A 57671-nucleotide genomic window follows, 5' to 3' on the forward strand; every position below is an offset into this window, starting at 1 on the left:
CGGTGAACCCGCTTCAGCGCCCGTTCAGGCAGGGGCAGGTCGCACCCGCGTCCGGCGGCGGCCACAATCGGTCGGTACACAGGCTGTGGATAACTTGTGGATGACCACCGGTCGACCGTCCGGGTGGGTGTTGTTCCACCCGCGAACGCGGCGGGCCCGGGACGGCCGGCTGGCAGACAGCGGCGGCCGGGAGCAGAGGCGAGGGGGTGGCACGACGGTGGCCGGTACGACCGACCTTGCCGCAGTGTGGTTAGCGGCGACCGACGAGCTAGCCGACGAGATCATCTCCGCCCAGCAGCGTGCCTATCTCCGACTGACCCGGCTGCGGGCGATCGTCGAGGACACCGCGCTGCTCTCTGTCCCGGACGCGTTCACCCGCGACGTGATCGAGTCGCGGCTGCGCCCGGCGATCACCGAGGCACTGACCCGCCGACTCGGCCGGCCGATCCAGGTCGCGGTCACCGTTCGGGTGGCGGAGGACGCCACGGGCCGACCGGCTGGCACCGTCTATCGCAGCGCCCCGGAGACGGGGCCGCTCGACGTCGAGGGCCCGGCCGCCACACCGTTCGACGACGACCAGGGCGTTCGGCCGGTTGCCGACGCGTTGATTCCTGAGCAGCCACACGCGCCGCGTGCGCCCGAGCCGGTCGCGCCACCCGCGCCGGCGGGCCCGCCGCTCGCGCCGACCGCTGACGGGCATCGTTCAGGGCTGATCCCGGCCAGCAGGGACGGGCAGGAGGCGCTGTTCAGCGCCGCGTTCGCGGAGCCGATGCGGCCGTCCCGACCGGCGCCGGACCGGCGCGGCTACGACGAGCAGGCTCGCCTGGACTCGCCCGGCCCGGACACCCGGCCCTACGAGCCCCGCTACCGGGAAGACTCGGCGTCGCCTCGCGACCAGCACGTGATCCGCGCGTTGCCCCGGGACAGCGGAACGGACAGCGGCCCGGGCCGCAGTGGCGTGGATCATCGGGCGGGTGGCCGCGACGACCGCCGGCTGCCCGGTGCCGACACCGGCGGCAACCGGCTCAACCCGAAGTACATGTTCGAGACGTTCGTCATCGGCTCGTCCAACCGGTTCGCGCACGCCGCGAGCGTGGCGGTGGCGGAGTCACCGGCGAAGGCGTACAACCCGCTGTTCATCTACGGTCACTCGGGGTTGGGCAAGACCCACCTTCTGCATGCCATCGGGCACTACGCCACGACACTCGGCAACGCCCGTTCGGTCCGGTACGTCTCGACCGAGGAATTCACCAACGACTTCATCAACTCGCTCCGGGACGACAAGACCAGCGCGTTCCAGCGGCGCTACCGCGACGTCGACATCCTGCTGATCGACGACATCCAGTTCCTGGAGAACCGCGAGCGCACCCAGGAGGAGTTCTTCCACACCTTCAACACCCTGCACAACGCCAACAAGCAGATCGTGATCACCTCCGACCGGTCGCCGCGCCAGCTCGCCACCCTCGAGGACCGGATGCGAACCCGATTCGAGTGGGGGCTGCTGGCTGACATCCAGCCGCCGGACCTGGAGACCCGGATCGCGATCCTGCAGAAGAAGGCGGCGCAGGAGCGGATGTACGCCCCGCCGGACGTGTTGGAGTTCATCGCCTCCCGGGTGTCGAACTCGATCCGGGAGTTGGAGGGGGCGCTGATCCGGGTGACGGCGTTCGCCAGCCTGACCCGGTCGACCGTCGAGCTGTCACTGGCCGAGGAGGTGCTCCGGGACTTCATGCCGGACGGCGGCGGGCCGGAGATCAACGCCGACCAGATCATGGCCTCGACCGCCGACTACTTCGGAGTGAGCCTGGAGGACCTGCGCGGTCAGTCCAGGTCCCGGGTGCTCGTCAACGCCCGGCAGGTGGCCATGTACCTGTGTCGGGAGTTGACCGAGCTGTCGCTGCCCCGCATCGGGCAGGCCTTCGGCGGCCGGGACCACACCACGGTGATGCACGCCGACCGGAAGATCCGTCAGCAGATGGCGGAACGCCGCTCGCTCTACAACCAGATCGCCGAGCTGACCAACCGGATCAAGCAGAACACCTGAGGCGTACGCCAGCCGTCGCGACGGCACGCAGCCCGGGACACGCCCGGCCGGATCTCCGGCCGGGCGTTCTTTTTTTCCGTCAGCAGCTGGACTCTCGACATGGTGTAGGCCACAGCATTGAGGCCGTGACCGCCTCAACTCCCACTCGTTGTCCACAACTCGTTATCCACCGTCGGTGGATAACTACGGTCCGTCTTTCCCTGGTTACCCACAGGCTGTGGAAAAACCCTGTGTACGACCCTGTGGACGCCTGGGGACAACCGTCACGTTTTCCACCGATGACCGCTGCCCTGTGTACGAGCTGTTGAAGGTTCTGGGGATGAAGGCAATGGTGATCTTCACCGTGATCCACAGGCTTGGGGAGAAAGTCGGTGGATTACCGGTGGACAACCGGTGGACAACGGTGGACAACCGGCCGCCGAGGCCGGGCTGTGGACACGCAAGCCGGTTGTACCCCCGGTTCTCCACAGCTAAATCACCGGTGGATAACGTGTCTGAGCTGCGCAGACCCGGGTTTTCCACAGTTTGCACAGGTGCGATGAAGACTATGAGTTATCTCTTCTAAGAGAACAAAAACCAATCATCACCGTTGGGCTTTCTGTGGATCGGGCCGAACGCTGCCGGATCAGCCGGTCAGCACCGACACGAACCATGGGGTCGGGCGCACAGCCGATGCCCCCGCGCCCTAAGGTTCGATGGGTACCCGCACGGTTGGCGGGATGGTAGGCAGCGGTCGGCATGAGAGAGTTGTCGCTGACGTCGACGCGGAGGCATTGATGAAGTTCCGAGTGGAGCGCGACGCGCTCGCCGAGGCCGTGGCGTGGACCGCGAAGAGCCTGCCCAACCGGCCATCCGTACCGGTGCTTGCCGGGGTGATGCTCCGCGTCACCGACGGCAACCTGCGGGTTTCCGGCTTTGACTACGAGGTCTCCAGCCAGGTGACCGTCGAGGTGCAGGGTGACGCCGACGGCGCCGCGCTCGTCTCCGGCCGCCTGCTCGCCGAGATCACCAAGGCGCTGCCGGCCAAGCCGGTCGACATCGCCGCGGTCGGCGCCCACCTCGAGTTGGTCTGCGGCAGTGCCCGGTTCACCCTGCCCACCATGCCGGTGGAGGATTACCCCGCGCTGCCCGAGATGCCGCAGAGCGCCGGCACGGTCGACGCCGCCGCGTTCGCCACCGCGGTCTCCCAGGTGGCCATCGCGGCCGGCCGTGACGAGACGCTCCCGATGATGACCGGCGTCCGCGTCGAGCTCTCCGGCAACACACTGTCGATGCTCGCCACCGACCGTTACCGGCTCGCCCTGCGCGAGATCCAGTGGCAGCCGGACGACCCCGAGGTGAGCATCAACGCCCTGGTGCCCGCCCGCACCCTGAACGACACTGCCAAGGCCCTCGGCCCGCTGGGCGGCGAGGTCACGCTCGCCCTCGCCCAGGGCGCTGCGGGCGAGGGCATGGTCGGCCTGGCCGGCGGCACCCGACGTACCACCAGCCGCCTGCTCGACGGCGCCAACTACCCGCCGGTGCGCTCACTCTTCCCGGCCACCCACAACGCTGCGGCCCGGGTGCCGGTCAGCGCCCTGATCGAGGTGGTCAAGCGGGTCGCGCTGGTGGCCGAGCGGACCACCCCGGTGCTGCTCAGCTTCAGCGCCGACGGCCTGGTGGTCGAAGCCGGCGGTTCCGAGGAGGCGCGGGCCAGCGAGGCGATGGAGGCCACCTTCACCGGCGACGCGCTGACGATCGGGTTCAACCCGCAGTACCTCATCGACGGCCTGGCCAACCTGGGCTCTCAGACCGCCGTGCTCTCGTTCGTCGACGCCTTCAAGCCCGCGGTGATCTCCCCCGCCGGCGAGGATGGCGAGGTCATTCCGGGGTACCGCTACCTCATCATGCCGATCCGCGTTTCCCGCTGATCGCGCCCAGCAACACCAGATCCACGGAGGTAGAAACACATGCAGCTCGGCCTTGTAGGACTCGGCCGTATGGGCGGCAACATGCGGGAGCGGCTGCGTGCTGCTGGTCACGAGGTTGTCGGCTTCGACAACAACGCGCAGCTGAGCGACGTCGCGACCATCGCGGGCCTGGCAGAGAAGCTTGAGTCACCGCGTGCGGTCTGGGTCATGGTGCCCGCCGGCGTCACCGACGCCACCATCGACGAGTTGGCTGCGGTCCTCGGCGAGGGCGACATCATCATCGACGGCGGCAACTCGCGCTTCAGTGACGACGCCCCCCGGGCCGAGCGGCTCAACGAGCTGGGCATCGGCTACCTCGACGTCGGTGTCTCCGGCGGCGTCTGGGGCCGGCAGAACGGCTATGGGCTGATGGTCGGCGGCGCCCAGGAGCACGTCGACCGGCTGATGCCGATCTTCGACGCTCTCAAGCCGGAGGGCGAGTTCGGCTTCGTGCACGCCGGGCCGGTCGGCGCCGGGCACTACTCGAAGATGGTGCACAACGGCATCGAGTACGGCCTGATGCACGCCTACGCCGAGGGCTACGAGCTGATGGCCGCCTCCGAGCTGGTGACCAACGTGCCGGGGGTCATCAAGTCCTGGCGAGAGGGCACCGTCGTGCGTTCCTGGCTGCTCGACCTGCTGGACCGGGCACTCGACGAGGACCCGGAGCTGGCCGACCTGAGCGGCTACACCGAGGACACCGGCGAGGGCCGGTGGACCGTCGACGAGGCGGTCCGGCTGGCCGTGCCGCTGAATGTCATCACCGCTTCGCTGTTCGCCAGGTTCGCCTCGCGGCAGGACGACTCGCCCGCCATGAAGGCCGTCGCCGCGCTGCGCCAGCAGTTCGGCGGCCACGCCGTCCACAAGCGCTGAGCGGTATCCACAACCTGTGTACGTTCACCGGCTGGAACTGGTCGACTTCCGCTCGTACGAGCGGGTGGCCGTCGACCTCCAGCCGGGGGCGAACGTCCTGATCGGCGCCAACGGCGTCGGCAAGACCAATCTCGTCGAGGCGCTGGGCTACGTGGCGACCCTGGATTCACACCGGGTCGCCACGGACGCACCTCTGGTCCGGATGGGCGCCACGTCCGCGGTGATCCGCTGTGCGGTGGTCCACGAGGGGCGCGAGCTGCTGGTCGAGCTGGAGATCGTGCCCGGCAAGGCCAACCGGGCCCGGCTGGGCCGATCACCGGCGCGGCGGGCTCGGGACGTACTCGGTGCCCTGCGGCTCGTGCTCTTCGCCCCGGAAGACCTTGAGTTGGTCCGCGGCGACCCGTCCGAGCGCCGCCGCTACCTGGACGACCTGCTGGTCAACCGGCAGCCCCGGTACGCGGGTGTGCGGGCCGACTACGAGCGGGTGGTCAAGCAGCGCAACGCCCTGCTGCGCACGGCGTACCTGGCTCGCAAGACCGGGGGGTCACGCGGCGGCGACCTTGGCACCCTCGCCGTCTGGGACACCCACCTGGCCCAGCACGGCGCGGAGTTGCTTGCCGGGCGACTGGAGCTCGTCGCCGCGCTCACCCCGCACGTCGCCAAGGCGTACGACGCGGTGGCCGCCGATCGGGGTGCGGCTAGCATCGCCTACCGGCCCTCGATCGAGCTGGCCGAGCCGACCACCGACCGGGCCGCGCTGTCCGACGCACTGATCGCCGCCCTGGCCGCGTCCCGCTCCGCCGAGATCGAACGGGGCACCACCCTGGTCGGCCCACACCGTGACGAACTGGCGCTGACCCTCGGCCCACTGCCCGCCAAGGGGTACGCCAGCCACGGCGAGTCGTGGTCGTTCGCGCTCGCGCTGCGGCTGGCCGGGTACGACCTGTTACGCGCCGATGGCATCGAGCCGGTGCTGGTGCTCGACGACGTCTTCGCGGAGTTGGACACTGGCCGCCGGGAGCGCCTGGCGGAGTTGGTCGGCGGGGCGAGCCAGCTGCTGGTCACCTGCGCGGTCGACGACGACGTGCCGGCCGCCATGCGCGGCACCCGCTACCAGGTAGGCGAAGGGACGGTACGCCGTGTCGGATGAGCCACGTACCAACCGCCCCGCGGCCGGCGGAGGCGACGCCGCGGCCTCGCGTACTCCTAAGGCGGAGGCGAAGGGCGGTGAGCCGGCGGCGGCCGCCAGTGGGCCGGAGTTGGCTCGGGCGGTGCTCGACGCGGCGCTGTCCCGGCGGCAGGCGGCGGCACGCGCCCGGCGTGCCCCTGGCGGCGGAAGCGGCGACGCTGCCGGCGGTTCGGGGCGGCGGTTGCGTGGTTACTCCGGCCCGGGCCCGGACCCGCGTGATCCGCAGCCGCTCAGCGCGGTGCTGAACCGGCTGGTGAAGGCGCGTGGCTGGCAGCAGCCGGCGGCCGAGGCCACCGTGTTCGGTGCCTGGGAGCGGGTCGTCGGCGCAGAGGTCGCCCAGAACAGTCGCCCGGTCAAGCTGGAGAACGGCGAGCTGACCGTGGAGGCGCGATCGACCGCCTGGGCGACTCAGCTGCGGTTGCTCGCTGGGTCGCTGCTCAAGCAGATCGCCAGCGAGGTCGGCCACAACGTCGTGCGCAAGCTGCACATCCACGGCCCGGCCGCGCCCTCCTGGGCGAAGGGGCCGCGTCGGGTACGCGGCCGGGGCCCACGCGACACGTACGGCTGAGCCGGCTCCTCAGCTCCGCCGGTCGGCCTCGCGGGCTGCCCGCTTCCGTTCGCGCTGCTCCCGGGTGTAGCGCTTGCGCTCAGCCAGGTCGCGTTTCCACGCCTCGCGGGCCTCGGCGGAGCCGCCCTGCACCGCGCCCTGCACGCCCTCGGCGGGGCCGGCGAGGTGCCGGAAGGCCCAGCTCAGGAGTCGGCCGCCCTCGCCAGGGGCCCTGGTGACCGCGCTGTCCTCGCTCATCTGCCGCCCTCTCCCGCGTTGCGTCGTCCCGCCCGTCGAACGAGCAGATCATTGGGGCACCAATGGTTGGTACACCAATGATCGGTACGATAGCCACCGTGCTTGGGGAGGGCAACCGATGAGCGAACATCCGGACGGCGTCGACCCGTTGGCGCTGGAGCAGCAGGTGTGCTTCGCACTCTCGGTGGCCGCCCGCAGCGTGGTGGCGGTCTACCGCCCGCTCCTGGAACCGATGGGGCTGACCCATCCGCAGTACCTGGTCATGTTGGCGCTCTGGCAGCACGCGCCGTTGTCCGGTCGCGACCTCAGCCGCCTGTTGCAGCTCGACCCGGGCACACTGTCGCCCCTGCTCAAGCGGCTCGAATCGACTGGCTACCTGCGGCGGGAACGTGACCCCGGCGACGAGCGCAGCCTGGCGGTCACACTCACCGCCAGCGGTGCCGCACTCCGGAGCCAGGCAGAGTTGATCCCGGCCGCGATCGTGCAGCGACTCGGGCTGCCCGTCGAGGACCTGCAACACCTACACGCGGTGCTCACGCAGGTGATCGCGGCGGCCAACCGACCGGGCGGCGACGAGACCGCCCGAGAAACCGACCCGGCGACCGGCGCGGCGGCTCAGGCGTCGGCGTAGACGGCGAAACCGCGCTCGGCGCAGCGCCGGTAGAACGCGGCCAGCACGCCCAGCTCGGCGCAGGTGAAGTTCCACTGCGGCGGGTCGCCGCGCTCGTCGCGCAGTGCGTCGAGCCGGCTCTCCAGCCACCGCAGTTGCTGCTCGGCCAACCTGCCGTCGCCGAGCAGCGAGCGCAGCACGGTGCTCACAGACTCGAAGGTCACCGGCTCGCCATGCGGGCGGTGCCCGGCCACGAACCTCTCGATGCCGCTGGCGATCCAGGAGCAGCCGTCCGGGTCGATCACCGGGTCCTCGTCCTCGGCGGCGGCGTCTGTGGCGTACAACACACCTTCGAGGCCGAGGAGTAGATCCACCAACTCGGTGTACGCGGTCGCCCGGATGGTGCCGGTCTTCGCGATGAGCTCAGCCAGGGCCGCCGTCGGCGCGGAGATCCGCGGCAGATCGACGATTTCGCCGAAGTCGACGAACTCGGCCGGCGCGACCGGGTCGTAGAAGCGGCCGGTCCGCGGCCAGTGCACCGCGACGTTGTCCAGCCCCATCTGTCACCTCTTCGAGAGCACGTGTCGAGTCGATCGAGTCGATCGTCCGGTTCCGGCCGGTAAAGATCAAGGCTGGTTCCGGGGCGCCGCAAACGTACGGCACGGACGCTTTGTCCGCGACCCCCGACCCGCCCGACCGCGGGTCAACGCATCCAGGGGCGGCGCGTGCGATCGGAGCCTGGCGTGTGGGGGGAGTCGTGGGCAGCGGGGTTCTGCCGGCTATGGACTTCTCAGCCGCCTCTCTGAGGGTGCCGAGTGGTGGTTCTGTCCTCCACGCACAGTAGGATTGACAGCGAGACGAAGACCCGGTGCGGGAGAGGGACGGGGCCAGCGGCCCCAGGTTCATTCTCCACGTCGGGTCGAGCCGATCGCGATCCGCGGGCAACCGCGGCGACCGGCGCGTTCGACCCGTTGTCCGGAGGTCTCCGGCACCGGTCCGCGCGCCGACGTCGCGTCCTGTCCGCCGAACCCGCGCCCGACGCGCCCTACCGGCGTGGCTGACGCGAGAAAGTGGCCGAGCGTGGCAGCGCAGGACAAGCAGTACGACGCAGAGTCGATCACCGTTCTTGAGGGGCTGGAGGCGGTCCGCAAGCGGCCCGGTATGTACATCGGGTCCACCGGCGAGCGTGGTCTGCACCACCTCGTCTGGGAGGTCGTCGACAACGCGGTGGACGAGGCGCTGGCCGGTTACTGCGACACCATCGATGTCGTGCTGCTCGCCGACGGTGGCGTCCAGGTCACCGACAACGGCCGTGGCTTCCCGGTCGACCTCCACCCCAAGCTCAAGAAGCCGGGTGTCGAGGTCGCGCTGACCGTGCTGCACGCGGGTGGCAAGTTCGACGGCAAGGCGTACGCGGTCTCCGGTGGTCTGCACGGCGTCGGCGTGTCCGTGGTGAACGCGCTCTCCACCCGGATGGCCGTGGAGATCCACAAGTCCGGTTTCGTGTGGCGGCAGCAGTACCACGACTCCAAGCCCGACCCGTTGGAGAAGGGCGAGACCACCGACCGCACCGGCTCGGCCGTCTCCTTCTGGCCCGACCCGAACATTTTCGAGACTGTCGACTTCGACTTCCAGACCATCTACCGGCGCCTGCAGGAGATGGCCTTCCTCAACCGTGCCCTCCGCATCCACCTGCTCGACGAGCGGGTGGCCGAGGAGGAGGACGGCCGGCAGCGCGAGGTGACCTTCTACTACGAGGGCGGCATCGCCGACTTCGTCCGGCACCTCAACGCCTCGAAGAGCCCGATCCACAAGACCGTGGTCGAGTTCGGCGCCGAGGAGGAGGGGATGTCGCTCGAAATCGCCATGCAGTGGAACGAGTCGTACGGCGAATCGGTCTACACCTTCGCCAACACGATCAACACGCACGAGGGCGGCACCCACGAGGAGGGCTTCCGGTCCGCGCTGACCAGCGTGGTCAACCGGTACGGCACCGACAAGAAGCTGCTCAAGGGCGACGAGAAGCTCTCCGGCGAGGACATCCGCGAAGGGCTCGCGGCGATCATCTCGGTCAAGCTGGCCAACCCGCAGTTCGAGGGCCAGACCAAGACCAAGCTCGGCAACACCCCGGTGAAGAGCTTCGTGCAGCGGGTCTGCAACGACCGGCTGGTCGACTGGTTCGACCGCAATCCGGCCGAGGCCAAGATGATCATCACGAAGGCATCCCAGGCGGCTCGGGCCCGGATCGCCGCGCAGCAGGCGCGCAAGCTGGCCCGGCGCAAGTCGCTGCTGGAGTCCGGCTCGATGCCGGGCAAGCTGGCCGACTGCCAGTCCACCGACCCGCGCGAGTCCGAGGTGTTCATCGTCGAGGGTGACTCGGCCGGTGGCTCGGCCAAGCAGGGCCGCGACCCGCGGACCCAGGCGATCCTGCCGATTCGCGGAAAGATCCTCAACGTGGAGAAGGCCCGGATCGACCGGGTGCTGAAGAACAACGAGGTCCAGGCGCTGATCACCGCGCTGGGCACCGGCATCCACGACGACTTCGACATGGAGAAGCTGCGCTACCACAAGGTGGTGCTGATGGCCGACGCGGACGTCGACGGCCAGCACATCCAGACACTCCTGCTCACCCTGCTGTTCCGCTTCATGCGTCCGCTGGTCGAGATGGGCAACGTCTACCTGGCAGCCCCGCCTCTCTACAAGATCAAGTGGAACAAGAAGGGCGACGACGCGCAGTACGCGTACTCCGACCGTGAGCGGGACGGGCTGATCGCACTGCGCCAGCAGAAGAAGCCGAATGCCAAGCCGGACGACATCCAGCGCTTCAAGGGCCTCGGCGAGATGAACTATCCCGAGCTGTGGGAAACCACGATGAACCCGGCGACGCGTACCCTGCGTCAGGTCACTCTCGACGACGCGGCGACCGCCGACGAGTTGTTCAGTGTGCTGATGGGTGAGGACGTGGAGGCGCGCCGGTCGTTCATCCAGCGCAACGCCAAGGACGTGCGGTTCCTGGACATCTGACGGACCACGGTGGGTCGGCCGGGCGCTGCCCGGTCGATCCACTGGTCCACAGAGTTATCCACAGCTTGGCCGGTATCCACAGCGGTTATCCACAGCACGAAAACGACTCTGAGTCTGATAAGGGTATACAGTGACCGATTCTCCCGAGTCCACACCGAACGAGCCCGAGGTCCCCACCGAGGCCATCGCCGCCGTGGTCGCACACGACCGGATCGAACCGGTCGGGCTCGAGGTGGAGATGCAGCGCTCCTACCTCGACTACGCGATGAGCGTCATCGTCGGGCGGGCGCTGCCGGACGTCCGGGACGGGCTCAAGCCGGTCCACCGCAAGATCCTCTACGCCATGTTCGACTCCGGCTACCGCCCGGACCGCGGCTACGTGAAGTGCTCCCGTGTCGTCGGTGACGTGATGGGTCAGTTCCACCCACACGGTGACTCGTCGATCTACGACGCGCTGGTCCGGATGGCGCAGCCCTGGTCGCTGCGATACCCGCTGGTCGACGGCAACGGCAACTTCGGCTCGCCCGGTAACGATCCGGCTGCCGCGATGCGATACACCGAGTGCAAGCTGGACCCGCTGGCCATGGAGATGCTGCGGGACATCGACGAGGACACCGTCGAACTGCAGAACAACTACGACGGTCGGGCCAAGGAGCCCACGATCCTGCCGTCGCGGATCCCCAACCTGCTGCTGAACGGCTCCGAGGGCATCGCGGTCGGCATGGCCACCAAGATCCCGCCGCACAACCTGCGTGAGATCGGCGCGGCGGTGCAGTGGTGCCTGGAGCACCCCGAGGAGGACGAGGAGACCACTCTTGAGGCGTTGCTCGGCATCGTCAAGGGTCCGGACTTCCCGACCCACGGCCTGATCGTCGGTACGACCGCGATTCAGGACGCGTACCGCACGGGTCGTGGCTCGATCCGGATGCGCGCCGTGGTGGAGGTCGAGGAGGACAAGCGGGGCCGCCCCTGCCTGGTCGTCAGCGAGCTGCCCTACCAGGTCAACCCGGACAATCTCGCGGAGCGGATCGCCGAGCTGATCAAGGAGGGCAAGCTCGCCGGGATCGCCGACATCCGCGACGAGTCCTCCGGTCGTACCGGCATGCGGATCGTCCTGGTGCTCAAGCGCGACGCGGTCGCGAAGGTCGTGCTGAACAACCTCTACAAGCACACCCAGCTCCAGGAGACCTTCGGGGCCAACATGCTGGCCCTGGTCGACGGGGTGCCGCGCACGCTCAACCTGGCCCAGTTCCTCCGCTACTACGTCGAGCACCAGATCGACGTGATCCGCCGGCGGACCGCGTTCCGGCTACGCAAGGCCGAGGAGCGGGCGCACATCCTGCGCGGTCTGGGCAAGGCGCTGGACGCGTTGGACGAGGTGATCGCCCTGATCCGGCGCTCGCCGACCGTAGACGACGCCCGGCAGGGCCTGATCCGGCTGCTGGAGATCGACGAGATCCAGGCGACCGCAATTCTGGACATGCAGCTGCGCCGGCTCGCCGCGTTGGAGCGGCAGCGGATCGTGGACGACCTGGCCAAGCTTGAGATCGAGATCGCCGATCTCAAGGACATCCTCGCCAAGCCGGAGCGGCAGCGGAGGATCATCTCGGAGGAGCTCGGTGAGATCGTCGCCAAGTGGGGCGACGACCGGCGGACGCAGATCATCCCGTTCGACGGCGAGGTCTCGATGGAGGACCTCATCGCCCGCGAGGACGTGGTCGTCACGATCACCCGGACCGGGTACGCCAAGCGGACCAAGGTCGATCTCTACCGCTCACAGCGGCGCGGCGGCAAGGGCGTCAGTGGCGCCACCCTGCGGCAGGACGACATCGTCAGCCACTTCTTCGTCTGCTCGACCCACGACTGGATCCTGTTCCTGACGAATAAGGGCCGTGTCTACCGGGCCAAGGCGTACGAGTTGCCTGAGGCCAGTAGGGTAGCCAAGGGCCAACACGTGGCCAACTTGCTCGCCTTCCTACCCGACGAGCAGATAGCGCAGATCATTCAGATCCCGAACTACCAGGTAGCTCCCTATCTGGTACTGGCCACGAAGAACGGCCTGGTGAAGAAGACGCGGCTTGAGGAGTTCGACTCCAACCGTTCCGGCGGCATCATCGCGATCAACCTGCGCGATGAGGACGAGCTGGTCGGTGCTGCGTTGGTTGCGCCGGAGAACGACCTGCTGCTGGTCTCCAAGAAGGCACAGGCGATCCGCTTCAACGCCTCTGACGAGGCGCTGCGGCCGATGGGCCGGGCCACCTCGGGTGTGATCGGCATGCGCTTCACGGACGATGACGTCCTGCTCGCCATGGAGGTCGTCCGGGAAGGTTTGGACGTTCTGGTGGCCACGAACGGGGGATACGCGAAGCGCACCCCGATCGAGGAATACCCGGTGCAGGGCCGGGGAGGTAAGGGCGTGTTGACTGCGAAGATCACCGAACGGCGCGGTGGTCTGGTCGGCGCGGTGGTGATCGATCCGGACGACGAGCTGTTCGCGATCACCAGCAACGGTGGTGTCATTCGGACTCCGGTGAAGCCTGTACGCCGTACGCGTGACCGGAACACAATGGGGGTCAAGCTGATGGACCTCCCGGACGGCGTGACTATCGTGGCGATTGCTCGCAATGCCGACGAGCCTGACGAACAGGACTAGTTGAATGACGGAGACACAGGCGAAGTCGGGGAACACGGGGACCTCGGCCAACCCGGTCGACGAGGAGGCCGCCAAGGGCGGCACACCAGCGACCGGCCGCGCGGCCGTAGGCCGGGCAACGGTCCCCGCCGATGCGCCTGCCCCGAAATTCACGAGGGCCCCGGGCATGACACCCCCGCCGGAGCAGACCGGCGATGACGCTGGGTCGGGCGACAACAAGACCGAGGCGTCCAGCGCTGAGGCGCCGACGTCCGCCGCCGCCACACCTCCGGGTTCGGCGGCGGCACCCTCGGCCCGTCCGGCGACCACCCAGCCGATCAACGTCCGGCCCGGCCAGGCGGCGTCGACCGGGACCACCGGCACCCAGCCGCGGATCACACCCGGCATGACCCAGCCGCAGCCGGACGCGACGCGTACCGCCGCTGCCGGTCGCCCGGCCAGCGGCGGTGGCCTGCCTCCGGGCATCGGCAACGCGTCCGCCGTCGGGGCTGCCCGCGTCGGCGACGCGGTACGTGCGGCGCGTACGTCGGTCAGCTCGGCCGCGTCCCGCGGACCGCGCCGGGCCAGGCTGAACCTGAAGCGCATCGACCCGTGGTCGGTGATGAAGTTCGCGTTCGCCGTCTCGGTGGTGCTCTTCATCGTCGTGGTGGTCGCCACCTCGGTGCTCTACCTGGCGCTGGACGCCATGGGCGTGTTCCAGAGCGTCAACGAGAGCCTGAGTGACCTGGTCAACGCAGGCGGTGGGCAGAGCACCAGCGGCTTCCAGATCACCGCCAAGGGCGTAATCCTCAGCTCGGCGCTGATCGGCCTGGTCAACGTGGTGCTGTTCACCGCGCTGGCCACGCTGGGAGCATTCGTCTACAACGTCTGCGCCGACCTGGTCGGCGGGATCGAGCTGACCCTCGCTGAGCGGGACTGAGTCGACCGGGACGCCGGGGCACCGTGGAAAGCGGTCGCCCCGGTGTCCCGTACTCAGGTAGGTTTTGCAGGCGGCGACGGGCTCGGCTCGCAGGCGCGGACCCCGATTTGGGGCCGGCAGTGCGGATGGGTTAATCTTGCTCGTCGCTACGCGGGGCTATAGCTCAGTCGGTTAGAGCGCAGAGCTGATAACTCTGAGGTCGATGGTTCGATTCCATCTAGCCCCACCGCACGTCGTCCGACGGTAGTCGAGCGCGAGGGGTCGCCCCATGTTCAAGAAGCTGCTGATTCTGGCTAGCGTTGTCGGCGTGGCCGCCGTCGTGTTCAACAAGATCAAGGCCTCGAACGACGAGCGTGCCCTGTGGCACGAGGCGACCACCGCGCCCGACCTGCGCTGACGTCCGGCCCGGCGACGGGCGTTCGACGCTGCTCACGGGGCCCTAGCTCAACTGGCAGAGCACTGCCTTTGCAAGGCAGGGGTTAGGGGTTCGAGTCCCCTGGGCTCCACCAGCACTTTCCCCGGTTGATCTCGGTCCGAGTACAGCCAATGCGGCCCGCAAGCGGGCCGGGCCGGCCGGTCACGCTTCGGACGACCAAGCCCTTGATAGACCTCGGGGCTTAGCCCGAACCCCGACGCTCCTCAGAGATGCCGCCGCAGCGCTTGGCCTTGGTCTGTTACGCGTCAGCCCACCGTGAATATGCGTGAACACTTGCTCAGAGCATCGCGCTCCCAGTCGCTTCCTACGAGAGCGACGGGGTAGCTGACCTTTCTGCCCTGCTTGTCATCGGTCTCGACTGATAACCCTAGCGGCAGCGGCTCTCGCTGGAGGCGTGCGACCGAGCACTCGAACCACAGCTCGACCGCGAGCTGACCGGTGCTGCCAGGGGGTAACAGCCGGGGCGATCCGATGCTGTGTATTACGACGCCCGGCCTCTCTGTATGAACCCCACGAACGGTGATCGGCCCGGGGCCGGCGTTGGCCAACGCCAAATACCCAGACAGTCGGACGGATCCCTCGGAGGCTGCGCTTCCAGAGTCGGCCGATTGAGGGAAGGCCACGAGTGCGACCACGGCGCTCCGCTCCCGCTGATCACGCGAGTCTCGCAGTTGGCTGACACCGAAACCGCCAAGCACAACGCCGACCACGAAGGCGGCGACGAGCAGCAGGGGCACCTTCTGTCTGACCACGAGGCGGTCATGGGCGGGGGTACCCGACTTCGCCGACTGGTCATTGTGCTCGTCCAGGTCGATCACTGCACGCTCCGCAACATGGGCGTCAGCCTAGGGTCTCTTCACACCAGCAGGTCGCCCGGCCGTAGCGCCGCCCGTACAGCCAAGGCCATCCGCAGACGCCGATCAAGCCCGACAACGACGGACAGGCTGACCAGGCGTGCAAAGCCGGACCAGCCACCCCTGATGTTCTTCTAACCGGAAGGCCAGCATGGGCCATCCGTGGGCCAGTAACCGTGGCGCGCAGCGGGCACGAGCGGGCATGAGAGGCAACCGGACCGGCCGCCGCCCGCAGGCGTTTCGGGCATCGCGACGGCCTACGCAGACTCTTTCAAACTGACGGTTCGGGCTGCGATGATCACGTTGTGGGTGGTGGCTATGGCGGCAGCGAGGGCTGGCCCGCACTACGCGCGCAGCTGCACGTGGGCCAACGCCGGACCGGTCGCGTGTTCTGGGTTCCAGATCCTGGTGTGATCGGGGTCGGTGTCGACCTCGGTTTTGCCGTGAAGGGCTTCGTGGATGTCCTGATGTTGCCGTATGACGCGGCACAGTGGCCGACGCTCGGCACCGTAACCGAGTTCGAAATCATTCATATGAGTGAGCGGCCTCAGATACGTCTCCGGCCCGTCGAGCCGAGCTACCGAGCGGATCATCCGTAGCTCCGCTGTACAGCCATCCGTACAGCCAAGCCGGCCGATAGGCATAGGTCACGAGCGACGGTAGCCGACAAGTCCAGCACGCTCGGCCCAGCGTTTCGCTGTAGTCGGGCTGACCTGGAACCGTTCCGCGGCCCGGCACAGGGGCCACTCGTCGTCGACGACGCAGGTGGCCAGGCGCAGTCTGCCGCGTTCGGTCAGGGGTGCATTAGCGTGGGTCACGAGGACCTCCCGGGTGATGCGGAACCTTCGACAAGCTCCACCTCACCCGGAGGTCCTCACCCATTTCAAGATCTACGCCCTGTCACCAACGTCCATGGACAGAACAACTAGAGCCTGTGTCGAAGTCGGCGCCGGGGTATGAGCTGACTTAAAGACCTCCGCGTGTCAGAGGTCGATATGTAGCGAGTTCTCCGCCGCCCTACTCGGCTCGTCGACCCGGAGCGCGCGAGCCGTACGCCGGGCCGAACACCACCAGCAGCGCCAGGTCCTCGGTCACCTCGTCGAACCGGTGCTCCTCGCCAGCCGGCACGAAGATCACCGAACCCGGGCCCACCTCGACCGCGCCGTCCGGCGTCACGATCCGGGCCCGCCCTGCGGTGACCACGTAGATCTCATCCTCGGTGTGCGGGCTCTGATCGTCGAGACCGCCCGCCGGGATGCAGTACGTCCCCACCGACAGGTCCGGCACTCTCAGGTGTTCGACCCAGTCGTTGGCGGCCCCGGCGGGTGCGGTCCATCGGCCCGCGCCTTCGATGATCAGCATGGCGGAAGCCTAGAGCCTGTGTCGTAGTCGGTGCGGTCTTGCCACCGGTCGGGGGGTGGCAGCAGAGCGGCGACGCTTGAGGCTTGCCTCCTACTGTCCCAGCATGGGATACGACATCGGCTTCCTCATGCCAAGCCAAGACGATGACCGCTTGAGCGACGATCTGCCGCTGCTCCAACTCACGAACGAACAGGAGGCTGCCTGGCGGCGGATCGTCGCGCGGGCACAGCAGGAGATCGGTGCAGCCGACGAAGATCGGTACCCGACGCACCTTGAGTTGTGGCTCCAAAACCCCGCCATGCAGCTCTGCTACGCCGGCAACTCCGCGTCCATCGAAATCCCCTACCGATACACAGCGACCGCAGCCAGCGCGCATGCTGCCCTCGCTACCGCGTACGCGCTCGCCCGCATCGTGGAGGCCGAGACAGGGATGCGCGGCCTCGATTACGAGGTGAACCAAGCAATCCAGGACAACGATCTGCCGCAGGCAGTGGCCCGGTACCGGGGCATTGGACAACACGTTCGCGATCTGGTGGCGGGGCAAGGTCCGGACAGCAGATCATCGGACCGTCATGGGCCGTCCACGGGCCAGTAGCCACGGGGCTCAGCGGTCACGAGCGGGCACGAGACGCAACCGGGCTCTCCGTCCTGCTCAGTGACGGTGCAAGCCGCATCGCGGACCGCTTCGCACTCGCCGACTGGCCGGAAGTTCTCGCCCTCATGATCGGCCAGCTGATCCGCTACACATCTCCGCCAGGTGACGTGCGACAGGGGGTTAGGGGCTGGCGGCAGGTCGGCGGAGCGTGAGCGCACGGATCCTCCGAATTGAGTGCGGTCAGTGTGTTCGGGTCTCCCAGACCGGCAGTTGGGGCTCGTCGTTGTGCACGATGATGTTGGCGTAGTGGGTCGGGCGGACCGTAGCGAAGTAGAGCTGTTGGGAGGGGATGTAACGCTCGCGCCAGCGCCGTTCGACGTCGGCCCGAGATAGCACCCGGCGCTCTCGGATCACGGCACGATCCACGGTCTTTTCGAGCGCGGTCGACACGAAGATGCGCAGGTCCCACCGGTCGATCAGTTCCGGGCGCATGAGGAAGACGCCGTCGAAGACCAGCACGGCGCCGGCGGGGGCAGTCGTGACCGGCGGGGACAGCGCAGTATCCGCGGTGCGGTCGTAGACCGCGTGTTGGAAGCGCCGATCTCCGCCGGGGCCGAGCGGATCGAGCAGAACCCGGTTCAGCGCGTCGTAGTCGTGGGTGTCGTAGTAGCACCCTTCGGCGGAGTACTCGCCGCGCGGATAGCGCTGTGCCCGGGGGAAGAGGAAATCGTCGATCGTCGCGCGGATGACGTCGCGCCCCTGTTCGCGTAAGACGACGGCCAGCTCGTCGGCGAGCGTGGTCTTGCCGGCGGCGGGCGGTCCGTCGACGGCAACCCGCATCGGGTGAGCGACTGTGACGGACCGGACTGCCTCAGCCAGGCGGCCGAGCATCTCGTCGCGGGTGCCTTGGTCCATGTCCTGCCCCGCCCTAGTCTCGCGAAGGTCGCCGTGTCGGGCCGACCTTATGCGCTGGGCAAACTCGGTGTCAGGGCTATTCCCGGCGATCGTGGCGCTGCGAGGATCAGCAGCTCCAGTCGCCCCAGCGCCAGACCTTCCACGTGGCCTTCGGCCGACCGTGATATTCGCAGCCAGCGCTGCTACCGCCTGCGCTGCCTGTGCCTTTGCCGACCGGCTCGTCCTTGTACGGCTGCTGGACGTAGCAGAGGCCTGTCTTGCCCGATCCGGGCTTTCCGTTCGGCGGCTCCCCGATAGCGTCGGTGAGCGTGTTCGATGCGTAGCTGCGGGCACCGTCGGCATCATCCGGCCCCAACAGCGAGCTGTCCCACTCCTCCACGTAGTAATCTCGCGCCCGCCCAACCTTGTCGTAGGCGTGCCACATATCGACGTTCACGCGGTTGGCGTCCGCGCCATCCGGCGCAGCCAGCGCCGCCTCTTCGTAGCTGGAGTGCGGAAGTGACACGAGCGCATCGGCGATCGCCGGCCCAGGATCGAACGCCTCAACCTCAGCCCACAGCGCGTCAGCCTGCGCCTCCCGCTTGGTGTTGTCGAGCGCAACGCCGTTCTTGTATTGGTTCCCGCGGAGGTCGCTGATCTTGTCGCTCTTTGCCTCAAGCTGAAGGAAGACCTGTGCGTAGCTGGTGCACCACTTGGCTGGCGTCACCTTGTGTCCGGCCGGCAGAACCAACGCCGTCGGTGGCGGCGAGGGTTTGGTCAGGGTCGGCGCGGCTGGTGCCGACGACGTAAGCACTGGTGTGGGCGTCGGCGCAGGTGCAGCAGCATGCTCAGACTGCGAGAGCGCTCGGCCGCAACAGAGAACAAGACCAAGTGCCGCGATACCGCCCACCCAGGCCTTCGTCTTACTCACGGAAACTCCTCTGCGCGGTTCTCTCTCAGGCCATGATCATCAGGCTGGCCGGGGAATGTTAGCGCAGGTCAGCTCGTACCCGATCGTCCTCCTGCACCGAGCCGAACAGTCCGGCCGAGACCACGGATCAGATGATGGCCGCAGCAGCAAAAGGACGGACACGGCGAGCAGGTCAGCGGCAGCCGGGTTCCATCGCGGTGCCGGCTGTGCTGGTGAAGACCAAGCCCAGATTCAGCACGGGTCGGTGCCGTCGCGCTGGAGGCGTCAGGGGATGAGGCGGTCGAGCAGTTCGAACTGCTCGTACGGCTGGTTGTAGTCGCCGAAGTGCCCGTCGTCGCGCACGATCTGGGTGCCGCCGAGCCGCTCGAACATGGCGCGTCCCTGTCGGTCGTCGCAGCCGTACGGATCCTTGCGGGAGTTGATGAAGTAGATGTCCCGCACGTGCGACCGGATCGCGGCCCAGTCGTAGCTCTGCTGGAGGACCGGCTCCTCTTCGCTGTTGGGTCGGGTGCAGTAGCCAGCAACGAGGATTGCCTGGGCGACGGTCACGTCCACATGCTCCAGGAGCGCGAGCAGGAGGGCCGCGCCGCCGGAATGGCCCACGAGGACCGTGTCCTTGTCGAAGGTGTGCCCGTTCAGCACCTTCGGCAGGAACGTGGCGATCGGCTCGACGTTGATGCCGGGGTGATGCGGCACCTCGACGGCGTATCCCCGGGCTGCGAGCCGCCCTGCCAGCCAGGGATACCAGCAGACGTCCGGGTTGCCGCCGGTCCCGTGGAAGACGATCGCTCTGCGCCCCACCATGCCTCCTTCAGACCGACGTACTGATCAAACCACGTGATCCGCAAGCAGGTCTGGCCTCGGACAACTGATCGTCGGACCGTCTGCGTGCGGAAGGGTGGACCGGCACACGGCACGCGGCGGTTGGCGGTCAGAAGGGCGCGGTGAGAGGGGCGGTCTCACCGCGGGCGATGGTGCGTACCTGCTTCACCCAGCCTCGGCGGCGGGCCTCGTCGACGAAGTGTGCCAGCGGAGAGCGGAACACCGGGTAGTCGTCGTAGTGGATCGGCACGGTCAGCTTCGGTCGGATCAGTTCCACCAGGTCGGCACCTTGCCGGGCATCCATGGTGAGCAGGATCCCGGCGACCTTTGTGCCGCCAAGGTGGATCAGCATCGCGTCGATGTCCGGGTACCGCTCGGGGATGGTGGTGAGTAGCGGTCGGTTGAGCGTGTCCCCGGTGACGTAGAGCCGGAATTCGCGCCTCCCGGAGCGCTCCACGTCGATCATCGTGCCCATCACGTCGGGCATCAGCCGGTCCACGGCACCCGGGCCGTGCCTGCCGGGCATCGAGGTCAGGCGCAGTGTCGTACCGTCGCGGTGCAGCTCCCGGGACGACCAGGTCGGCAGGCCCTGGGCGGCCTGGAATCCCCAGCGACGCAGCTTTCGTTCCGCCGCCGGGGTGGTGACGATGGGCAGGCTGCGGTCCAGTTCCCGGCGGGCCACCCGGTCGAAGTGGTCGCCATGCAGATGGGAGAGGACCACCGCATCCAGCTGCGGAAGCTGGGCGATGCGCAGCGCGGGGTCCGTGCGCCGGCGCGACCACAAACCCTTGCCCAGGTACGCCCGTTGGCCCCGGTGCAGAAAGTTCGGGTCGGTCAGCAGGGTGAACCCGCCAATTCGCAGCACTGTCGTCGCGGTGCCGATGAACGTCACCTGCGGTTGCTCTGCCATCGTGTCCACCTCCTCCGGCTCCGGTACCCGCGCGAGCCGGCGGCATGCGACGGGTCCAACGTTCAGCCCTTGGAACCGCTCGCGCCGTCGCCGTCCGCCGCCGTGGTGTCAGGTCGGGCGTGCGGCACATGTTCCATCAGTTTGGTGAGCGCGCCGTTGGCGAAGGTGGCGCCGAGCGCCGACCCGGCCCCGATGGTCCAGCCGACCGGCCCGAGTGGGGTGCAGCCGAAGAACTGGCTCACCCCCGGCGTCTGCACCACCACGACGAGCACCCCCAGCGACACTGCCGTGGACGCCAGCACTGCCGGGCTGGTGCCACCGGCCAGGACGGTCTGGCCGAGTTGGGTGCCGACCAGGGAGACCAGGGCGACCGTCCCGGCCCGCTGACGGCGTCCGGTATATCGGGCCAACGTCCAGCCTGCGGTCGCGCCCAGCGTGGTGGCTGCCGCCCGCAGCCCGATCTCCCTGGTGAGGGTTTCTCCGAGCGCAATGTCCGGGCCCTCCCGGAGCAGCCCGTCGGCGCGGTCGGACGCGGGCGGCCGGACCGCGATGGCCAGTGCCGGCGCCAGGTCGGTGAGCAGGTTGACCAGCAGCAGTTGTCGCCCGGTGAGCGCGGAGCGGCCGGTCGCCGCTGCGGTGAGCACACTGAACGCGATCTCACCGAGGTTGCCGCCGACCAGGATGCTGAGAGCGTGCCGTACCGACGACCACATCGCCCGCCCCTCGACCAGGGTGGCGATGATGGTCTCCAACCGGTCGTCGGTGACCACCAGGTCGGCCGCGGCGCGAGCGGCCGGGGTGCCCCGTTGGCCGAGGGCGATGCCGACATCGGCCAGCCGGATCGCCGGGGCGTCGTTGGCGCCGTCGCCGGTCATCGCCACGGTGCGCCCGCACTTCTGCAACGCCTGGATGATCCGCACCTTGTGCGCCGGGGTGCAGCGGGCCACCACGTCGGTGTTGGCCAACCGCTCGGCGAGTGCGTCGTCGTCCAGTTGGTCGAGCTCGCCGGCGGTGACCACCCGCTGTTCGTCGTGCTCGCTGATGGTGGCGGCGATCGCCTCGGCGGTGGCCGGGTGATCGCCGGTGATCATGATGGTGTGCACGCCGGCCTGCCGGATCCGGCGTACCGCAGGGGCGGCGCTCTCCCGGACTCCGTCCGCGAGGGCCAGGAAACCCACGAAGGTCAGCCCGCGAACGTCCCCGTCGGTCACCTTCGGGTCGTCCACCTGGCATTCGGCGACGGCCAGGATCCGGTTTCCCGCCCCGGCCCGGTCGGCGAGCATCCGCCCCAGCTCCGCGCGGCCAGCGTCGTCCAGCGGTTCCTGAGTGCCGTCGGTGCGCCGGAACGAACAGCGCGGCAGCACTGTTTCCGGAGCGCCCTTGACGCTCAACATCAGGTGACCGTCGGTCTCGCCGATGCTCGCGTGGTAGCCGCGGGTCGGCTCGAACGGCAGACCGCCGGCAGCGCGCCAACCGGCGGCACCGGTCTGCTCGACCACCCCCGCCTCCCCGGCACCCCGCCGGACCGCCCGGTCGGTCTGCAACGCCAACTCCTCGGGACTGGCGGCGGCGGGGGTGGCCCGCAGCGCCGCGGCCAGCGTCAACCGGAGTCGGTCGTCCAGCCGGTCCACCGGTGCGTACCGGTCGCCGACGCCGTCGCCGACCCCGGCGAGCAGCAGCTTGCCCTCGGTGAGGGTGCCGGTCTTGTCGAAACAGAGCACGTCCACCCGGCCCAGCGCCTCGATGGTGCGCGGGTTGCGGACCAACGCGCCGTGCTCGGCCAGGCGCCGGGCGGCGGCCAGCTGCGCCGCGCTGACCAGAAACGGCAGCCCCTCCGGCACCGACGCCACGGCGAGGTTCGCGGCGGTCGCCGCCGTTTCGGCCAGCGGTACGCCCCGAAGCAGTCCCGCGCCGGCCACCGCCACCGCAGAGCCGGCGGCCAACGGGATGGCTGCGCTGGTCAACGAGCTGAGTCGGGCTTCCACCCCACTGGCGGGTGGGTCCTGCCGAACCAGCGCCAGGCTGCGCCCGGCCTCGGTGTCGGCGCCGCTCGCCACCACCACGGCGGTGCCGTGCCCGGCGGCGATGGTCGTGCCGTCGTACAGCATCGAGTGTCGGTCGGCGATGGCGGCGGCCACCACCGGGCGGTTGGACTTGGCAACCGGTAGCGACTCGCCGGTCAGCGACGACTCGTCCGCCTCCAGGCCCACCGACTCGAGCACCCGACAGTCGGCGGGCACCGAGTCACCCGGCTCGAGGGCGATGACGTCCCCGAGGACCAGGTCTTCGGCGGCGACCACCTGCTCGCCGCCGTCCCGACGGACCCGCGCGGTCACCGCCGAACGGGACAGCAGCTCCGCCAGGGACCTTTCCGTGTTGCGTTCGTGTACCGCTCCGATCAGGGCGGACCCACCGACCACGCTGCCCACCAGCGCGGCGTCGACCAGCGAGCCGAACGACGCGGAGAGCACCGCCCCGGCGGCCAGCACCGGGGTGAGCGGGTTGGACAACTCATCCACGAAGGCGCGCAGCAGACCACCACTTCCGGGTGTGGCATCGCCGTTCCCACCGGAGCCGTGGTGCCGGCGCTGCGCTTCGGCGCTGGACAGACCGTCCGGCGTGGTGCGCAGGTGGTCGAGCACTGTGCTGACGGGCATCAGGTGCCAGGCGGTCGTCACGGGCGCCGGAGTGTCCGACTGGTCGTGCAGCCGGTGGGCCTGCCAGACCCCGTTCGCGAACGCCAACCCGGCCGCTCCGCTGACCGCGACGAGCGACCGTTGGGGCAGCTGGGTCGGTGGTGCGGTGAACGCGCCCAGCGCCCCGAGACCGGTGCCGGCCATGGCCAGTCGGATGTTCTGCTGGGCCGTCCGCCGGGCCACCCCGGTCGCCTCGATCACCAGGGCCACCACCCGCAGGTCGGCACCGACCAGCAGGTGCGCACCCCATGGCGGCAGCTCCTCCGGTGCGGCAAACCCGAGACCGCAGTCGGACGCGCCGAGCGCTTTCCGGTCCGCCGAAACCAGCATCACCACCGCGCCGTCGCGCTGCAACGCACGTACCGACTCGACCAGCTGGTCCCCGCCGGGCAGCATCGCATCGGCGAAGCCGTACCGCTGCTCGTCCCCGCCGGCCACGACCAGCCGCAGGCCGGCGTGTCGGGCTGCGGTCGGCAGGCCGTCGACGCCGGGCGCGGGTTCCGGCTCGACCCGCAGCAGTGCGGCGAGTCGATCGCCGTGGGCGAGGCCGAGCAACTGGCCGCCGGCGGTCCGCAGCCGGTCGCCGTCCGGGATGTCGCCCGGGTCGTTCGTGGGCATCTGATCCAGCGGTCCGATCTGCCAGCCGTCCGCCGTGTGGGTCGCAGCCGGATCGTCCGGATCGAACAACGCGAAGGCCCGCTCCGCCACCTGGTCGACGTCGGCTCCGGGCGCCGGTGCCAGGTCGGCCAGCACACCTCGGTCCGAGCCGAGCACCGCGGCGTCCAGTACGAGCGTGTCGATCCGGTCCAGCTCCCGCAGCACGCTGCGGTCCATCGCGATCACTCCGCGCCGGGCCAGCATCCGGCCGAGTTGGGCGGCGTACCCCTCGCGTCCGCTGCCCGGGGCCTTGGGCAACGCGGACAGGCCCAGCGCGGCGGCTCGCTTGGGCCCGGCGAACGGTATCGCCGCTGCGCCGGCCGCTGTGCCGGCGGCCAGGGCCCGGTCGATGTACCGCTCGACCGGGCCGTGTGGCTTCGGTCGGGGACGGTCGGCCACCGGCCACCGGGCGACGGCGCGCTCCGGGTCGCCGGTCAACCGCGGTTCGGCCTTCTCCCAGGCGGAGAGCTGGGCCCGATCCTCGCCCCACTGCACGAGCCGTTGGGCGCCGTCGAGAACGATGCCGGGCCAGCGGCCGGACAGGCCCTGGACCACCGCCTCGGCCAGGGGAAAGAGCACGTCCGCGCGCGGGTCGGAACGCAACGGTTTGCCGAGCAACGCGTGCAGCTTCGGTTGCAGGTCCACCGCCGCCAGCAGGCCGGCCACCTCACCGGGCAGAGGTGCGAACGGCAGGATCCGGGTGGCCGCCCAGAGACTCAGGCCCAGCGCGTCCGAGGCGAGCGCACCAAGGGTGCGTGGGGTGTTCGGCCCCTCCTCCGGCGGGTGCGGCGGCGGGATCTCCGGGTCAGGCTCGTGGTCGCAGGTTCGCTCGACCCGGCTGATCGTGGCGATGAGGTCGCGCAGACTCGGCTCGGGGGCCTGCACGGCCACCACCACCCGACCGGATGGGGCGTTCACCCTGGCCCAGGCGACCCCGGGCATCCGCTCCAGCGCGCCCTCCACCTGCCGGGCGAGCTGGTCGCCGCCATCCTGGCACACGCCGTGCACCTCGATGTGGTGCCGACCGGGCCGTGACCAGACCCGACGCCGGGTCAGCCCGACCGTCCGGGCCAGCCGGGTCGCGGCCGAGCCGACGGTCCGGGACGCTTCGCCGACGAGGTGTGGCACACCGAAGGACGGCAGGATGCGGCCGGCAGCGCGACCCGCCGCCGTCATCGAGGCGTACGGCTGGACGGACGCCGGCCCGGCTCCCTGTTGCTGCTGGTCCTGACCTCGGCCATCTCGTCCTCCCACCGCCGCACGTCCGGCGGCCTGGCTTCCCGACCTGCCGTCCGTTATGCCCCCTGGGTGGTGGAACTTTCCGCCGATGCCGGCGCATGGACGGGTTGGGCTGTGGAACCCGACGACCATCACCGGACATGGGGAGGCCGGAATGAGCACGCTGACGCGACACCTCAACGGTTTGCACGAGAACATCCGGATGTACAACCGGCGGGTTGAGCTGCCGATGCTGGGTGAGGTGGCGGTGCCGCCACCGGACAGGGTCGCCTATTACGCCGGGCTCGGGGTGCTCGCCGCACTCCAGGTCATCGAGTGGCCGCTCGCCCTGGTGATCACCGCCGGTCACCTGCTGGCAGACCAGCACCTGTCGGGACTGGCGCGCGGTGTCGGGGAGGTGCTGCAGGACGCCTGACGGAGCCGAGTCGTCGGGGCGATTGACATGAATCCGGGTTGAGGTCGCATGCTCGGTCCATGCCGAGCACAGCCGCCACCGTCGTACCCGCCGCACCGGGACTGTTCGCCCCCCGGCTGAGAGCGATGACGGTGGGCAGCGTCGCGTTGATCTCGTTGCTGGCGTTCGAGGCACTGGCGGTCGGTACGGCGATGCCGACCGTCGCCCGCAGCCTGGATGGGCTGGCGCTGTACGGGATCGCGTTCGGTGGCCCATTCGCCACCGGTGTGCTCGCCATGGTGGTCTCCGGCATCTGGTGCGACGCCCGAGGTCCTCGAGGGCCGATGTGGCACGGGGTCGCCTGGTTCGTGGTCGGGTTGCTGATCGCCGGGACCGCCCCCGTGATGAGTGCGCTGGTCGTCGGGCGGGTGGTGCAGGGGTTCGGCTCCGGGCTGCTCTCGGTGGCGCTCTACGTGATCGTCGGGCACGCGTACCCGCAGGAGTTGCACCGGCGGATCTTCGCGGCGTTCGCGGCGGCGTGGGTCGTACCGTCGCTGGTCGGACCGGCGGTGGCCGGCCTGATCGTGGAGTACCTGGGCTGGCGGTGGGTGTTCCTGGCGGTACCGGCGGTGGCTGTGCCGGCGGTGCTGCTGATCCATCCCGGCCTGCGGTCGCTGGGCCGGACTGTGGCGACGAGTCTGCCGGCCGGAGCGGCGGCGCGGATCGGTTGGGCGTGCGGGGCCGCGGTGAGTGCCGCACTGCTGCACATCGGGGGACAGCAGCGCGGTGCCACGGCCCTCGTGCTGATCGCGCTCGCCGTGGTCGGTCTGCTGGTCTGCGCCCCACGCGTGCTGCCGGCCGGCTTCCTCCGGGCAGCCCGAGGGCTGCCCACCGTCGTCGGACTGCGCGGTCTGGCGTCGGGTGCCTTCGTCGGTGCCGAGGTGGTCATCCCCTTGATGCTGTCCCGGGAGCGGGGCCTCTCGCCGACCGCAGCCGGGCTGGTCCTCACGGTCGGGGCGCTGGCGTGGTCGGTGGGCTCCTGGTTGCAGGGCCGGATCCCGGTGCCGGCCTCCCGGGCCAGTTTGCCGCGCGTCGGGCTGAGCTGCATCACGGTTGGCACCGCCACGGTGGCGCTGGCCGTCCGGCCCGAACTGCCGGTGACCGTCGCCGTGGTCGGCTGGGCGGTCGCCGGCCTCGGCATGGGGCTGCTCTACCCGTCGTTGTCGGTGCTCACCCTGGAGTTGTCCGCCCCTGGTGAGCAGGGCCGCAACAGCTCGTCGTTGCAACTGGGCGACTCCCTCTTCGCGGCGACCGTGCTCGCGTTGACCGGGACCGTGCTGGCGGCGGGAAGCGCACCTGGCCCGGCCAGTTACACGGCGACTCTGGCGGTGGCCGCTGGCCTGGCACTGCTCGGGGCGCTGCTGGCCGGCCGTGTCGTGGTGGGCGGGAGTGCGCGGCCGGTCGGGTGATCCAGGGATTCGGCCGCGTCCGACCTGGTCGGGCCGGGAGGATGGCGGGCGATGAACTTCCTGACCATCCTGCCGCTCGCCGTGGTGATGGTCGCCGGGACCCAGTTGGTCGTGGCGGTCTTCCTCGCCTCGTCGGACCGGCCCCGGGCAGCGTCGCTGGGCTTCCTCGCAGGCGCCGGGCTGGTGGTCAGCATCGGGGTCACGGTGGGCTGGCTGCTGACCCGGTTGGTGGGCGGTCTGGTCGCCGATGCCAGCGCCGTCGCGGGCAAGGTCGATCGCGGTCCCGTCATCGACCTGGTGGTGCTCGCCCTGCTGGTCAGCCTGGCCGTGGTGGTCTGGGTCCGGCGGGGCCGGGCTGGGCCGCCGAGATGGTTGGGGAGTGTCGAGCACGCCGAGCCACGCCAGGCACTCCGACTGGGTGCGCTGCTCTTCGTGGTGACGCCCACCGATGACCTGACCATGGCCGCCGTCGGTGCGAGCGTGGCCCGACACAACCTGCCGTGGTGGCACCTGGTGCCGTTCGTGCTGCTCACCGTGCTCCTGCTCGCCCTGCCCCTACTGGCGTTACTGCTCCTCGGGGACAAGGCGGCGCGGGCGCTGACCCGGATGCGGGAGTGGGCCGAGGGGCACGCCTGGATCGTCAACGAGATCGTGATCGCGTTCTTCGCACTGTTGACCGTGTTGGACCTGATGCGTTCGGGGTGAGCCGGACACGTACGGGGGACCCGGGCGGAAATGAGAGCAACAACAGTTCACGTTCGTCTTACGGTGACGCCATGTTCGCTGTCGTCACCACGGTGATCCTCTACGTCTTCGGCTTCGTCTTCCTCTACGGCGTGATCCGGCTGGGTGTCCGGCACGCCATGGAGGATCTGGAGCTGCAACGGGCCAAGGTCCAGCGCGAAGCGGAGCTGGCGGCCGCCCGGGACCGCTCCTTCATGCGCGACAACGCTTTCCTCGCCGGCAGTTGAGCACCGGCTCCGTCCGGCCCGGGCCGGTGGCGTCGCGGGGCAACCCGGGAGCCGCCGGGCGGTTCAGCGTCGCGGATGCGAAGATCGCACCCGTGATGGGAACGCTGAAGACCGAACCGGCCCGCGCCCGCCTCGACCTGCTCGCTCCGCCGGTGGCGGAGGCCATCGCGCAGTGGCCCGCCGACGCGCCGGTCGACGTCAATGACGTGCTGGTCGCGCCGATCGACGCCGATCTCGCCGACACCGCGGCGTTCTGCGCGGCGTACGAGGTGGGGTTGGAAGTGTCGGCCAACTGTGTCGTGGTGGCCGGTAAGCGTGAGGGTGTGGTCCGCTACGCGGCCTGCATCGTCCTGGCCACCACCCGGGCCGACGTGAACGGGGTGGCCCGCCGAACGCTGGACGTCCGCAAGGCGAGCTTCGCCCCGATGACCGACGCCGTCGAGTTGACCGGCATGGAGTACGGCGGCATCACCCCGATCGGGCTGCCGGCGCAGTGGCCGATCCTGGTGGACGCGCGGGTGATCGCCACACCACACGTGATCATTGGGTCCGGCGTACGGCACAGCAAGATCGCGCTGCCGGGGCCGGCTCTGGGTGCGCTGCCCGGGGCGCAGGTGGTGGAAGGCCTGGCCAGGCCAGCCTGACCAGACACCGGCATCGATACCGTTGCACGTGAAACATCGCGGTTGTCGATGCCGGGTGCCGTTTGGCCGGTGACTCAGTGTGAGTGGGCTCCGGATTCGCGCTGCTCGACCTCGGTGAGCGCGGCGAGCAGCGTCTGCACCTCCTGTGCGCCGGAGACCGCGTACTTCCCGGCCAGGACGAAGGTCGGCACACTGGTGATGCCCAGGTCCCGGGCGGCGGCCAGCTCGGCGGCCACGTGGTCGGCGCGCTCGTCGGAATCGAGGAATCGACGGGCGTCGGCCGCGTCCAGGCCGATCCCGCCGGCCACGGTGGCCAGGGCCTCCCGGGAACCAACGTCGACACCCTGGTTGAAGTGCGCCTGGTAGAGCGCCTCCACCATCTCGGCCGCCCGACCGTGGTCGGTGGCGTAGGAGACCAGCCGGTGCGCGTCGAAGGTGTTGGCGATCACCGCGCGGCCGTAGTCCAGCCGTAGACCGTCACCCGCCGCGACCTGGGTCACGTGGGCAACCATCTGCTGGGCGCGCTCCGGGCCGCCGAACTTGGCGGCCAGCGCTTCCACCAGCGGGCGGGGCTCGGGCACCGGTGACGGGTCGAGCTGGAACGGCCGGTAGCGGACCGTCACCTCGCCCTCGTAACTGGCGAGGGCCTCATCCAGGCGGCGCTTGCCGATGTAGCACCACGGGCAGATGACGTCCGCGTAGATCTCGATCTCCATGATCGGTGGCAACCTCGCGGTCAGCCCAGTTGTTCCCGGACCTGCCGCTTGAGACGGCCCAGGATCGCCGTGCCGCCGCGTACCCGCAGCGGGCTGATCGCCTGCGTCAGACCCATCCGCTGATAGAGATCGTCCGGAACGGCCAGCACCTGCTCGGCGCTCGCGCCCGCCAGCCCTTCAGCGAGGATCCCGGCGAACGCCCGGGTGGTGGGCGCCTCCGGTGGGCAGTCGAAGAGCGTCTCCACGGTGCCCTCCGGAGTCACCCGGGCGCGCAGGAAGAACGCCGTCTGACACTCCGGCACCTGCTCCATGCCCTCGCGCTCGGCGCCGTCCGGCAGGGCCGGGATGACGTCGGCATACTCCAGGAGCATTTCCAGCACCAGGTCGCGCGGCGCGGCGGCGAACTCGTCGACGATCTCGGCCAGTCGGGCCGGCATGTCAGCCATGTGTCGAGGCTACCGCCGTCGTGCGGGACGCCTCAGACGGTGGGTGACTGCTCGCTGATCTCACTGAGGGCGCTGGTCGGGTCGAGTTGCATGGCCAGGTCGCCGAGCGAGACGATCCCGACCAGCTTGCGGTCGCTGTCGCAGACCAGCACCCGCCGGATGCCCCGGTCCCGCATGAGCGTCGCCGCCTCACCCGCCGTGCAGTGCTGCTCGATCATGACCACCTCACGGGTGACGATCGAGCCGATGGTGGTGGCCGCGGGGGAGCTGTTCTCCGCCACGGCCCGCACCACGATGTCCCGATCGGTGAGCATGCCGGCGAGGCTGGCGCCGTCGGTGACCACCACGTCGCCGATGTCCGCCTCCTTCATCACCCTGGCCGCCTCGTCCAGAGTGGTCTCCACCGGCAGGTACACGACCTGCTTGGTCATCACGTCACTGACCCGGTAACCGGTCATGAGAGCCTCCGAAGACGTTTTCACCCGATCCCACTGCACTACCCCGTGAAGCGACAGCTACACCAGGTTCCCACGTTCTCGGCGTACCTCATGGACAAGCCTGTCCACCAGACCGTCCAGCGGTAGCTCGGCGCGCGCGTCGCCGGCCCGTTCACGCAGCTCGACGTACCCGTCGGCGAGTCGGCGGCCGACCACGACGGCCCGGGGGATGCCGATCAGCTCGGCGTCGGTGAACTTGACCCCGGCCGAGACGTGCGTGCGGTCGTCGACCAGCACCCGCAGACCAGCGGCGGCCAGGCGCCCGCCGAGCTCCTGCGCCGCGTCGAGCTGCGGGCCCTTGCCCGCAACCACCAAGTGTACGTCGCACGGCGCGATCGCCGCCGGCCAGATCAGCCCCCGGTCGTCGTGATGCTGCTCGGCGATGGCCGCCACCGCCCGGGACACCCCGATGCCGTAGGAGCCCATGGTCGGCCGGACCGGCTTGCCAGCCGGCCCGAGCACGTCGACCGCGAAGGCGTCGGTGAACCGGCGGCCGAGCTGGAAGATGTGCCCGATCTCGATGCCCCGCCGGATCGTCAGCTCACCGGCCTCGCAGTCGGGGCAGGGGTCGCCGGCGCGTACGTCGGCCGCCTCGATGGTGCCCTCGGGTGTGAAGTCCCGCCCGCAGACGACGTCGGTCGCGTGTCGGCCCGGCTCGTTCGCCCCGGTCAACCAGGCCGAGCCGGCCCCTACCCGCGGATCGACCAGGTAACGAATGCCCAGCTTGTCGAGCAGTTGCGGCCCGATGTACCCGCGTACCAACTCCGGATGTTCGGCCCACTCCTCGAAGACGGTCACCTCCGCCGGGTGCAGGGCGGCGCCGACCCGCTTCAGGTCGACCTCCCGGTCACCGGGAAGCCCGACGACCAGAGGCTCGGCCCGATCCGCGCCCGGCTGGCGAACGGACAGCACGACGTTCTTCAGGGTGTCGGCGGCGGTCCAGCCGTCCCGACCGCCCAACCGACGGGCGTTGGCCAACTCCACCAGGCTGGCGATCGTCGGAGTCTCCGGTGTGTCGTGGACCTCGACAGCCGGCTGCGTGGTCGGGTCACCGGCAGCCGGCGCCCGGGTGATCACCGCCTCGGTGTTGGCCGCGTAGTCGCAGGCGGTACAGCCCACGAAGGTGTCCTCGCCGACCGGTGTCGCCGCCAGGAACTCCTCCGACGCGGACCCGCCCATGGCGCCGGACATCGCCTGCACCACCGTGTAGTCCAGGCCCAACCGGTCGAAAATCCGCTGGTACGCCGCTCGATGCCGCGCGTACGCGTCCCGCAGCCCCGCCTCGTCCAGGTCGAAGGAGTACGCGTCCTTCATCAGGAACTCCCGGCCGCGCAGCAGCCCCGCCCGCGGACGCGCCTCGTCGCGGAACTTCGTCTGCACCTGGAACAACGTCACGGGGAAGTCCCGGTACGAGGTGACCAGGTCCTTGACCAGCAGTGCCGCCATCTCCTCGTGGGTGGGCGCCAACAGGTGCTCGGCACCGCGCCGGTCGGCGAGGGTGAAGATGTCGTCGCCGTACTCCGTCCACCGGCCGCTCGTCCGGTAGGGCTCAGCAGGCAGCAGCGCGGGGAAGTGCACCTCCTGGTCGCCGATCGCGATCAGTTCGGCGCGCACCACCTCGGTGATCCGATCCAGCACCAGCTTGCCCAGCGGCAGCCACGTGTAGCCGCCCGGTGCGGCACGACGGATGTAACCGGCGCGCAGCAGCAGCCGGTGGCTCGGCACCTCCGCGTCGGCCGGATCCTCGCGCAGGGTCCGCAGCAACAGGGTCGACATGCGTAGCAGCATGCGCGCAGCGTAGAGCCGTGCCGAGCGGCCGAGCGACCCAATTCGTCCGGTGCGTCGCAGGCCGTTGCTCGGGAGCGCTCGAAAATGGCCTGTCCGTGCCGGCAACCACGGTTGCCCAGGGCGGCGTCTGGAGAGGCATCACCTCCCTCACGCACCACGACCCAAAGGATCGGCCCGTGTGGACCCTCTGCTGAGTGAGTTCGACTCGTTCGTCCGTACCCGCACGCCGGCGTTGCTGCGCTCGGCCTACCTGCTCACCGGTGACCAGCACCTGGCCGAGGATCTCGTCCAGTCGGCCCTGGCCCGAACGCACCGGTCCTGGAACCGGCTGCACCACAGCGGCAACGCCGAGGCGTACACGCGCAAGACCATGTACCACGTGCAGGTGTCCTGGTGGCGGCGGCGCCGGGTACCCGAGTCGATGCCGGGCGACCTGCCCGAGCCACGCGGAGGCGACTCGGCCCCGGACCACGCGCAACAGACCAGCCTGCGGCTCACCCTCCGGTCGGCGCTGACGAAGCTCTCCCCGAAGCAACGGGCCGTGCTGGTGCTGCGGTTCTTCGAGGACCGCACCGAGGCGGAGACCGCCGACCTGCTCGGCGTCACCGTCGGCACGGTGAAGAGCCAGACAGCCAGGTCGCTGGCCAAGCTGCGAGTGGTCGCGCCCGAGCTCGCCGAGCTGTACGTCCTGGAAGGAAGCGACCGATGAACGACCAGCGCCTCCGGCTCGACCTGACCGAGCTGGCCGAAGAGGTCACCGTGGTCGACCTGCGGGACCGGACCCTGCGTGCGTCCCGTCGGCTCGGTATCCAGCGGGCGGTGGCCACCTCCGCCGCCGCACTGGTGCTGATCGCGGCGGCGGCCGGCACTGCCTTCGCCATTCGCCCGAACCAGTCTCCAACCCCACTGCCCGCCGACACTCCGTCGGTCACGCCGACGCCGACGCCGTCAGCCAACCCGACGCCGTCCACCAGCACCAGCGACGCACCGGGCTCACCGCCCAGTAGCGGGTCCGACACGAACACGCCCACGGTGAAGATCGGCAAGCTCTTCTACGGGCCCGCCGAGGTGACCGGCGCGGAGAACGCGAACCTGCGATCCTGGCGCCCCGGCGACAACCCGGTACGACTGCTGGCACTGCCCGAGCTCGCGTGGAAGGGCAACGCGAGCATCTCGCCAGACGGCCGCCGGGTGGCCTGGGTGGACAGCGACGGCAAGAGCAACAACCTCTTCGTCGCCAACGCCGACGGCTCCGACAAGCAAAAGGTGCGCTCGGGTGTCGATCCGTACTGCGTCACCGCGGTCTGGTCGCCGGACGGGCGGCAACTGCTGTTCCGGGAGACGAAGGCGAACGACGCGGGTGGACCCGGCCGATATGGCGTGCTGGACGTGCGCTCGACGGCAAAGACCGTGCGCTGGTGGACCACTGAACCTGACGCCTGCCACGCCCTCTGGTCGGCCGACGGTCAGACCATCGCCATGAACACCAACCTCGGGGTCACGCTCTACGGCACGGACGGCACGACGAGGCGAGTCGTTCCCGGCTTCTCCCGGGACGGTTGGCGCAGCAACGACGTCGCCAGCCTCTCCCCGGACGGCTCCCGGATCGCCCTGCTGCGGGAAAAGCCGGGTGGGGACGATGGCGACGTCGCTCGCGACCTGCGGGTCAACGTTGTGTTGGACACCCGGACCGGGAAGACGATCGCGTTGCCACTCGGCGGACGCGAGCTGCGGCAGGTCTACTTCCAGACCGACGGCGTGATGGTCGTGCGGGTCCAGGCCGGCAGCGGGTACGCCGTGCTGTTGGTGAACGAGGACGGCCGGAAGATCTCCGAAAGCGCCGAGCCGGCGGCCCTGAAGGACATGCAGATCCTGGCCGTCGTGGCCTGACGACTGGTAAGGCAAAGGGCGGGTCACCCTCGAGGTGGCCCGCCCTTCTGCGGTCTCCCGCACCGACCGTCGCGACGACGTCGGGGGTTGTCGCGCGGCTGGCCCATGACCTCCGCCACGTCGTCCGATCGGGGCACCACCGACCGTGGCTACGGTGACAGACTGGTCGCCGCAGGCAACGATGGCGTAAGGGGGGCGCGGGTGGGCTGGCGCAGTTTTGTCGCGGTCGGGGACAGCTTCACCGAGGGCATGGACGACGCGTACCCGGACGGCAGCTACCGGGGCTGGGCGGACCTGGTGGCGACCCGGCTCGCCGTCGAGGCGGGCCCCGACTTCCGGTACGCGAACCTGGCCATCCGAGGCCGGCTCTTCCCCGGGGTGGTCGCCGAGCAGGTGCCCGCGGCGGTGGCGATGAAGCCCGACCTGATCAGCTTCGCGGCCGGCGGCAACGACGTGCTGCGCCGCACCTTCAACCCGGACACGCTTGTCGCCCGCTTCGACGAGGTGGTCCGGCAGCTGCGCTCGGGCGGCGCGGACGTGCTGCTGTTCCGGTTCGCCGACGTGATGGCCCGACTGCCCGGCCAGCGCCTCGTCGCTCCCCGGGTGCAGTTGCTCAACCAGGCGGTCGGCGAGACCGCTGAGCGCCACGGTGCCATGTTGGTCGACCTGTACGCCGACGACACGTTCCTCAATCCGATGCTCTGGAGCACCGACCGTCTGCACCTCTCCCCGGCAGGCCACCGACGGGTCGCGGGTCAGGTGTTGAACGCGCTCGGGGTTGGGTGCGACGAGGACTGGTTGATGGTCCCGCCGCACCCGGCGCCGTCGCCGTGGCTGGCCGCCCGAGCCGCCGATGTGCGCTGGGCCGGTCAGTACCTCGCACCCTGGGTGAAGCGGCGGCTCACCGGCCGGTCGTCCGGTGACACGGTGACGGCGAAGCGTCCGCTGCTCGGGCCGATCGTCGACTGAGAGTGCTCACCCTGCACACCGCGCCGCTGCTACGGCGCAACTGGGACGGCGAGCCGGTGGCGGCGCACGCCGTGCTGGTCAGCGGCGACCGGGTCGGAGCCGTCGGCCCGCTGGCCGAGTTGAGCGAGGCGTACGCGGGTGTTCGGGTCCGCCGTTGGCCCGGCACGCTGGGGCCGGGTCTGCTGCACGACGGCCCGCTGCCGGCGGCGCCCACCCCGCGTGAGCGGGTGCACGCGCTGCTGCGGAATGGAGTGACGTCGGTGCTGGCGCAGCACCTCACCGACCTGGCGCTGCGGGCCGCCGTCGACAGGAGCGACCTGCTGGTGCTGCCCTCCGTCGTGGTGCCGGTACTGCATTCGGGTGGGCGGGCTGACCTCGCGGTGCACGGCGTCGACGGTGCCTGTCTGGTGACGGTGGTCGCCGGCCGGATCGCCCACCGTCGCGCCTGAGCGGGCTGCCCGCCGGCCCGGTCAACTCTACTGTGGAGTGACTCGATCGAATTGGGATCGCCCGATGTCCGCCGTCCTCGATAACATCCGCTGCCCCCGTTAATCGGAAGGCGGGGACATCGGGGAAAGGTGGATGAGGGATGGCCCTCATGCCTGGCACGACAACATCCGCACGACCGGTCCGAGCATTACTGGCCACGGCGCTGTCCATGACGGTCGCCGCCGGGATGCTCACGTTCACGACGACGCCGGCTGCGGCGTACGGCGTGCACTACGAGCAGGACAACGGCCTCGTCGTCGACTCCAACTACCCGCCGGGTGTGCCGACCGAGCTGCAGACCTCCGGCAAACCGTGCACGGCGACCGAGCCGTACCAGTTCCAGCAGAACGATGACCTGGTGCTCTCCGCGATCCTGCACGACCCGGACACTGACGAGAGCGGTGGCACCGACCGGTTGACCGCCACCTTCGCGCTCTGGCCGGTCGACGAGCCGACGGCCCGAATCGAGCGGTTCGGGGACAACGGTCGGGAAGGTGATCGGGAGAGCGGCCTCTTCGAACGCGAAATCCTCACCCACGACCGGGTGTACGCCTGGCAGGTGCGGGCCGCGGACAGCCAGGCCACCGGCGAGTGGAGCAGCCTCTGCTACTTCCGTACCGACTTCCAGGGCCCGTCGGTCGCGCCGGTCGTCACCTCCACCGACTTCCCCGTCGAGGGCTGGCACCCGGCGCTGCCCGGCCAGTTCACCTTCGACGCGGCGGCGACGCCGGACGCTGTCGGCTTCCGGTATGAGCTGCTCGGCAGCGACGGCGTCCAGACGGTGTCGGCGGACCGGCCCGGTGGCTCGGCCACGGTCACGCTCACCCCGGATGCGGGACCCAACACCCTCACGGTGTGGAGCCTCGACGCGGCCGGCAACCGGTCGCCCGAGGCGCGGTACGAATTCCGGGCCAGTGACGTCGCGCCGATCATCACCGGCACATTGAACGAGGTCGGCGTGCCAAGCACGTTCGCAGTTCAACCGCAGATGGATGGGGTGGTCCGCTACCGCTTCCACCTGGACGGCGACCCGGAGCAGACGGTTGAGGCAGCGGCCGACGGCACCGCCACCCTGACCGTCACCGCGACCCGGGCAAGTAACCGGACGCTCTCCGTGACCAGCGTGACCGCCGATGGCGTGACCGCCACTGCGGTGCGCAACTTCCAGTTGACCACCGCGCCGAAGATCTCCGCGACGGTCTACCAGCAGGGCGTCACCAGCGGGGGCCAGGGTGTTCCCGGGGTCTTCACCTTCACCCCGCGCCAGTCCGACGTGGTCAGCTACCGCTACCGCTTCGGCACGGTGACCAGCACCGTGGCCGCGGCGGCCGACGGCACCGCGTCGGTGACCTGGGCGCCGACGAAGGCCGGCTTCACCCCGCTCACCGTGTGGAGCGTCAACCGGGACGGCACCCAGTCGGCCTCGGCGAGCTTCAGCTTCTTCGTCCGTGACCTGCTGCCGAGCATCCAGGGGCTCCTCTACGGCCCGAGCAACCCGGCGGGTGGCCCGGGCCAGGCCGGCGAGTTCCTGATCAGCTCGAAGGTGCCCGGCACGACCGCGTTCCGGTACCGCTTCGATGACGGCCCGGAGCAGGGGATCGTCGCCGAAGCCAACGGCAGCGCGGTCGTCACCTGGACCCCGGAGCAGGGCGGTACGCACACCCTGACGGTCCGGACCGTCCTCGCGGACGGGACGGTGTCCCTGGAACGTGCGTACACCTTCCTGGTGAACGACTAACACCCAGCGCGCCGATCGGCCCACCATCCCATGCGGGTGGTGGGCCGGTCCCGTTACAGCGGTCGAGGGCGGCCATCCGGCGTACCTTGGGGATCATGTCTGTGCCGAACGATCCTGATCCCCGCCTTCAGTCGTACGCGGACCCGCAGCGGCTGGTCACCACCGAGTGGCTGGCCGAGCACCTGGGCGACCAGGGCCTCGTCGTTGTCGAGTCCGACGAGGACGTGCTGCTCTACGAATCCGGTCACATCCCCGGCGCCGTCAAGGTCGACTGGCACCTGGAGCTGAACGACCAGGTGACCCGGGACTACCTGGATGCCAAGAGCTTCGCCGAGCTGTGTGCCGCGAAGGGCATCGGCCGGGGCGACACGGTCGTCTTCTACGGCGACAACTTCAACTGGTGGGCCGCGTACGCCCTCTGGGTGTTCTCGCTCTTCGGCCACGCCGACGTGCGGCTGCTCGACGGCGGCCGGCAGAAGTGGATCGCCGAGGGGCGCGAGGTGACCCGCGACAAGCCAGCTCGTCCCCGCGCCGACTACCCGGTGCCACTGCGTGACGATGCTCCGCTGCGGGCCTACCGCGAACAGGTCATGGCGCACATCGCCGCCGCCCGCCCGCTGGTCGACGTCCGGTCGCCGAGTGAGTACACCGGCGAGACGCTGCACATGCCGGACTACCCGCAGGAGGGCGCGCTGCGTGGCGGGCACATCCCGGGCGCGGTCAGCAAGCCGTGGAAGTCGGCCGCCAACGACGATGGCACCTTCAAGTCCGCCGACGAGCTGAAGGCGATCTACGCCGACCAGCTTGGGCTCAGCCCCGACGACGACGTGATCGCGTACTGCCGGATCGGCGAGCGGTCCAGCCACACCTGGTTCGTGCTGCGGCACCTGCTGGGCTACCCGCAGGTGCGTAACTACGACGGCTCGTGGACCGAGTGGGGCAACCTGGTCCGGGCACCCGTCGTGCAGGGCGACCAGCCCGGTGGCCTCGCCGCCTGAGCAGCGCGACCGTCCCCGCGCGGCAGTAACGGTCGCGCGGGGACAGCGCTCAACCGGCCAGCGACAGCACGCCGGTCAGGTTACGGATCACGCCGGTGATCTCGCCGGTCTCCGGGTTCCACCGCGCCAGGGCCGCCGGTTCCAGTCGGAGTAGCACCGCGCCCTCGTTGTCCCAGCCCAGCACCTCGCAGCAGCCCTTGGCGCGATCCCGGCCGAGGTCGAGCACATGCGCCACCGCGCCGGTGCGGGCGTCCAGAACGGCCACCCCCTCGGCACCGTCGATCTCGCCGTTGGTGATCCACGCCGCGCTGGCCGCCCGCTCGCCGTGCAGCCAGCCCCGACCGTAGAACTCGTTGACCTGGTACGGCGACGGCAGCGCCGAGCCGGTGACCGGCTGTTCGGAACGCACTGCGCCGTCGCGGGCGGTCCGACTACGCAGCTTCAGGCCGCTCCGCTCGCCGACCATCTCGATCAGCGCCGCCTCGCGTCCGGCTGCCGGATCGGGTGCGACCACGTCCCAGGCCGACACGTCGATCGTGCTCGACGCGCCGGTGACCCGATCCACCGCGTACGTCCGGTTGTCGCCGCCGACCAGGACCCGGTCGCCGGACCAGACCACCAGCTCCAGGTAACCGTCGAGCGGGATCCTGCGCACAGCCCCGGTGGTGAGGTCAACCATGATCAGCTCGCCGGTCTGGGCGAACGCGGCCGACCGGCCGTCCGGCGACAGCACGCCCGGCTTCACGGCGGACGCCTCGTTGCCGCCCGCATCCCGGGTGGGCGCCAGCGTCACCACGTCGAGACTGCGCACCACGCCGTCATCACCGAGCACGCGGACCGGGCCGTCCGCGTGGAACTCCTCGTCCATCGGCTGGAACAGCGCCAGCGCCCGCTTCACCGGTCGCTCGGAGAGCGGCACGGTCGCCGGGCCGCCGAGCCGGGACAGCGGATCGGGTGGGAAGGTCAACTCAGCGGGGGGCTCCTGCACGGGACCGGCGTGGGTGGGCTCGACGGTCGGTGCCACCGAGTGGTCCGGCGGCGAATCGCCGGGCGGCCGCAGGGCGGCAACCGTGCCACCGCCGACCAGTGCCACGGCCAGAGCGACCGCGCCGACAGCCCGTCGGGTGCGCCGGGTACGCCGAGCCCGCTCCCATCCGGCCGTGGCCGGTTGGCTGGGTAGAACGTCCTCGACGCTGACGGTCAGTAGTTGGCGTAGGTCCTGCTCGTTCACGGGTTCACCTCCAGGCCGGTGGCCAGGTCGGCCGGGCCCTGGCCCGGTCGAGCGTCCCGGGCGAGATCCGGGGCGACCTCGCGGAGTCGGCGCAGCGCCGCATGACACTGGCTCTTCACGGTGCCGACGGTCACTCCGAGTGCCTCGGCGGTGGCCACCTCGGTCAGGTCCTCGTAGTAGCGCAGCACGAGCACGGCCCGTTGCCGTGGCGGCAGCAGGCCCAGCGCGTCGTGCAGCGTCAGCCGTAACGCGCCGTCACGGTCGTGGGCGATCTGCTCCGGCGGTGCGGCGCTGAGCCATTCCCGCCGCCGGCGCCGCCACCACGAGACCGCGTCCCGGTAGAGGATGGCCCGCACGTACGCGGAGGGGTCGCCGTCACGGACCGAGGCCCAGCGCAGTGCCAGCTTCAGCAGGGCGTCCTGGAGGAGGTCTTCGGCCTGGTGCCGGTTGCCGCAGATCAGGTAGGCAGCGCGGAGCAGCCGGTGTTGGTGGCTCTCCACGAAGGCGAGGTAGCCGTCGCGTCCGTCGTTCCCCGCTGGTGCCATCCGCCCTCCTCCCGGCCGTCGCGTTGCGCGTCACCTGCCAGACGCACGGGGAGGGGTGAAAGGTTGGGTCAGCTCTCCGGCATTCCGGTCAGGTAGCGCTGGAGGGTCGGTGCGATCCAGGAGACCAGTTCCTCCGGTGTCGTGTCCACCATGGGCGGCAGACGGACGACGTATCGGGTGTAGGCGAGGCCGAGGACCTGACTGGCCACCAGGCCGGCACGTCGGGCGGTCAGCGCCGGGTCGGTGCCGAACGCGGCCACGGCAGCGGTGAGTTGGTCGGCGAAGATGCCACGCATCCGTTCGGCCGCGCCCGGGTTGGTGCTGGCGGCCCGGAGCAGCGCCACGAGCGTCTCGTCGCCTTCCCACCGGGCGAGGAAGTGTCGGACCAGCACCTCGCCGAGACGTGCGGGCGGCACCGGGGCCAGGTCGGGTAGGCGGAGGTCGAACTCGGCCGCCGCCGCGAAGAGCCCCTCCTTGCTGCCGTAGTAACGCATGACCATCGAGGGGTCGATCCGGGCGTCGGCGGCGATGGCTCTGATCGTGGCGCGCTCGTATCCGTCCGCCGCGAACCGTTCCCGGGCCGCTTGCAGGATCGCCGCGCGGGTGGCGTCCGAGCGGCGGGGAGGGGTTGGCTGGGCGGACGCTGTCATGTCAACGACCGTATGCCAACAACTGTTGACACGCAATCGGCAGGGCTCTAGCGTCGCCAACAAATGTTTGCCAACGGGCGTTGGCAACGATCGTCTGGAGGTAGCCATGCCGCCCACGAGCACTGACGTCCTGGTGGTGGGCGCCGGCCCCACCGGTCTCGCCACCGCGCTGACGCTCGCCCGGCGCGGAATCGAGGTGACCGTGCTGGACCAGTTGGCCGAGCCGCCGACGACCTCCCGGGCGGCGGTCGTGCACGCGTACACCCTGGAGGTGCTGGATCGGATCGGCGCCGCGGCGCCGCTGGTCGCCCAGGCGGTGCGGACGCCGCGCTTCACCGTGCGCGACCGGGATCGGGTGCTGCTGTCGGTGCCGTTCCACGAGCTGCCGTCCCGCTTCCCCTACGCGCTGCTGGTCTCCCAGTCGGTCACCGAGGCGGTGCTCGCCAGGCAACTCGCCGACCTCGGCGTCCAGGTGCGCCGGCCGTGCCGGCTCACCGGGCTGAGCCGCACCGACGACGGGGTGCTCGCGCAGATCGACGGGGGGACGCTGCGCGCCCGGTTCGTGGTCGGCGCGGACGGCCTGCACAGCACGGTCCGACAACTGGCCGGCATCGGCTTCGCCGGCCCCAGCAACGAGGAGTCCTTCGTGCTCGCCGACGTACGGGTGAGCAGCGTGCTGCCCCGCGACGAGGTGTCCCTCTTCCTCGCCCGCTCCGGGCCACTGATCTGGGCGCCGCTCCCGGACGGGGTGGTCCGGTTGGTCGCCGCCGTGGCGACGGCCCCGGCCGATCCGGATGCGGCGTACCTTCAGGCGTTGCTCGACGAGCGCGGCCCGGCGCGGCGACCCGACCGGGTGACCGAGGTGCTCTGGGGTTCCCGGTTCCGGGTGCACCACCGGATAGCCGACACCTTCCGAGCTGGGCCAATGCTGCTGGCCGGGGACGCCGGGCACGTGCACAGCCCGGCCGGCGGGCAGGGCATGAACCTCGGCATCTGCGACGCCGTTGCCCTCGGCACCGCGGTGGCGGACGTGCTCGACGGTGGCCCGGACACGCTGCTCGACGACTACACCGCTCGGCAACGGCCGATGGCCGAGGACGTGCTGAGCTTCGCCGCCGGGCTCACCCGGCTGGCCACCGTCTCCCCGGCCCGCCGGCCGGTCCGTAACGTGCTGCTCCGGTTGCTCGGTGCCGTGCCGCCGGCCCGCCGGCGGATCGCGCTGCGCCTGTCCGGGCTGTCCCACCGGGAACGGACACCGGGCTAGACCCCGGTGGGGCTCAGTTCGCGTGACGGGACCGGCCGCAGTGTCCGCCACGCGACCAGGGTGACCAGCGCGAACGTCCCAGCCGCCGCACCCGCCACCGGCACCGTCCCGTACGCGGCGGCGACCAGCCCGGCGAGCACGGCCCCGACCGGTGCGGTGAGCAGACCGATCATCCGTTGGGCCGCACCCACCCGGCCGAGCAGCCGGGCCGGCACGTGCCGCTGCCCGTACGACGCGCACAGGCTGTTCCAGATCACGGTTCCGGCGGCGAAGACGGCCAGCGCCAGCCCGCCCGGCACCGGGTGCCGGGCCAGCGCGAACCCGGTCAGCGCCACGGTCTGCGCGGCGAGCACCACGCCCAGCGCGGGCACCGTGCCGAGCCGGGCGGCGAGCCGACCCGCCCCGAGCGCCCCGGCCAGACCGCCGACGATGGCAGCGGCGGCGAACAGCCCGTACCCGGCTGGCGGCACCCGCAGCACGTCCAGCGCGTAGAGCACCTGCACCGCCAGGATCCCGCTGATCGCCAGGTTGCACGCGGCCGCGAGCAGGGTGACCCGCCACAGAGTCCGGTGCCCGCGCAGCCACCGCACCCCCTCGATGATCTCGCCCCACACCGATCCACGATGCCGTGCCGTCCCTGGGTCGATGGCGGGAGGCGAACTGAGGGACAGCACGAGCAGGGCAGCCACGGCGAAGGTGACGGCGTCGAGGGCGAACGGGAGCGTGGGGGCGGCAGCGAACAGGACACCGGCGGCGGGCGCGCCGAGGAAACCGCCGGCCACCGCGGACCCCGCCTGAAGTCGACCGTTCGCCCGAGGCAGCGCGTTCGGCGGCACCAGCGCGGGAAGCAGCGCGAACGAGGCCGAGTCGAAGAGGGTGCCCAGCGCGGCGAGGAGGAACGCCGCGACCAGGAGCGCCACGACGGGTGCGCGGTCGAGGGCAACCGCCACGGCCAACGCCGCGACCACGGCGGCGCGCGCCCCGTCGACCAGGGCCATCGTTCGACGACGGTCCCAGCGGTCCGCGTACACGCCGCCGAGCAGGCCGAAGAGTAGCGGCGGCAACTGCCCGGCCACGGTGACCGCCGCGATGACCCGGGGGTCGCGCGTCAACGTCGCGGCCAACAGGGCCAGAGCCGGGGTACGCAGCGCGTCCCCGAACCGCGACGAGACGGCGGCGGACCAGAGCAGCCGGAAGTCCCGGCCGAGAGCGGAGGAGGTCATCCGGTGACCGTGCCGGCTCGACCGGGTCGAGGGTCAAGCCGCCGGGCGACAAGGGGCCGCGCCTGCCGGTGATCATCGGTACGGTGGGCGCCGGCATCGGACCGGGGGAGAAATCAGGCGTGGATCACACTTTCCAGGTCGACCTACGTGGCGTGGTCGACCTGCTCAGTCATCACCTCTACGGCAGCCCGCGGGTCTACGTGCGGGAGTTGCTCCAGAACGCGGTGGACGCGATCACCGCCCGGCGTGCGGCCGAGCCGGACGCGCCGGCGCTGGTCCGCATCGAACCCCCGGACAGCACCGGCGACGGCACGCTGCGGGTGCACGACACCGGCATCGGCCTGACCGAGGCGCAGGTGCACGAGCTGTTGGCCACCATCGGCCGCAGCTCAAAGCGCGACGAGCTGGGCTTCTCCCGGCACGAGTTCCTCGGCCAGTTCGGCATCGGCCTGCTCTCCTGCTTCCTCGTGGCCGACGAGATCCAGGTGCTCACCCGGCACGGCGACAACCCCACGGTTCGCTGGACCGGGTACGCCGACGGCCGCTACGCGGTGGCGGTGGCCCCGCCGGAGGCCGCCCGTGCCGAGCCGGGCAGCACGGTCACGCTGGTGCCCCGCCGCGACGCGGACCAGTGGTTCACCACCCCGACCGTCACCGACCTGGCCCGGCTCTTCGGCGCGCTGCTGCCGGTCACCGTCCGCGTCGGCGACGTCGTCACCACCACCGGGGAACCGCCGTGGCCGACCACGCCGGGTGCGCCGCTGGACCGCGCGGCGTTGATCCGGTACGCCCGGGAGACGCTCGGCGTGGACCCGTTCGACGTGCTGCCGTTGGCCGTACCGGAGGCCGGGCTGACCGGCGTCGCCGTCATCCTGCCCACCCCGGTGAACCCGGCGGCCCGGGCCGGGCACCGCGTCTACCTCAAGCGGATGCTGCTCACCGAGAACGCCGACGGGCTGCTGCCGGAGTGGGCGTTCTTCGCGCACTGCGTGGTGGACGCGACCGAGCTGCGCCCGACCGCCAGCCGGGAAGCCCTCTACGAGGACACTCTGCTGACGGCGACCCGGGAGGCGCTCGGCGACCAGGTGCGCGGCTGGCTGGTCCGGCTGGCACGGCACGACCCGCACCGGCTGGCCGAGTTCCTGCAGGTGCACCACCTCGGTGTGAAGGCCCTGGCGTTGCACGACGACGAGATGCTCCGGCTGGTCGACCGGTGGTGGCCCATGGACACCAACGTCGGCACACTCACCCTCGCCGAGTTCCGCGAGCGCTACGGCGTGGTCCGCTACGCGGCGAGCCTCGACGAGTTCCGGCAGCTCGCCGCGGTGGCCGCGGCGCAGGACCTGGCGGTGGTCAACGCCGGCTACACGTACGACACCGAGCTGATCGAGCGGCTGCCGGTGGTGGACCGCTCGGTGCTGATCGAGCGGTTGGAGCCGAGCGACCTCACCACCCGCTTCGACGCGCTCGACCCGCAGGTGGAGTTGGCGTTGCGACCGTTCCTCACCGCCGCGCAGCGGGCCGTCGAGCGTTCCGGCTGCGAGGTGGTCATCCGGGCGTACGACCCCGTCTCGCTGCCCGCGCTCTACCTGGTCAGCCGGTCGGCTGCGTTCAACGACCAGCTCGCGGCCAGCCGGGACCGGGCCGACGAGCTGTGGGGTGGGGTGCTCGACGCGCTCGCCGCCACCGCCCCGCCGGACCGCCCGCAGTTGGTGCTCAACCACCGCAACCCGCTGGTGCGACGGGTGACCACGCTGATCGATCCGGAGCTGGTCGGCCTCGCCGTCGAGGCGCTGTACGGGCAGGCGCTGCTGCTCGGCCACCATCCGATCCGCGCGGCCGACGCCGCGCTGCTGAACGATTCCTTCCTCGGCCTGCTCGGCCGGGCTGTTCCGGGACGGGAGTGAGCATGAGCGACGAGGATCTGTGGCGGGCGCTTCGCGGCATCGCCGACATGCCGTACGGGGCGGGGCAGATCGCCGCGCTGGAGCAACTGCTGCGCCGGGTGGATGCCGCCGACGACCGGCACCTCGCGTTCGTCACCCGGATGCAGGCCACCACCGGGTACATCTACGGTGGTGAGCCGGCGAAGTCCTTCGTGACCTTCTCCTGGTGCCTGTCCGAGTTCGACCGGGACCCGCAGCCCTACCACCAGCGTCACCTGCACCAGTTGCTGTGGCACTTCAAGTACATGGTGTCGGGCCTGCTGAAGTTCCCCGAGGTGCCGCTGGACCGCACGTATGCGGTGCTGGACGACATGGAGCGGCGCTACCGGGCCGGCGGGCACAGCCTGCAGGCCGTGCACAAGCATCGGTTCCGGGTTGCTGACCACGTGGGCGACGCCGAGGCCGCGGCACACTGGTACCGGCTTTGGCAGACCACCCCGCGCGACGAACTCTCCGACTGCGCTGGCTGTGATCCGACGAGCCAGGTGGGCTACCTCGCCGACACCGGGCGGGACGCCGAGGCGGTGGCGCTTGCCGAGCCGGTGCTCGCTGGCCGGCTCACCTGCACCGAGCAGCCGCAGGCGATTCTCACCGCGCTGCTCGTGCCGTACCTCCGCACCGGACGGGGCGAGGAGGCGCGGGACGCGCACCGGGAGGCGTACCGCCGGCTGCGCGGCAACCTCGCCGACCTGTGGGACATCGGTGACCACATCGAGTTCTGCACGCTGACCGGCAACGAGGCGCGGGCGGTCGAGTTGGTCGAGCGGCACCTGGACTGGCTGGACCGGCCGCCGTCGCCGGCCGCCGCCATGCATTTCGCGGCGACCGCCGCCGCCGCGCTGCGCCAGGCCGGCGGGTCGACTGTGTACCGCCGGGCCGCCGAGGGCCGGCCGGCCACCGAGGTGTCGGCGGCGGCGCTGGCTGACGAGCTGGCCGAGACCGCGACCGGTCTGGCCGCCCGCTTCGACGCCCGTAACGGCACCGCCCACCAGTCGGAGTGGATCGTCCGCCGGCTGGCCGTGCGGGCGAGCGGGGAACATCTGCCGCTGTCGGCGAGCGTCCGCCGCAACCCGACCCGTCCGGCCGCCCCGGTCGGGGACGAGCCGAGCGTCGGGCAGGGCACACCAGCGTCGTCCACCCAGCGAGGGCGACCCCGCAAGGGTGAACGACCCGCCGTGACCGTGCCCGCCGACGCCGGCCCGGAGGACCTGCTGGACCTCGCGGAGAAGAGCTGGGGCCGACACGACCGGACCACCTTCCGGGCGGCGCTGGTCGCCTTCGACGACCGGTTCGGCTCGGCCGAGCTGCCCGCACGCACATCCGCGCACCGGCTGGCGCTGCGGGCGTCCGAGCGCGGCGACGAGGACGACATCGAGGGTGCGGCCAAGCTGAACCGGGCGGCTCTGGAGCTGTACCGGGAGGCGGGCGAGGAGGTGCCCGCCCAGGTGGTCGCCGGGCGGCTCGGTGTGCTGTTGACCCGCTCCGACGAGGACGCCGAGGAGGGGCTGACGCTGGTCCGCGAGGCGGCCGAGGTCCTGGACCGGTTGGGCGACGCTCAGCAGCGGGCGGCCGGACACGACCGGGTCGCGTTGGCGCTGCTGTACCGCGAGCGTTGGGCGGACGCGCTCGCCGCGCTCGACCGGGCACCGGCGGACGCGGGCGGCGACCGGCACCTGGCGGCTCGGATCGCGCTGCACCGGGCGCACCTGCTGGAGCAGTTGGACCGCGTCGACGAGGCCCGCGCCGCCGTCGACGAGGCTCGCCAAATCGGCCGTGAGCTGGGCATCGGCGAGGTGGTCGCGGGTGCCGGCCTGGCCTACGCGCGGATGGTCGACGATCCGGCGGACGCCGTGGCCGCCTGCGACGAGGCGTTGGAGGCGGCACCGGCGGACGCGGAGCTGCCAATCCGACTCGCCCGCGCCCGGGCGTTGCTGTCGGCCGGCCGGGCCGTCGACGCGGTGGACGACTTCGTCGAGGCGGTGACGCTGTGCGTGGAGCGGGGCGACGAGGGGGATGCATTTCTGCGGTGGGAGTTGGCGAACGCGTACCGGATGGTGGGCCGGCTCGCCGAGGCCGCCGAGGTCGCCGAGGAGGCCGTGCTCGGTCTGGACCGGATGGGCGCCCAGGCGGAGGCCGACCGTTGCCGGCACCTGTTGGCCGGCATCTACGCCGGGCTCGGTGAGATCGACCCGGCGTTGGCCCTGCTGGAGCAGTTGGCCGGCAACCTGGACGGACCGGACAACCTTCCGCACCGGGCGCAGGTGCTTGAGGAGGCCGGCGGGATCCTCTACGACGCCGACCGAGACTCGGTGGCGGGCGAGCGGTTCGCCGCCGCGGCTGAGGCGTACCGGCTCGGTGACCTGCCGCTGGACGAACTGCGCGCCCGCCGACGGGAGACGTACGCCTGGTTCTGGGCCGACAACCGGGCCGCCGCGTTGCGCGCCGTCGAGGTGGTGGACGGGTTGGCGGCGAAGCTGGCCGGGCAGACGGAGCCGCCGGTGATGTACGAGCTGGCGATGGCGGCCGAGGCAGGAGCGCGGGTGCTCACCGGCGAGGACCGACTGGACGAGGCGTTGGGCCGGCTCGCCGGGGTGCCCGACCGGCTGCGGTCGATCGAGGCGTTCGGTGAGGCCGCCCAGGTGGAGATCCTCGCCGGTGAGCTGCTGCTGCGCCTGGACCGGCCGGCCGAGGCGGAGCCGCTCCTGCGCCGGGTGCTCGGTGGGCTGCCGGCCGCCTCGCGGCCGGTCCGCCAGACGGCCTGGCTGCTGGCTCGTGCGCTGGATCTGCTCGATCGGCCCACGGAGGCCGCCGCGCTGCGCGCGGAGCACGACCTGGACGAGGACGACTGACCCTCGTCGGGCCGCCCCCGGCCAGGTCAGGGGCGGCCCGACCCGGGGGGCGGGCGAAACTGACCGGTAACCATCGCGGACGGCTCGCGGTCTACGCTTGCCCGGTGACGGTGGAGCAGCAGGCACGGGGTGCGGCGGGCGCGGGCCGGCGCAGGTCCCGCAAGGACGAGATCCTGGAAATCGCGGTCGGTCTGTTCGCCGCCCGTGGCTACCACGGTGTGTCGATGGACGACATCGGCGCGGCGGCCGGGGTCACCGGTCCGGCGCTCTACCACCACTTCGCCGGCAAGGAGGCGATGCTGGCCGCCGCGCTGATCCCGGTAAGTGAGGGGTTGTTGGCCGGCGGGCGGGAACGCGCCGCCGGGCACCCGGACGATCCGCGCGGTGTGCTGGAGTCGCTGATCGACTTCCACGTGGAGTTTGCGCTGGCCAACCCGGCGGTGATCGCGTTGCACCTGCACGAGCTGGACCGCCTGCCGGAGGAGCCGCGACGGCGGATCCGTCGCCTGCAACGGCTCTACGTCGAGGAATGGGTCACCGTGCTCACCGCGCTGCACCCGGGCATGCCTGACGGCGAGGCGCGGGTGCTCGCGCACGCCGCGTTCGGCCTGATGAACTCGACCCCGTTCCTCGGCGGTGAGGTGGATCGGCGACGCCGCGCCGAACTGCTGCGCGACGCCACCCTGGCCGCGCTGCTCGCCTGAGCCCGACTCGTCAGAAGCCTGCCGGTCATGATTCCCTAACCATCGTCCCACCATCCGGACGCCGGGAGGAAACATGATCGAGTCACTGCTGGTCGCCAACCGGGGCGAAATCGCCCGCCGGATCATTCGGACCGCCAAGCGGCTCGGCATCCGCGCGATCGCGGTGTACTCGGAGGCCGATGCCGACCTGCCGTTCGTCGCCGAGGCGGACGAGGCGGTCCTCATCGGCCCGCCGAACCCGGCGCAGAGCTACCGCAACGCCGAGGCGATCCTCGCCGCCGCGAAGGCGACCGGTGCGCAGGCCATCCACCCCGGGTACGGCTTCCTGTCGGAGAACGCCGAGTTCGCCCGTACCGTCGAGTCGAGCGGCCTGATCTGGGTCGGGCCCGGCGCGGACGCGATCACCGCGATGGGCGACAAGATCAACGCCCGGAACCTGATGGCGGCGGCCGGCGTTCCGGTCGCGCCCGGCACCACCGACCCGGCCGCCGACCTGGACGCGGCGGTGACGGCAGCCGCCGAGATCGGTTACCCGGTGATGGTCAAGGCCGCGGCCGGTGGCGGCGGCATGGGCATGGGCGTGGCCGTCGACGAGGCCGCGCTGCGCACCGAGTACGACAAGGTACGCGCGTTCGCCGAGCGGATGTTCGGTGACGGCTCGGTGTTGATCGAGCGGTACTTCCCCCGGGTGCGTCACGTCGAGGTGCAGATCCTCGGCCTGGCCGACGGCCGGGTGGTGGCGCTCGGCGAGCGGGAGTGCTCGGTGCAGCGGCGCAACCAGAAGCTGGTCGAGGAGTCCCCGTCGCCGGCGGTCTCGCCGGAGCTGCGGTCCCGCCTCCTGGCGGCGGCGGTGCGCGCGGGTGAGGCGGTCAGCTACCGCAATGCGGGCACCGTGGAGTGCCTGCTCGATCCGGCGACGAACGAGTTCTTCTTCCTGGAGATGAACACGCGGCTCCAGGTGGAGCACCCGGTGACCGAGTACGTCTACGGCGTCGATCTGGTCGAGGAGCAACTGCGGGTGGCGTCCGGGTTGGCGCCGACCTTCGACCCGGACGCGTTGACCCCGCGTGGGCATGCCATCGAGCTGCGGATCAACGCCGAGGACCCGAAGCGTTTCCTGCCCGGTCCCGGCGTGATCAGGATCTGGGTGGAGCCGACGGGCGAGGGCGTCCGGGTGGACTCCGGCTACACCGAGGGCAACACGGTCACCCCGTTCTACGACAGCCTGCTGGCCAAGCTGATCATCAGCGGCGCCACCCGCGACGAGGTGCTGGAACGCGCGAAGGCCGCGGTCGCCGCCTTCCAGATCGAGGGTCCGAAGAACAACGTCCCCTTCTTCCAAGAGCTGCTGGAGAACGAGGAGTTCCTCTCCGGCGCCTACGACACGGCCATCGTCTCCCGCATGCGCTGACCCCCCCGGGTCTCCCCCTGTTGATCAAGAGGTTTGCGTCAAGATTTCGACCGTGGGTGACGCAAACCTCTTGATCAACCCGGAGGTCGGCGGAGTGGCATGCTGGGGGGACCGCCACAGCGCTACGTCACAGTGAGGTGACCCCTTATGACGGACCTGCCGGACTTCGTCTCCATTCGTGAGGTTGGGCCGCGGGACGGGTTGCAGAACGAGGACCCGATCCCGACCGACGCCAAGGTGCGGCTGCTCGACGCGCTCTCCGGCACCGGCGTACGCCGGATCGAGGCGGTGTCGTTCGTGCACCCGAAGGCGATCCCGCAGATGGCCGACGCCGACGAGGTGTGGCAGCGGGCGGTGAAGGCCGACGGGGTGCGGTACTCGGCGTTGGTGCCGAACACCCGGGGTGCCCAGCGAGCTCTCGCCGCCGGGTTCACCGAGATCGAGGTGGTGGTCTCGGCCAGTGACACGCACAACCGGCGCAACGTCAACCGATCCACCGACGAGTCGCTGGACGACATCGCCGAGCTGATCGACCTGCTGCACGGCGCTTCGGCGCGGGTCGAGGTGATCGTGGCGACCAGCTTCGGCTGCCCGTACGAGGGGGACATCGACCCGGAGCGGGTGGCCGGAATCGTGGACCGGGTGGTCCGCGACGGCGCGGACCGGGTCGCGTTCGGCGACACCACCGGCATGGGCACTCCGCGTCGGGTCCGCGAGCTGCTGACCGCGGTACGCGACCGCAACGCGCACGTGCCGGTGCTGCTGCACTTCCACAACACCCGGGGTACGGCGCTGGCCAACCTGCTGACCGCGCTGGAGCTGGGGGTGACCGAGTTCGACGCCAGCGTCGGTGGCCTGGGTGGCTGCCCGTACGCGCCGGGCGCGAGCGGCAACCTGGCCACCGAGGAAGCGGTGCACATGCTGCACGACATGGGCATCGACACCGGCATCGACCTGGCAGCCCTGATCGAGGCGGCTGAGCTGGCCGAGGAGTTGCTCGGCAAGAAGCTCCCGTCCGGTGTGCTGCGGGCCGGCCCGCGTACCCGCCTGACGCCGATGCCGAGCTGACCGGTTCGAACGCGACGAAGGGGCCGGCGCGTGCGCCGGCCCCTTCCACGTGCCAGGTCGATCAGCTCACCGGGGTGAGCGCGCTCGGCCAGCTGTCGCGGAAGATGTCCGCGCTGCGGTCGGTGGCGCTGAACGTGCCGGCGAAGAGGTTGCTCACCCGGTTGGCCTCGGCGGTGCTCGGGTAGGCGTTGGTGCAGCTGGTGCCGGCGCTGCCGCCGGACATCAGCAGCGAGCAGTTGCCGTTGTAGTTGTCCGGCAGGCCGAGGATGTGCCCGATCTCGTGGGTCATGATCCGCAGCACGCTGTACTGGGCGGCCTGCTGGGTGTCGATGTAGACCCGGCCGTTGCCGAGGCTGGTCCGCTGGGCGTACGAGCCGCCGCCGGTGATCCGGTAGATCCGGAGGTTGGAGCCGCAGTTCGCCGAGAGCGTCAGGTTCACGGTGGCGTTGTTCCAGATCGAGGCGGCCTGGTTGGCGACGCTGGCGTAGCTTCCCGCCTGGCTGGTGTTGTAGCAGATGGTCATGGCGGCGGACGCGGGCGACGGGTTGGCGACCGTGACGCCGAGGGTGGCGAGTGCCGTCGCGAGGAACGCGACCGCGAGCCGGTTGAGTCGTGAGGTCATCGCTGACTCCGATCTGGGAGGGGGGTGTCAGGAGCCTAGCGACAGGCATCAATGTTTTTCAATGTCTTGCGTCAAGCTTCGCTGTCTGATTCGCTCGTGGGTCGCCGACGGTCGCGCCAATGCGCTAACCTAACGATCGTTCAGTTGAGTATGGCGAGGGAGTCGGCGTGACGCTCGACGGTGAGGCACTGGAGCAGCTGCGCAAGCGGGCCCGGTCCGGCGGCGCGGACAAATACCACGCGGCCAACGCGGCCAAGGGCAAGCTCTTCGCCCGGGAGCGGGTCGCGCTCCTGGTCGACGAGGGCTCGTTCGTCGAGGACGGCCTCTACGCCAACACGATGGCCGAGGGGCTGCCCGCCGACGGCGTGGTCACCGGGACCGCCACGATCGACGGCCGGCAGGTCTGCCTGATGGCCAACGACTCCACCGTCAAGGCCGGCAGCTGGGGCGCCCGCACCGTCGAGAAGATCATCCGGATCATCGAGCGGGCGTACGGCGCCGGTGTGCCGATGGTCTACCTGGTCGACTCGGCTGGCGCTCGGATCACCGACCAGGTCGACCTCTTCCCCGGCCGCCGTGGCGCCGGCAAGATCTTCTGGAACCAGGTGCGCGCCTCGGGTTCCATCCCGCAGGTGTGCGCGCTGTTCGGCCCGAGCGCCGCCGGAGGGGCGTACATCCCGGCGTTCTGCGACGTGGTCGCCCTGGTCGACGGCAACGCGAGCATGTATCTCGGCTCCGACCGCATGGTCGAGATGGTCACCGGCGAGAAGACCACCCTGGAGGCGATGGGCGGGGCCAAGGTGCACACCACCGAATCCGGCGTCGGGCACTTCCTCTGCAAGACCGAGGCCGACGCGCTCGACGTGGTGAAGACCTACCTGTCATACCTGCCGGCGAACTGGACGCAGCAGCCGCCGACCGCGCCGGCGGTCGCCGCGCCCGCGAAGGCCGACCTGGCCGCGTTGGTGCCGGCCAGTGAGCGGCAGGCGTTCGACATGCGGCGGTACGTCAAGGGCCTGCTCGACGAGGGTTCGTTCTTCGAGATCCAGGCACTCTGGGCCAAGGAGCTGACCATCGGCTTCGGCCGCCTCGACGGTCAGGTCGTCGGGGTGGTCGGCAACAACTCGATGTTCAAGGGCGGCGTGCTCTTCGTCGACTCGGCCGACAAGGCGACCCGGTTCGTGCAGCTGTGCGACGCGTTCAACGTGCCGCTGCTGTTCCTCAGCGACGTACCCGGCTTCATGGTCGGCAGCGTGGTGGAGAAGCAGGGCATCATCCGGCACGGCGCCAAGATGATCACCGCGATCTCCGAGGCGACAGTGCCGAAGATCTGCGTGGTGGTCCGCAAGGCGTACGGCGCCGGCCTCTACGCGATGGCCGGCCCCGGGTTCGAGCCGGACGCCACGATCGCGCTGCCGACCGCGAAGATCGCGGTGATGGGGGCCGAGGCCGCCGTGAACGCGGTCTACGCCAACAAGATCGCCGCCATCCCGGACGCGGACGAGCGGGCCGCTTTCGTCGCCGCCAAGCGAGCCGAGTACGAGCAGGACATCGACGTCATCCGGCTCGCCAGCGAGCTGGTGGTGGACGCCATCGTCGAGCCGCACGACCTGCGTACCGAGTTGGTCCGTCGGTTCGCGGCGGCGCGTACGAAGGATCGGCACTTCTCCCGCCGTCGGCACGGCGTCACCCCGGTCTGATCCTCGACCCAGGCCCCACAGCGACCCGTCCCGGCGTCACGAGCGCCTGGCGGACCGTCCCTACAGGAGGATGAGATGGACTTCCGACTCACCGACGAACAAGCGGCGCTGCGGGAAAGCGTGCGGGACTTCGCACGCGAGGTGGTCGCTCCGGTCATCGCCGAGCACTACGAGCAGCACACGTTCCCGTACGAGGTGATCCGGCAGATGGGCAAGATGGGCCTGTTCGGCCTGCCCTTCGCCGAGGAGCACGGTGGCATGGGCGGCGACTACTTCGCGCTCTGCCTGGTCCTGGAGGAGTTGGCCCGGGTCGACTCCAGCGTGGCCATCACGCTGGAGGCGGCGGTCTCGCTGGGCGCGATGCCGATCTACCGCTTCGGCACCGACGAGCAGAAGGCGACCTGGCTGCCCAAGCTGCTCAGTGGCGAGGCGCTGGCCGGTTTCGGTCTCACCGAGCCGGGCACCGGCTCGGACGCCGCCGGCACCCAGACGCGGGCGGTGCTCGACGGTGACGAGTGGGTGATCAACGGGTCGAAGGCGTTCATCACCAACTCGGGGACCGACATCACGGCCATGGTCACCGTCACCGCGGTGACCGGCACGAACCCGGACGGCTCCAAGGAGTTGTCGACCATCATCGTGCCGACCGGCACGCCCGGGTTCACCGTGGCGCCGGGCTACTCCAAGGTGGGGTGGACCGCCTCGGACACCCACGAGTTGACCTTCGACGACTGCCGGGTGCCGGCGGTCAACCTGCTCGGTGAGCGGGGCCGGGGTTTCGCCCAGTTCCTGCGGATCCTCGACGAGGGCCGGATCGCCATCGCCGCGCTGGCCGTCGGTCTCGCTCAGGGCTGTGTCGACGAGTCGATCAAGTACGCGAAGGAACGGCACGCCTTCGGCCGGCCGATCGGCGCCAACCAGGCCATCCAGTTCAAGATCGCGGACATGGAGCTGAAGGCGCACACCGCTCGGTTGGCCTACTACGACGCCGCCGCCCGGATGCTGGCCGGCGAGCCGTTCAAGCGGCAGGCCGCCATCGCCAAACTGCACGCCAGCACGATCGCGGTGGACAACGCCCGGGAGGCCACCCAGATCCACGGCGGGTACGGCTTCATGAACGAATACCCGGTGGCCCGGTTCTGGCGGGACTCCAAGATCCTGGAAATCGGCGAGGGCACCAGCGAGGTGCAGCGCATGATCATCGCTCGCGACCTGGGTCTCTGAGCGGTCCGACCGAGCGGGTCCACCGGCTCGTCCTGGCGGGCTGTCCGTACGGCTGTCGGGTTTCGGCGGGTGGGCGTCAATAGCCCGACGATCGACTGCCGATGGTCGGAGTCGATCCGTACTCTTCGTGCCCATGACTCCGCCTCATGATCGGTCGCGGAGCCCGGCTGGCCGTACCCCTCTGCCGGAGCTGCTCCGCGGGCATCGACGCGCCGCCGGCCTGACCCAGGCCGAGCTGGCGTCCCGGTCCGGGGTGGGTGTGCGGACGGTGCGTGACCTGGAGCGTGGGCGGTCGGTCCGGCCACAACGCACCACTGTCGAGCTGCTCGCCGCGGCGCTGGCGCTGACCGGCGCCAACCGGTTGGCGTTCCTGGCCGCGGCCCGTGGGCCCTCCGGCGCCGAGTCAACCCAGCCGGACGCCACCTCGACGGCGCTCGCGGTCGGCGGAACCACGTCGGCATCCGCACCCGCCGACCCGCCGGTCGCCCTCCCGCCACCGGTCACGCTGATCGGCCGGGACCGCGACCTCACCGAGTTGGCCGGGATGCTGACGGCGGAGCGAGGGCCCCGGTTGGTGAGCCTGGTCGGGTTGGCCGGGGTCGGTAAGACCGCGCTGGCGACGTCGGTGGCGCACGTGGTGGCCGTCGCCCACCCGGGCGGCGTGGCCGGGGTGCTGGTCGGCGAGGGCTCGGACGGGCCGGACGTGCTCGCCGCCTCGACGGCCGTGCTCGGCGCGGCGCGGCTGCCGGACCTCGTGGCCCGGCTCGCCGGGCGGCCGGCGCTGCTGGTGATGGACGCGGTGGAACGCGCCCCGAGCCCGGTAGCCGCGACCCTGCATCGGCTGATTGGTGCCCTGCCCTCGCTGCGGGTGTTGGTCACCGGACGGCACCCGGTCGGGCTACCCGGCGAGCGGGTCTGGCCGGTCGCGCCGCTCGACGTGCCGCCACCGGACGCCGAACGCGCAGGACCTGCCACGCTCGGATCGTGGCCGGCGGTCGCGTTGTTCACCGCCCGGCTCGCCCAGGTCCGCCGGGAGCCGCCCACCCCGGAGGAGCTGCCAGCGCTCGCCGCGCTGGTTCGCCGGCTGGGAGGGCTGCCGTTGGCCATCGAGCTGATGGCCGCCCGGGGCCGACTCCTCGATCTCACCGAACTGCTTGACCGGTACGGCGACCGGGTGCTCGACCTCGCCACTCCCGCCGATCCGGCGGCGCACCCCGGCTGGGACGCACCGGATGCGCTCACCCGTCGGTCGAGCGGCCCCGACACCAGCCGTGCGGCGGTGGCGGCCACGGTCACCCTGCGGGACGCGGTGGCGACCAGCTACCGATTGCTGGCACCGGACGAGCGGGCAGCGCTGCGGAAACTCGCCGTGTTCGGCAACCGTTGGTCGGTGGAGTTGGCTGAGGAGATGCTCGCCGACGAGGCCGACCGGGACGGCACGGTGGCGATCGACCCGGTTCCGATGTTGGACCGGTTCGTCGAGCTCGGGCTGCTGAGCGTACGGGGCACCGGTTCGTTCCGGTTCCGGCTGCTCGACGCGGTCCGCGACTATGCCGTCGAGCAGGCGGCCGGCGGGGGTGAGCTGACCTGCATCCGGCGCCGGCACGCGGAGGTGATCACGCGGCTGGTGGCGCGGACCGCGACCGACCTGGTCGGCGCACGGTTGCCCGAGGCGGTGCACCGGCTGGACGACATGAGCAGTGACATCAGCTCGTCGCTGGCCCACGCGGCCACCGACGACCCGTTGACCGCGCTGCGGCTGGCGGCCTGCCTGGCCCGCTGGTGGCGGTTTCGTGGGCGCGACGTCGCCGGACGGCAGTGGCTGCGGCGGCTGCTGGCGGACCCGCGTACCGCCGAGGCCGACCCGGTCCTGCGTGGCTGGGCCGCCCTCGGGGTCGCCCGGCTCGCGGCCGAGCACGGCGCGGGCGCCGAGGAACTACCGACGGCGCAAGCGGCGTTGGACACCTTCCAGCAGGCCGGCGATGTCACCGGGGAGTTGGAGGCGCGAAACGTGCTCGGCACCCTGCTGATCTCCGTCGGCCGACAGGACGAGGCTCGCGAGCAGGCCGAGGCGTTGCTGCGGTTGGCCGCCCGGAACGGACGGACCCGAGACCTGGCGGTGGCCCAGAACAGCCTCGCCTGGCACGAGATCCGGGCTGGCGACCTGGCAGCGGCTCGCCGCCGGCTCGCTGCGGCGGACCGACTCGCCGCCGAGAGTGGGGAGCAGCAACTGCGGGTGCTGGCCTGGGCCAATCGAGCCGAGGTCGCCCGCCTGGAGGGCTGGTACGCGGACGCCGTCGACCAGGGCCGGCGGACGATCACGGCGTTGTCCGAGCTGGGTGATCCGGGGCGCCGACGCCGGGTGCTCGGGACGGTCGGGTTGGCGCTCGCCCAGGATGGGCGTGGCGCGGAGGCGACCGAGGTGCTCACCGAGCTGCGCGCGGGGGCCGCGGAGGCTGCCGGGGCCGGATCGGTGCGTACGCCGGCCCGCCGGCCTGTGCCGCCGCGTCCGCGCTCGGATGACGCGGCGCTGTCCTGGGGTGCGCCGGAGGCGGGGCTCTGTGCGTTGATCGAGGGGAATCTGGCGCTGCACCTCGGTGATCGGGAGTTGGCCGCCGAGTGGTTCGCTGCCGCCGCCGACGACGCGGGTCAGGATCGCAGAGACGCGGTGGAGGCGCTGGTGGGGCTGGCCGCGAGCACTGCGGACCCGGCGGTCCTCGATCGGCTGGACCGCGTGTGCCAGGAGAGCGGCATTCGGCTATT

General features: G+C 70.6%; 50 protein-coding genes, 2 tRNA genes and 1 pseudogene (1 of these 53 running past the window's edge). 33 read left to right on the forward strand and 20 right to left on the reverse strand.

Annotated features, from left to right (window positions below; translation table 11 throughout):
* The first annotated feature begins 217 nt into the window (after positions 1–217).
* From dnaA to PCA76_RS00025, 5 genes are all read left to right on the forward strand, one after another.
* Positions 218–2044: a chromosomal replication initiator protein DnaA gene (dnaA, locus tag PCA76_RS00005; RefSeq protein ID WP_272614382.1), complete on the forward strand. Its 1827-nt coding sequence runs from the start codon at positions 218–220 to the stop codon at positions 2042–2044.
* A gap of 776 nt (positions 2045–2820) precedes the next feature.
* The gene (gene dnaN / locus PCA76_RS00010) at positions 2821–3954 is read left to right on the forward strand and encodes a DNA polymerase III subunit beta (RefSeq protein WP_272614383.1); all 1134 of its coding nucleotides are present in this window, start codon (positions 2821–2823) and stop codon (positions 3952–3954) included.
* A 39-nt stretch (positions 3955–3993) separates the two neighbouring features.
* The gene (gene gnd, locus PCA76_RS00015; RefSeq protein WP_272614384.1) at positions 3994–4866 is read left to right on the forward strand and encodes a phosphogluconate dehydrogenase (NAD(+)-dependent, decarboxylating); all 873 of its coding nucleotides are present in this window, start codon (positions 3994–3996) and stop codon (positions 4864–4866) included.
* Positions 4867–4882: 16 nt separating this feature from the next.
* Positions 4883–6016, forward strand: a complete 1134-nt coding sequence (gene recF / locus PCA76_RS00020) for a DNA replication/repair protein RecF (protein ID WP_272614385.1) — start codon at positions 4883–4885, stop codon at positions 6014–6016.
* Entirely contained in the window at positions 6006–6623 is a 618-nt protein-coding gene (locus tag PCA76_RS00025; RefSeq protein ID WP_272614386.1) for a DUF721 domain-containing protein, read from the forward strand. The genes recF and PCA76_RS00025 overlap by 11 nt, the downstream gene beginning before the upstream one ends.
* A gap of 9 nt (positions 6624–6632) precedes the next feature.
* Here PCA76_RS00025 and PCA76_RS00030 read toward each other — a convergent pair whose 3' ends face one another.
* Positions 6633–6860 carry a hypothetical protein gene (locus PCA76_RS00030; protein WP_272614387.1) on the reverse strand — a complete coding sequence of 76 codons (228 nt, stop codon included), beginning with the start codon at positions 6858–6860 and terminating at the stop codon, positions 6633–6635.
* A 118-nt stretch (positions 6861–6978) separates the two neighbouring features.
* On the opposite strand from PCA76_RS00030, the gene PCA76_RS00035 reads away from it, so the two are divergent.
* Positions 6979–7491, forward strand: a complete 513-nt coding sequence (locus PCA76_RS00035; protein ID WP_272614389.1) for a MarR family winged helix-turn-helix transcriptional regulator — start codon at positions 6979–6981, stop codon at positions 7489–7491.
* Here PCA76_RS00035 and PCA76_RS00040 read toward each other — a convergent pair.
* The gene (locus PCA76_RS00040) at positions 7476–8030 is read right to left on the reverse strand and encodes a hypothetical protein (RefSeq protein ID WP_272614390.1); all 555 of its coding nucleotides are present in this window, start codon (positions 8028–8030) and stop codon (positions 7476–7478) included. The two genes, PCA76_RS00035 and PCA76_RS00040, sit on opposite strands and share 16 nt — an antisense overlap.
* Before the next feature lie 520 nt (positions 8031–8550).
* Here PCA76_RS00040 and gyrB point away from each other — a divergent pair.
* The 6 genes from gyrB to PCA76_RS00070 all read left to right on the forward strand — a co-directional run bounded on the left by gyrB (position 8551) and on the right by PCA76_RS00070 (position 14575).
* Positions 8551–10494 carry a DNA topoisomerase (ATP-hydrolyzing) subunit B gene (gene gyrB, locus PCA76_RS00045; protein WP_272619804.1) on the forward strand — a complete coding sequence of 648 codons (1944 nt, stop codon included), beginning with the start codon at positions 8551–8553 and terminating at the stop codon, positions 10492–10494.
* Positions 10495–10624: 130 nt separating this feature from the next.
* Positions 10625–13147 carry a DNA gyrase subunit A gene (gene gyrA, locus PCA76_RS00050; RefSeq protein WP_272614391.1) on the forward strand — a complete coding sequence of 841 codons (2523 nt, stop codon included), beginning with the start codon at positions 10625–10627 and terminating at the stop codon, positions 13145–13147.
* A gap of 4 nt (positions 13148–13151) precedes the next feature.
* A complete protein-coding gene (locus PCA76_RS00055) occupies positions 13152–14066 on the forward strand; it encodes a DUF3566 domain-containing protein (protein WP_272614392.1) in 915 nt (304 codons plus the stop codon).
* A 152-nt stretch (positions 14067–14218) separates the two neighbouring features.
* A tRNA-Ile gene (locus tag PCA76_RS00060) sits at positions 14219–14292 on the forward strand.
* A gap of 42 nt (positions 14293–14334) precedes the next feature.
* Positions 14335–14463: a DLW-39 family protein gene (locus PCA76_RS00065; protein WP_272614393.1), complete on the forward strand. Its 129-nt coding sequence runs from the start codon at positions 14335–14337 to the stop codon at positions 14461–14463.
* A 36-nt stretch (positions 14464–14499) separates the two neighbouring features.
* A tRNA-Ala gene (locus PCA76_RS00070) sits at positions 14500–14575 on the forward strand.
* Between the two features lie 172 nt (positions 14576–14747).
* Here PCA76_RS00070 and PCA76_RS00075 read toward each other — a convergent pair.
* From PCA76_RS00075 to PCA76_RS00090, 4 genes and pseudogenes are all read right to left on the reverse strand, one after another.
* Positions 14748–15320, reverse strand: coding sequence for a hypothetical protein (locus PCA76_RS00075; RefSeq protein WP_272614395.1), 573 nt, complete (start codon positions 15318–15320; stop codon positions 14748–14750).
* A gap of 380 nt (positions 15321–15700) precedes the next feature.
* Positions 15701–15949, reverse strand: coding sequence for a hypothetical protein (locus tag PCA76_RS00080; protein ID WP_272614396.1), 249 nt, complete (start codon positions 15947–15949; stop codon positions 15701–15703).
* 84 nt (positions 15950–16033) lie between these two features.
* A pseudogene (locus tag PCA76_RS00085) lies at positions 16034–16174 on the reverse strand (IS481 family transposase); the annotation flags it as partial.
* Positions 16175–16373: 199 nt separating this feature from the next.
* Positions 16374–16718: a cupin domain-containing protein gene (locus PCA76_RS00090; protein WP_272614397.1), complete on the reverse strand. Its 345-nt coding sequence runs from the start codon at positions 16716–16718 to the stop codon at positions 16374–16376.
* 103 nt (positions 16719–16821) lie between these two features.
* Here PCA76_RS00090 and PCA76_RS00095 point away from each other — a divergent pair, with 103 nt between their 5' ends.
* Complete coding sequence (locus tag PCA76_RS00095) at positions 16822–17313, forward strand: hypothetical protein (RefSeq protein WP_272614399.1); 492 nt, start codon at positions 16822–16824, stop codon at positions 17311–17313.
* Positions 17314–17553: 240 nt separating this feature from the next.
* Here PCA76_RS00095 and PCA76_RS00100 read toward each other — a convergent pair whose 3' ends face one another.
* The 5 genes from PCA76_RS00100 to PCA76_RS00120 form a co-directional block, all read right to left on the reverse strand.
* Positions 17554–18228, reverse strand: a complete 675-nt coding sequence (locus PCA76_RS00100; protein ID WP_272614400.1) for a uridylate kinase — start codon at positions 18226–18228, stop codon at positions 17554–17556.
* Positions 18229–18334: 106 nt separating this feature from the next.
* Entirely contained in the window at positions 18335–19138 is an 804-nt protein-coding gene (locus tag PCA76_RS00105; protein ID WP_272614401.1) for a hypothetical protein, read from the reverse strand.
* Between the two features lie 264 nt (positions 19139–19402).
* Positions 19403–19942 (reverse strand): alpha/beta fold hydrolase, encoded by a 540-nt coding sequence (locus PCA76_RS00110; protein ID WP_272614402.1) that lies wholly within the window; start codon positions 19940–19942, stop codon positions 19403–19405.
* A gap of 127 nt (positions 19943–20069) precedes the next feature.
* Entirely contained in the window at positions 20070–20870 is an 801-nt protein-coding gene (locus tag PCA76_RS00115) for an MBL fold metallo-hydrolase (RefSeq protein WP_272614404.1), read from the reverse strand.
* 62 nt (positions 20871–20932) lie between these two features.
* Positions 20933–25399, reverse strand: coding sequence for a cation-translocating P-type ATPase (locus tag PCA76_RS00120; RefSeq protein ID WP_272619806.1), 4467 nt, complete (start codon positions 25397–25399; stop codon positions 20933–20935).
* A gap of 217 nt (positions 25400–25616) precedes the next feature.
* On the opposite strand from PCA76_RS00120, the gene PCA76_RS00125 reads away from it, so the two are divergent.
* The 5 genes from PCA76_RS00125 (at position 25617) to PCA76_RS00145 (ending at position 28940) form a co-directional block, all read left to right on the forward strand.
* On the forward strand, positions 25617–25877 hold the full coding sequence (locus tag PCA76_RS00125) for a hypothetical protein (protein WP_272614406.1): 261 nt from the start codon (positions 25617–25619) through the stop codon (positions 25875–25877).
* 59 nt (positions 25878–25936) lie between these two features.
* Entirely contained in the window at positions 25937–27325 is a 1389-nt protein-coding gene (locus tag PCA76_RS00130; RefSeq protein WP_272614408.1) for an MFS transporter, read from the forward strand.
* 51 nt (positions 27326–27376) lie between these two features.
* Positions 27377–28030 carry a GAP family protein gene (locus tag PCA76_RS00135; RefSeq protein WP_272614410.1) on the forward strand — a complete coding sequence of 218 codons (654 nt, stop codon included), beginning with the start codon at positions 27377–27379 and terminating at the stop codon, positions 28028–28030.
* A gap of 71 nt (positions 28031–28101) precedes the next feature.
* A complete protein-coding gene (locus PCA76_RS00140) occupies positions 28102–28296 on the forward strand; it encodes a hypothetical protein (RefSeq protein ID WP_272614412.1) in 195 nt (64 codons plus the stop codon).
* Positions 28297–28391: 95 nt separating this feature from the next.
* Positions 28392–28940: a YbaK/EbsC family protein gene (locus PCA76_RS00145; protein ID WP_272619809.1), complete on the forward strand. Its 549-nt coding sequence runs from the start codon at positions 28392–28394 to the stop codon at positions 28938–28940.
* 74 nt (positions 28941–29014) lie between these two features.
* Here PCA76_RS00145 and PCA76_RS00150 read toward each other — a convergent pair whose 3' ends face one another.
* Genes PCA76_RS00150 through PCA76_RS00165 form a run of 4 tightly spaced genes read right to left on the reverse strand, consistent with a single transcriptional unit; the run spans position 29015 to position 32387 of the window.
* Positions 29015–29656 (reverse strand): DsbA family oxidoreductase, encoded by a 642-nt coding sequence (locus PCA76_RS00150; protein ID WP_272614414.1) that lies wholly within the window; start codon positions 29654–29656, stop codon positions 29015–29017.
* Positions 29657–29676: 20 nt separating this feature from the next.
* Positions 29677–30102, reverse strand: coding sequence for a SufE family protein (locus PCA76_RS00155; RefSeq protein ID WP_272614415.1), 426 nt, complete (start codon positions 30100–30102; stop codon positions 29677–29679).
* A 32-nt stretch (positions 30103–30134) separates the two neighbouring features.
* Positions 30135–30560: a CBS domain-containing protein gene (locus tag PCA76_RS00160; protein ID WP_272614416.1), complete on the reverse strand. Its 426-nt coding sequence runs from the start codon at positions 30558–30560 to the stop codon at positions 30135–30137.
* A 57-nt stretch (positions 30561–30617) separates the two neighbouring features.
* A complete protein-coding gene (locus PCA76_RS00165) occupies positions 30618–32387 on the reverse strand; it encodes a proline--tRNA ligase (RefSeq protein ID WP_272614417.1) in 1770 nt (589 codons plus the stop codon).
* 178 nt (positions 32388–32565) lie between these two features.
* On the opposite strand from PCA76_RS00165, the gene PCA76_RS00170 reads away from it, so the two are divergent.
* From PCA76_RS00170 to PCA76_RS00195, 6 genes are all read left to right on the forward strand, one after another.
* A complete protein-coding gene (locus tag PCA76_RS00170) occupies positions 32566–33096 on the forward strand; it encodes a SigE family RNA polymerase sigma factor (RefSeq protein WP_272614419.1) in 531 nt (176 codons plus the stop codon).
* Positions 33093–34277, forward strand: a complete 1185-nt coding sequence (locus PCA76_RS00175) for a TolB family protein (protein WP_272614420.1) — start codon at positions 33093–33095, stop codon at positions 34275–34277. The genes PCA76_RS00170 and PCA76_RS00175 overlap by 4 nt, the downstream gene beginning before the upstream one ends.
* 201 nt (positions 34278–34478) lie before the next feature.
* Entirely contained in the window at positions 34479–35246 is a 768-nt protein-coding gene (locus PCA76_RS00180) for an SGNH/GDSL hydrolase family protein (protein ID WP_272614421.1), read from the forward strand.
* Positions 35247–35248: 2 nt separating this feature from the next.
* A complete protein-coding gene (locus tag PCA76_RS00185; protein WP_272614422.1) occupies positions 35249–35695 on the forward strand; it encodes an imidazolonepropionase-like domain-containing protein in 447 nt (148 codons plus the stop codon).
* Positions 35696–35904: 209 nt separating this feature from the next.
* Entirely contained in the window at positions 35905–37473 is a 1569-nt protein-coding gene (locus tag PCA76_RS00190) for a hypothetical protein (protein WP_272614423.1), read from the forward strand.
* 95 nt (positions 37474–37568) lie between these two features.
* Entirely contained in the window at positions 37569–38471 is a 903-nt protein-coding gene (locus PCA76_RS00195; RefSeq protein WP_272614424.1) for a sulfurtransferase, read from the forward strand.
* Positions 38472–38520: 49 nt separating this feature from the next.
* Here PCA76_RS00195 and PCA76_RS00200 read toward each other — a convergent pair whose 3' ends face one another.
* The 3 genes from PCA76_RS00200 to PCA76_RS00210 form a co-directional block, all read right to left on the reverse strand.
* A complete protein-coding gene (locus PCA76_RS00200) occupies positions 38521–39702 on the reverse strand; it encodes a hypothetical protein (RefSeq protein ID WP_272614426.1) in 1182 nt (393 codons plus the stop codon).
* Entirely contained in the window at positions 39699–40247 is a 549-nt protein-coding gene (locus PCA76_RS00205) for a SigE family RNA polymerase sigma factor (protein ID WP_272614428.1), read from the reverse strand. The genes PCA76_RS00200 and PCA76_RS00205 overlap by 4 nt, the downstream gene beginning before the upstream one ends.
* Positions 40248–40315: 68 nt before the next feature.
* Positions 40316–40897 carry a TetR/AcrR family transcriptional regulator gene (locus PCA76_RS00210; RefSeq protein WP_272614430.1) on the reverse strand — a complete coding sequence of 194 codons (582 nt, stop codon included), beginning with the start codon at positions 40895–40897 and terminating at the stop codon, positions 40316–40318.
* Between the two features lie 106 nt (positions 40898–41003).
* Between PCA76_RS00210 and PCA76_RS00215 the strand changes: the two genes are divergently transcribed.
* Positions 41004–42161: an FAD-dependent oxidoreductase gene (locus PCA76_RS00215; RefSeq protein WP_272614431.1), complete on the forward strand. Its 1158-nt coding sequence runs from the start codon at positions 41004–41006 to the stop codon at positions 42159–42161.
* On the opposite strand, the gene PCA76_RS00220 is transcribed toward PCA76_RS00215, so the two are convergent.
* On the reverse strand, positions 42158–43384 hold the full coding sequence (locus PCA76_RS00220; protein ID WP_272614432.1) for an MFS transporter: 1227 nt from the start codon (positions 43382–43384) through the stop codon (positions 42158–42160). The two genes, PCA76_RS00215 and PCA76_RS00220, sit on opposite strands and share 4 nt — an antisense overlap.
* Before the next feature lie 119 nt (positions 43385–43503).
* On the opposite strand from PCA76_RS00220, the gene PCA76_RS00225 reads away from it, so the two are divergent.
* The 5 genes from PCA76_RS00225 to PCA76_RS00245 all read left to right on the forward strand — a co-directional run bounded on the left by PCA76_RS00225 (position 43504) and on the right by PCA76_RS00245 (position 51362).
* Complete coding sequence (locus PCA76_RS00225) at positions 43504–45291, forward strand: HSP90 family protein (protein ID WP_272614433.1); 1788 nt, start codon at positions 43504–43506, stop codon at positions 45289–45291.
* A gap of 2 nt (positions 45292–45293) precedes the next feature.
* A complete protein-coding gene (locus PCA76_RS00230; RefSeq protein WP_272614434.1) occupies positions 45294–48179 on the forward strand; it encodes a hypothetical protein in 2886 nt (961 codons plus the stop codon).
* A 104-nt stretch (positions 48180–48283) separates the two neighbouring features.
* On the forward strand, positions 48284–48883 hold the full coding sequence (locus tag PCA76_RS00235; RefSeq protein ID WP_184180135.1) for a TetR/AcrR family transcriptional regulator: 600 nt from the start codon (positions 48284–48286) through the stop codon (positions 48881–48883).
* 73 nt (positions 48884–48956) lie between these two features.
* On the forward strand, positions 48957–50294 hold the full coding sequence (locus PCA76_RS00240) for an acetyl-CoA carboxylase biotin carboxylase subunit (RefSeq protein WP_272614435.1): 1338 nt from the start codon (positions 48957–48959) through the stop codon (positions 50292–50294).
* Positions 50295–50441: 147 nt separating this feature from the next.
* Positions 50442–51362: a hydroxymethylglutaryl-CoA lyase gene (locus tag PCA76_RS00245; protein ID WP_272614436.1), complete on the forward strand. Its 921-nt coding sequence runs from the start codon at positions 50442–50444 to the stop codon at positions 51360–51362.
* A 61-nt stretch (positions 51363–51423) separates the two neighbouring features.
* On the opposite strand, the gene PCA76_RS00250 is transcribed toward PCA76_RS00245, so the two are convergent.
* Positions 51424–51984 (reverse strand): snapalysin family zinc-dependent metalloprotease, encoded by a 561-nt coding sequence (locus PCA76_RS00250; protein WP_272614438.1) that lies wholly within the window; start codon positions 51982–51984, stop codon positions 51424–51426.
* A 167-nt stretch (positions 51985–52151) separates the two neighbouring features.
* On the opposite strand from PCA76_RS00250, the gene PCA76_RS00255 reads away from it, so the two are divergent.
* The 3 genes from PCA76_RS00255 to PCA76_RS00265 all read left to right on the forward strand — a co-directional run.
* Complete coding sequence (locus tag PCA76_RS00255; RefSeq protein WP_272614439.1) at positions 52152–53684, forward strand: acyl-CoA carboxylase subunit beta; 1533 nt, start codon at positions 52152–52154, stop codon at positions 53682–53684.
* A 75-nt stretch (positions 53685–53759) separates the two neighbouring features.
* Positions 53760–54908 (forward strand): acyl-CoA dehydrogenase family protein, encoded by a 1149-nt coding sequence (locus tag PCA76_RS00260; RefSeq protein ID WP_272614441.1) that lies wholly within the window; start codon positions 53760–53762, stop codon positions 54906–54908.
* A 133-nt stretch (positions 54909–55041) separates the two neighbouring features.
* Positions 55042–57671: the 5' portion of an ATP-binding protein gene (locus tag PCA76_RS00265; protein WP_272614443.1), read on the forward strand. It continues 64 nt past the right edge of the window; only the first 2630 of its 2694 coding nucleotides appear in the window; the start codon lies at positions 55042–55044; the stop codon falls past the right edge of the window.

The organism is Micromonospora sp. LH3U1 (assembly GCF_028475105.1).
Classification (GTDB): domain Bacteria; phylum Actinomycetota; class Actinomycetes; order Mycobacteriales; family Micromonosporaceae; genus Micromonospora.

Bases quoted from the DNA above. Each gene is read 5' to 3' on its own strand.
- dnaN (WP_272614383.1), top strand. From the start codon at position 2,821: ATGAAGTTCCGAGTGGAGCGCGACGCGCTCGCCGAGGCCGTGGCGTGG.
- gnd (WP_272614384.1), top strand. From the start codon at position 3,994: ATGCAGCTCGGCCTTGTAGGACTCGGCCGTATGGGCGGCAACATGCGG.
- PCA76_RS00030 (WP_272614387.1), bottom strand. From the start codon at position 6,860: ATGAGCGAGGACAGCGCGGTCACCAGGGCCCCTGGCGAGGGCGGCCGA.
- PCA76_RS00035 (WP_272614389.1), top strand. From the start codon at position 6,979: ATGAGCGAACATCCGGACGGCGTCGACCCGTTGGCGCTGGAGCAGCAG.
- PCA76_RS00040 (WP_272614390.1), bottom strand. From the start codon at position 8,030: ATGGGGCTGGACAACGTCGCGGTGCACTGGCCGCGGACCGGCCGCTTC.
- PCA76_RS00055 (WP_272614392.1), top strand. From the start codon at position 13,152: ATGACGGAGACACAGGCGAAGTCGGGGAACACGGGGACCTCGGCCAAC.
- PCA76_RS00065 (WP_272614393.1), top strand. From the start codon at position 14,335: ATGTTCAAGAAGCTGCTGATTCTGGCTAGCGTTGTCGGCGTGGCCGCC.
- PCA76_RS00080 (WP_272614396.1), bottom strand. From the start codon at position 15,949: ATGATCCGCTCGGTAGCTCGGCTCGACGGGCCGGAGACGTATCTGAGG.
- PCA76_RS00090 (WP_272614397.1), bottom strand. From the start codon at position 16,718: ATGCTGATCATCGAAGGCGCGGGCCGATGGACCGCACCCGCCGGGGCC.
- PCA76_RS00095 (WP_272614399.1), top strand. From the start codon at position 16,822: ATGGGATACGACATCGGCTTCCTCATGCCAAGCCAAGACGATGACCGC.
- PCA76_RS00100 (WP_272614400.1), bottom strand. From the start codon at position 18,228: ATGGACCAAGGCACCCGCGACGAGATGCTCGGCCGCCTGGCTGAGGCA.
- PCA76_RS00110 (WP_272614402.1), bottom strand. From the start codon at position 19,942: ATGGTGGGGCGCAGAGCGATCGTCTTCCACGGGACCGGCGGCAACCCG.
- PCA76_RS00115 (WP_272614404.1), bottom strand. From the start codon at position 20,870: ATGGCAGAGCAACCGCAGGTGACGTTCATCGGCACCGCGACGACAGTG.
- PCA76_RS00120 (WP_272619806.1), bottom strand. From the start codon at position 25,399: ATGACGGCGGCGGGTCGCGCTGCCGGCCGCATCCTGCCGTCCTTCGGT.
- PCA76_RS00125 (WP_272614406.1), top strand. From the start codon at position 25,617: ATGAGCACGCTGACGCGACACCTCAACGGTTTGCACGAGAACATCCGG.
- PCA76_RS00130 (WP_272614408.1), top strand. From the start codon at position 25,937: ATGCCGAGCACAGCCGCCACCGTCGTACCCGCCGCACCGGGACTGTTC.
- PCA76_RS00135 (WP_272614410.1), top strand. From the start codon at position 27,377: ATGAACTTCCTGACCATCCTGCCGCTCGCCGTGGTGATGGTCGCCGGG.
- PCA76_RS00140 (WP_272614412.1), top strand. From the start codon at position 28,102: ATGTTCGCTGTCGTCACCACGGTGATCCTCTACGTCTTCGGCTTCGTC.
- PCA76_RS00145 (WP_272619809.1), top strand. From the start codon at position 28,392: ATGGGAACGCTGAAGACCGAACCGGCCCGCGCCCGCCTCGACCTGCTC.
- PCA76_RS00150 (WP_272614414.1), bottom strand. From the start codon at position 29,656: ATGGAGATCGAGATCTACGCGGACGTCATCTGCCCGTGGTGCTACATC.
- PCA76_RS00155 (WP_272614415.1), bottom strand. From the start codon at position 30,102: ATGGCTGACATGCCGGCCCGACTGGCCGAGATCGTCGACGAGTTCGCC.
- PCA76_RS00160 (WP_272614416.1), bottom strand. From the start codon at position 30,560: ATGACCGGTTACCGGGTCAGTGACGTGATGACCAAGCAGGTCGTGTAC.
- PCA76_RS00165 (WP_272614417.1), bottom strand. From the start codon at position 32,387: ATGCTGCTACGCATGTCGACCCTGTTGCTGCGGACCCTGCGCGAGGAT.
- PCA76_RS00175 (WP_272614420.1), top strand. From the start codon at position 33,093: ATGAACGACCAGCGCCTCCGGCTCGACCTGACCGAGCTGGCCGAAGAG.
- PCA76_RS00190 (WP_272614423.1), top strand. From the start codon at position 35,905: ATGACGGTCGCCGCCGGGATGCTCACGTTCACGACGACGCCGGCTGCG.
- PCA76_RS00195 (WP_272614424.1), top strand. From the start codon at position 37,569: ATGTCTGTGCCGAACGATCCTGATCCCCGCCTTCAGTCGTACGCGGAC.
- PCA76_RS00205 (WP_272614428.1), bottom strand. From the start codon at position 40,247: ATGGCACCAGCGGGGAACGACGGACGCGACGGCTACCTCGCCTTCGTG.
- PCA76_RS00210 (WP_272614430.1), bottom strand. From the start codon at position 40,897: ATGACAGCGTCCGCCCAGCCAACCCCTCCCCGCCGCTCGGACGCCACC.
- PCA76_RS00215 (WP_272614431.1), top strand. From the start codon at position 41,004: ATGCCGCCCACGAGCACTGACGTCCTGGTGGTGGGCGCCGGCCCCACC.
- PCA76_RS00220 (WP_272614432.1), bottom strand. From the start codon at position 43,384: ATGACCTCCTCCGCTCTCGGCCGGGACTTCCGGCTGCTCTGGTCCGCC.
- PCA76_RS00230 (WP_272614434.1), top strand. From the start codon at position 45,294: ATGAGCGACGAGGATCTGTGGCGGGCGCTTCGCGGCATCGCCGACATG.
- PCA76_RS00240 (WP_272614435.1), top strand. From the start codon at position 48,957: ATGATCGAGTCACTGCTGGTCGCCAACCGGGGCGAAATCGCCCGCCGG.
- PCA76_RS00245 (WP_272614436.1), top strand. From the start codon at position 50,442: ATGACGGACCTGCCGGACTTCGTCTCCATTCGTGAGGTTGGGCCGCGG.
- PCA76_RS00250 (WP_272614438.1), bottom strand. From the start codon at position 51,984: ATGACCTCACGACTCAACCGGCTCGCGGTCGCGTTCCTCGCGACGGCA.
- PCA76_RS00260 (WP_272614441.1), top strand. From the start codon at position 53,760: ATGGACTTCCGACTCACCGACGAACAAGCGGCGCTGCGGGAAAGCGTG.